Consider the following 56,363-nt stretch of genomic DNA (forward strand, 5'->3'; position numbering starts at 1 on the left):
CGGTGCGCACCGCCCGTGCGCACCGCGGCCCGGTTCGGCTCACCCGACGGTGAGCGGCTTCGATGCGGTCGTGCCGGCGCCGTTGGCGAACTCCATGACGAACACGTGCGCGCCCGTGAGGCCTTCGATGGGCACCTCGACGTGCTGTGCCGCGGGCGTCGCAGCGACCAGTGAGCCGGACGCCACCTCCTGACCGTCCTGCAGCAGGCGCCACGAGTCGGCGTTCGTACCCCACCACAGGTCGGCGGAGAGCGTGAACGTGCCGTCGCCGTCCCAGTCGTCATCCGACAGCCTCGGCGTGCCGGGGGCGGCATCCGTCACCTTCACCGTGATGGGCCTGGTCGACGTCGTGCCCTGCGAGTTCGCCAGTTCGCCCCGGAACTCGTAGGTGCCGTTCGGCAGTCCCTCGATCGGCACGACGGCGTGCTGCGCGTCGGGCGACGACGGCTCGAGCGGAACGGTGGCGATGAGCTCGTCGTCCTGGTAGAGCCGGAACCGGGTGGCGTTCGTGCCCCACCACAGGTCCATGCGCACGTCGAAGTTCCCGTCGTCGAGGCCATGCTCCCAGCCGCTCGTCGAGGTCAGCGATGCCGTCCCGGGCGCTGCGGTCTCGTCGTCGTCGGGAAGCAGCTCCGCGAGGCACGCCTCGTAGTCCGCCGGCGTCGGCGACCAGCGGAACCAGTCGAACGTCGCGTCGATCTCCTCGGCGCCGAGGCTGCCGCGGAACGCGTACGGCCCGACGTGCGTGAACGGCGTCTCGGAGAACAGGAACGGGCGACCGTAGTCGGTGAAGTTCGCTCCGTCGTACGACACGCTCGACTGGATCGCGACGCCGTCGCTCGTCAGGCGGAGCCACACGGTGTCGGCCTCGAGCACGGCGGGCGCCGCCGAGTCCTGCCGGTTGTTCCCGTTCAGGTACCGCACGACCTCCAGCGTCTTGCCGGGCGTCGCGCGGCCGAGGTCGAACTTGCCGTACACGGTGTCGGATGCGTAGAGCAGGAGCCCCGCCTGCTGGTACCGCTCGGCGACGTCGATCGTCACCTTCGTGGTCACCTGCCACGGGCCCTCCGGCAGCGCCTGCTGGGGGAGGGATGCCGCGGCCACGCCGCCCTCGTACGCGGGGATCGTGAGCACGCCGTCGGCGACGGTGTGCCGCGCTGCGCCCTCGCGCACGACGCGATCCCAGTCGGCCGAGAGCGCGTCGGCCTCGAACTCGTCCGAGCCGGGCGCGGCGCACTGGTCGAACACCGGGTTCTCCGGATCGACGGGCCACGCGACGGGGTCGGGCCCGCCAGGACCCTCGACGTCGGGGCCGGCCTTCGCCCAGGCGATCGTGGCGCCGAGCCGGTCGCCGGACTCGTAGAACAGGTAGGTGTCCTCGCCCTGCGAGAGGATCTCGGGCGCCGCCACGCGGCCGACGTCGTCGCCGACGCCGCTCGACCGGTGCAGCAGCTGCGCGTCGCCGACGTCGGTGAGCGACGGGTCGATCGTGCGTGCCATGACGTTGCCCGTGGAGTTGTGGTAGATCACGTAGAACTGGCCGTCCCACTCCCAGAGGTTGCCGCCGGAGACGTTGCCGCTGTCGCCGGTTCCGGGGTCGACCATCGTCCCCGGTCGCACGTCCCAGGTGCGCCCGTCGACCGACTCGGCCAGCTTGAGGCGTCGGTGGTTGTCGGTGAAGTTGGCCATGTAGAACATGCCGTACCGGTATCCGGACGACGGGTCGGGGTGCTCGAAGACGCGTGCGTAGCTCGTCTCGGTGACGCCCGTTCCGCCCATCGCGTTGGAGACGGCGACGTCGCCGTAGTCGAAGTGCACGCCGTCGGTGCTGGTCGCGTATCTGGTGACCGAGTTCTCGCCGTGGAAGTAGAGGAAGACCTCGCCGGCCTCCTCGTTCCAGATCGCGTCGGGCGAGGAGACGTGCGAGACGTCGTAGTACGGCGACCAGTCGCTCGCGATGATCGGGTTGGCCTCGTACTCGGTCCACGGCCCGTCGGGGCTGTCGGCGTACATGAGCATGATCCCCGCGGGGCGATCGTGCGGGGCGAGGTAGAGGTACCACTCGCCGAGCGGGTCGTCGAGGTACTCCCCGGCGTGGAACAGGCTCGGGAAGATGAACTCGTTCGTCGGGTTGTAGAGCATCTCCGCCTTGTCGGTGATGACGCCCTGGTAGACGAACTCGGGGAACGGCTCGGCCGCGGAGGCCGGAGCCGTCGCGGTGAACGGGGCGATCGCGAGTGCGGCGATCGCGGCGATGGCGGCGGCGCGTGGGCGCCGGAGTGCAGGCATGCGTGAGCTCCTTCGATACGCAGGGCCGGACGGATGCCGCGACGGATCACCCCGGCGGCGCAGCGGCCGGTTGCGGGGTTCGTACGACATCCGAGTTGCTAATCCGTATTAGCATCCGGTACGGTCTACGCTAATGCGGATTAGCACCGCAGGACAAGACCCGAAGGATCTCGATGACGACTTCCCAGACCCCGCCCCGGCGCATCACGCAGCGCCGCATCGCGGAGCTCGCCGGCGTGAGCCAGGCGACCGTCTCGCTCGTGCTGAACGAGAAGGCCGACGGTGCCGGGCGCATCCCCGAGGAGACGCGCGACCGCGTGCTGCAGGTGCTCCGCGAGACCGGTTACGTCGCCGACCCGGCCGCACGCCGCCTCGCGGGCCTCGGCAACAAGATCTTCGGCGTCTTCACCTACGAGCCCGCGTTCCCGACCGAGAGCCAGGACTTCTACGCGCCGCTGCTGAGCGGCATCGAGGAGACCGCCGAGCAGCTCGGCTGCGACCTGCTGCTCTTCACGAGCGCGCCCGTGATCGACGGCACCCGCCGGCTCCTGCACGAGAACAACCGGCTTCGACTGGCCGACGGCTGCCTGCTGCTCGGCGTCGAGATGGACCCGGACGAGCTCGCCCGGCTCGTCGCCGACGGCTTCCCGTTCGTGGCGGTCGGTCGACGCGACGTCGCCGGCGTGCCGTACGTCGCCATCGACTACGCGCAGGGCGCCGCCGAGCTCATCGGCCGCGCCTGGGAGCTCGGGCACCGCCGGTTCGCCTACGTGCACGTCGACAGCACGGGCGAGTCGGTCATGGACCGCCGCAGCGGGGTGATCGGCGAGCTCGAGCGCCGCGGGGGAGCGATCGCGGCCGCGGAACTGCTCGCGCTGCCCGTCGACGGGGCGGATGACGCGACGCTCCGCGAAGCGCTCGACGCCGTCAGCTCGGCCGGATGCACCGTGCTCGTCGTCGAGACGCACGAGACCGCCGTGCGGGTCCGCGCGCTCGCCGCGGCCGCGGCCGTCGACATCCCGGCCCGTCTCTCCGTCATCGTGCTCGGCGACGCGGCACGCGCCAACGGCGACTCGGGCGACTTCACGCGGCTCAGCCCGCCCCGCAGCGCCCTCGCCAGTGCGGCGACCACCCTGCTCGCGCGCATCCTCGACCCGCACGACGACGTGCCCGACGACGAACTGCGCCAGACCCTCGCCTGCCCCGTCATCGCAGGCGCCACGCTCGTCGCTCCGGAGGACGCCGCATGATCGCCCGAACCGCAACCGAACTCCGAGCCGACGTGCTGGTCGTCGGCGGGGGCCTGGGCGGGGTCGCCGCCGCGATCGGTGCGCTCGAGGGCGGCCGCTCGGTCGTGCTCACCGAGGAGTTCCGCTGGCTCGGCGGACAGCTCACGAGCCAGGGCGTGCCGATGGACGAGCACACCTGGATCGAGTCCTTCGGGGCGACGGCCCGCTACCGGGCGCTCCGCGACGGCATCCGCGACTACTACCGGCGGCACTACCCGCTGACGGATGCCGCGCGGTCCGACCCGCACCTGAACCCCGGCGCGGGACTCGTCGGGCGGATCTGCGCCGAACCCCTCGTCGGCGTGGCCGTGCTGGAGTCGATGCTCGCGCCGTTCCGCGCGACCGGCCGGCTCCGCATCATCCAGCCCGCCGTGCCCGTCGCCGCGCACGTCGACGGCGACCGCGTCGAGGCCGTCACCCTTCGCGGCCTCGACGACGGGCACGAGACCACCGTCACCGCCGAGTACGTGATCGACGCGACCGAACTCGGCGACCTGCTCCCGCTCACCGGTGCCGAGTACGCGACCGGGTTCGAGTCCCGTCACGACACCGGCGAGCCGAGCGCGCCCGAGGCGGCGCAGCCCGACAACCAGCAGGCGTTCAGCTGGTGCTTCGTGATCGACCACGTCGACGGCGACCACACGATCGACCGGCCCGAGCAGTACGGCGAATGGAGCACGGCGCAGCCCGAGTACTGGGGGGCGCCGATGATCTCGCTGACAGGCCCCGACCCGCGAACGCTCGGGACCGTGACCCGCACGTTCACGCCGAACGACGACGCACCCGGCGACCTCATCGCCGACCAGCGCGCCGACGCCGGCGACCGGGAGCTCTGGACGTTCCGCCGGATCGTCGCCCGCCGCAACTTCACGCCCGGCACGTACGCGAGCGACGTCGTCCTCGTGAACTGGCCCATGATCGACCACGTCGGCGGCACCATCGTCGATGTCTCCGACGAGGTGCGCGCCGAGCGCGAGCGCGCGGCCCGCCAGCAGTCGCTGTCGATGCTCTACTGGCTGCAGACCGAGGCGCCCCGGCCCGACGGCGGCACCGGGTTCCCCGGGCTGCGGCTTCGGTCCGACCTCACGCAGGGACCGGACGGGCTCGCGATGGCTCCGTACATCCGGGAGTCCCGTCGCATCCTCGCCGAGACCACGGTCACCGAGCTCGACCTCTCGATCGCGGCATCGGGCCAGGACGGCCCGGCCACCTTCGACGACAGCATCGGCGTCGGCATGTACCGCATCGACCTGCACCCCTCGAGCGGCGGGGACAACTACCTCGACCTGCCCTCCCGTCCCTTCGAGATCCCCCTCGGAGCCCTGATCCCCCGACGGTTGGAGAACCTCCTGCCGGCGGGCAAGAACGTCGGTACCACCCACATCACCAATGGAGCGTTCCGGCTCCACCCGGTGGAATGGAACATCGGCGAAGCGGCGGGCCGGCTCGCGGCCTTCTGCCTCGATCGTGCGTCCCGCCCCCGCGCGATCCGCACCACCCCTGGACTCCTCGAGGAGTTCCAGTCCCTGCTCACACAGCGAGGCGTCGAGCTGCACTGGCCGCACGGCGTCTCCGGATACTAGGAGAAACCACCATGAGATCAGCAAGGGTGCTGACGGGTCTCGCGCTCGCGTCGGTCGCGGCGATGGCCCTGTCGTCGTGCTCCGGAGGCGGGGCGTCATCCGAGTCGGAGGACATCGAGCTGCGGATGACCGTGTGGACCTCGAACGAGGACCACCTCGCCCTGTTCGACTCGATCGCCGAGGCGTACATGGAGGAGCACCCGGAGGTGACCGACGTCACCTTCGACCCGCTCCCGTTCGAGGACTACACCTCGACGGTGACCACCCAGATCGCGGGCGGATCCGCCCCCGACCTGGCGTGGATCCTCGAGAACGCCGCCCCCGACTTCGTCGACTCGGGCGCGCTGCTCCCGCTCGACGAGACGCTCGAGGCCGACGACGACTACGGGTTCGACGACCTCTCCGAGAGCGCCACGGCGCTCTGGCACGACGAGTCGGGTGCGCTCGTGGCGTACCCGTTCTCCACGTCGCCGTTCGTGATGTTCGCCAACGACGACCTGCTCGCCGAAGCCGGCCTGCCGAGCGCCGCCGAGATGCAGGCGAACGGCGACTGGAACTGGGAGGGCGTCTCCGCGGCCGGCGCGACGGTGAACGAGGCGACCGGCAAGTCCGGATTCGTGATCCGCGACTTCGACTACACCACGTGGGACAACCTCGCCTCGGTCTGGATGGGCTGGGGCGCCGCGCCGTGGAGCGAGGACGGCACGCAGTGCACGTTCGACGACCCGGAGATGGTCGAGGCGTTCGAGTTCCTGCACGACGCGGCCTTCGACGCCGAGTCGATGCCAGGCCCCGGCACCACCGCGGACTTCTTCGCGGGCGAGTCGGCGTTCACCGTGACCCAGATCTCACGCGCGTCCCTCCTCGACGGAAGCTTCGCATGGAACCTGCTCCCGCTGCCCGAGGGTCCCGTCGGGGAGTACTCGATGGTCGGACAGGCGGGCATCGGCGTCATGTCGTCGGGCCCGAACGCCGAAGCCGCGGCCGACTTCCTCGCGTTCTTCACGAACCCCGAGAACTCGCAGCAGCTCGCGCAGTACTTCCCGCCGCCCCGCGTCTCGCAGCTGAACGTCGAGACGCTCGCCGCGACGAACCCGACGCTCACCCCCGAGCAGATCGAGGACGTCGTGATCCCCGGCATCGAGATCGGCGTCACGCGGCCGAGCCACACCGACTCGGCCGAGATCGGCCAGGAGGTGCGCAGCTCGCTCGACGCCCTCTGGGTGGCCGACGCCGACATCGCCGGCACCCTCGCCGACACCTGCACCGCGATCGACCCCCTGCTGGGCTGAGGAAGGCGACCTCCTTCATGGCCGACGCCACCACGGTGACCCCGGGTCGGGCACACGCCCGACCCGGGGCCGCCCCCGCCCCGAACCGGCGACGCTTCGTGCCGTCGTACGCGGTGCGCGACCAACTGACGGGCTACCTCTTCGTCGCGCCGCAGCTGGTCGGCATCTCGCTGTTCGTGCTGCTGCCGCTCGGGCTCATCTTCTGGTACTCGTTCCACGAGTGGAACGTGCTCGCCGGCACGTTCCGCTGGGTCGGGCTCGAGAACTTCGAGAAGCTCGTGTCCGACCCGAAGCTCGCGCCAGTCATGCAGGCGACCGCCGTGTTCTCCATCGGGCTCGTCGTCTTCAACCTCGCTCTCGCGCTCCTGCTCGCGGTGCTCCTGAACCGCAAGGTCCGGGGCATGACCGCCTTCCGGACGATCTTCTTCTCGCCGGTGGTCGTCTCGCTCGTGGCGTGGACGATCGTGTGGTCGTTCCTGCTGCAGGACAACGGGGGCATCAACGGCATCCTCCAGCTCGTCGGCATCGACGGACCGAACTGGCTCCGCGAGGGGCCGACGGCGATGGCGTCGGTCATCGTCGTCCAGGTCTTCAAGAACGTCGGTCTCAACATGGTGCTGTTCCTCGCCGCGCTCCAGGGCGTACCGCAGGAGGTGCAGGAGGCCGCCCGCATGGACGGGGCATCCGACCGCCAGCTCTTCTGGCGCATCACGGTCCCGCTCATCTCGCCGACCATCCTGTTGACCTCGATCATCACGATCGTCGGCTCACTGCAGGTCTTCGCGCAGATCGCCGTGCTCACCCAGGGCGGTCCCGGCATCTCGACGACGGTGCTCGTCTACTACCTGGTGCAGCAGGCGTTCGACTTCCATCATTTCGGCTACGGCTCGACGCTCGCCATCCTGCTCTTCGGCATCGTGCTGGTGCTGACGATCGCGCAGTGGCAGCTCCGCAAGAGGTGGGTCTTCTATGAGAACTGAGTCCGTCGCCGTGCGCGAGAACCCCGGAACGGAGGCGGCCGTGCCCGCCACATCGCCGATCGAGTCGACCGCGCGGGATGCCTCGACCCACCGGGCTCCGGGGCGTCGTGCCGACGGTGCCGCCGGCGCCGGACGCGGGCCGGGGAGCCCGTGGCGGAAGGTCGTGTTCTACGGCCTGCTCTGCCTGTTCGCCGTGCCGTTCGTGTTCCCGACCTGGTGGATGATCACGTCGTCGTTCAAGCCGATCAGCGACATCTTCGCGTTCCCGCCCGAGCTCTGGCCGTCGAACCCGACGCTCGACGGCTACGTCGGCGCGTTCACCGCCCAGCCGTTCGCCCTTCAGTACTTCAACTCGATGTACATCGCCATCCTCGTGACCATCGGCACCATGCTGTTCTCCTCGATGGCCGGCTACGCGTTCGCCCGCATCCGGTTCCCCGGGCAGAACGCGATCTTCCTCGTCGTGCTGACGGGGCTGCTCATCCCGAGCGAGGTGACGATCGTGCCGCTGTTCCAGCTCTTCAACTCGTGGGGCATGATCGACACGCACTGGCCGCTGATCCTCGTGACCACCTTCGGCGCGCCGAGCGTGCTCGCGACGTTCATCATGCGCCAGTACTTCATCACGCTGCCGGTCGAACTCGAGGAGGCGGCACGCATCGACGGCCTCGGACGCTGGCGCATCTACTGGAGCATCGCGCTGCCGCTCAGCAGGTCGGCGCTCGCGGCGGTCGCGATCTTCACGTTCCTGAACGTCTGGAACCTCTACCTCGAGCCGACGGTGTACCTGCAGACGCCCGAGCTGTTCACGCTGCCACAGGCGCTCACGCGCTACACCGACGCGTACGGCGGCGAGATGTGGAACATCCAGCTCGCGGCGGCGACGCTCACCGCCCTGCCGGTGCTCATCGTGTTCGTCTTCGCGCAGAAGCAGTTCGTGGAGGGGCTGGCGCAGACCGGATTGAAGGGGTGACGCGATGACCGCGCGGTTGCCGCGACCAGGCCGTCAGCCGATCGTCACCGGTTCTCGGGCAGTTCCCCGGCGACGGGCAGGACGCGCTGGATCACGTCGGTCAGCGTGACGACGCCCAGCAGCTCGCCGTCGCGTTCGACGACGGCGAGCTGCACCTGCTCCTCGCGCATGCGCCGGAGGAGCTCGTAGGCCGGGGTCGCCGAGTCGACCCGGAGGGCCGGTCGCGCGAAGTCGGTCGCGCGCTCGTCGTCCGCGGCGAGCAGGGTGTCGCGGACGTGCACGACCTCGTCCATCCGACCGGTGCCGTCGTCGAGCAGGATGCGCAGGTGGCCCGACGCGAGCGCCGCGTCGCGCACGTCGGCCACCGTGGCATCCGCCGGCGCCGAGGTCGGAGCGCCGTCGGGCCTGGTGATGTCGTCGACGGAGAGCTCCTGAAGTGCGATCACCTCGCTGATCTGCGACTGCAGCTCGGGCTCGAGCACGCCGACCTGCGTGGAGTACTCAACGAGGTTGCGGATGGTGTCGGCGTCGCGTCCGCCGACGGCGGCGCGATCGACTGGCTCGACTCCGGTCTTCGCGACGAGCGCGTTGGCGATCCGGTTCACCCACAGCAGGAACGGGCGGAAGATGCGGATGAAGCCGCGGGAGGGCAGCCCGATGAGCTTCGCGGCCCGCTCCGGATGCGCGATGGCCCACGACTTGGGCGCCATCTCGCCGATGACCAGGTGCAGGAACGTGACGATGAGCAGCGCGAGTGCGAACGCGGCACCGCCCGCGAGCCACTCGGGCAGGCCCCACGCGAGGAACACCGGACCGAGCCACTCGTCCACCGCGGGCTTCGTCACCGCGCCGAGCGCGAACGTCGAGGCCGTGATGCCGAGCTGGGCTCCGGCGAGCATGACGGTGAGTTCGTTCATGCCGCGCAGCGCCGCCCGGGCGGACGCGCTGTCCGCGGCATCCTGCTCGAGCCGGTGGCGGCGGGCCCCGATGAGCGCGAACTCGATGATCACGAAGAAGGCGCTGAGCACGATGAGCCCGAGGGTGACCGGGACGACGATCCACGGGTTCATCGCTCGACCTCCGGTTCGATGAGGGCGACCCTCACGACGGATGGCACGTGGCGATCGATCTCGGCGACCTCGAGGCGCAGTCGGGCCGCCGTGGGCTCGTCCTGCTCCGCGAGGTCCGCACCGCTGACGGGGAGCTCGACCTCCACCACCTCGCCCGGCGTCGGCAGGCCGCGGAGCTCCGCGATCATGAGGCCCGCGATGGTCTCGTAGTCGCCGCGCGGCAGCCCGCGGCCGATGATGCGCGCGACCTCGTCGAGGTGCACGTCGCCGTCCATGACCCAGACGCCCTCCGCGTCGCGTTCCGCGCCGGCGGTCGTCTCGACGTCGTGCTCGTCGGCGATCTCGCCGACGAGCTCCTCCGCCAGGTCCTCGATCGTCACGACGCCGCTGAAGCCGCCGTACTCGTCGATGACGCACGCGAGCTCGTTCCGCGTCTCCGTCAGGGCGTCGAGCGCATCGGGCAGCGGCATCAGCGTCGGCACGACGAGCGGGGCGCGCATGATCTCCCGCACCGCCCGACGGTCGTGCGGGTCGGCGCGCAGCACGTCGGCGAGGTGCACCACGCCGATGGGCTCCTCGCGGTCGCCGATCACCGGGTACCTCGTGTGCCCGCTCGCCATGATCGCCCGCAGGTCGGCGATCGGCGTGTCGGGCGCGACGGTGTCGACGCGCACCCTGGGCACCATGGCGTGCTCGACGTCGCGGCGGGGGAAGTCGAGGATGCGATCGAGCAGGATCGACAGCTCGTCCGGCAGGTCGCCGCTCGCCCGCGAGTCGTCGATGATGTGCTCGAGGTCCTCGGCGGTCGCGCTCGAGTCGACGTCGTGCACGGGCTCGACGCGGATGAGGCGGAGGACGGCGTTGGACGCCGCGTCGAACAGCGTGATGAGCCATCCGAACGCGCCGAGGTAGACCTGGGTCGACCTCGCGAGGCCGCGGGCCAGCGGCTCCGGATTCGCGATGGCGAGGTTCTTCGGGAACAGCTCGCCGAAGATCATCTGCGCGACCGTCGCGAGCGCGAGCGCGAGCACGGTGCCGACGGCGATGCCGACGCTCGGCGGCACGCCGACGCCGCCGAGGAGCACCCCGAGGGACTCGCCGATGAACGGCTCGGCCACGTACCCGGCGAGGAGGCCCGTGACCGTGATCCCGAGCTGCGCGCCCGAGAGCATGAACGACGTGCGCCGAGTGACGGCGAGTGCGCGCTCCGCGGCCGTGTCGCCCTGCTCGGCGCGCGCACGGAGGCGAGCGCGGTCGACCGACATGTACGCGAACTCCTGGGCGACGAAGTATCCGTTCGCGGCGATGATCGCGGCGGTCAGCACGAGGCCGACGAACAGGAGCAGCAGGGCCGCGGTCACGGACGCGCCTCAGCGGAGCGGGCGGGATGACGGCGGGGACCATCGGTGGGGTGGGGCACGGGGTGCTCGACGCCTCCAGGACTCGGTGGACTCACCCGAGCGTACCGATGGCTGCTCGGAAGTCGCTGTGGCGGCGCGGGGCGATTCCCCGCCTCCGACGCACGACGTTCAGGTGTCGCGGGGCGACCCGATCACCCGCCGGTGGACGTCGTCCATCGCATCCGCCGGGATCGCCTCCGTGATCCACGGGCCGGTGCCCTCGCTCGGGTCGAGGATCCCGTCCTCGAGCCAGGCGTAGTCGCCGTCGAGCACGCGCGATGCGAGTCGCTCGTCTGTGGCATCCGTGTTGTGCCAGAGCTCGTCGAGCAGTCGCTCCGTGCGGTGCCGCGACTGCTCGGCGAACGTGTGGGCGAGCTGGAAGGCCGACTTGCCCTGGTCGGGGGTGTCGGCGGCGAGCATCGCGGCGCGCACGCACGAGGCCGCGACCGCGAACAGCTCGGCCCCGACGTCGACGACGCGGGCGAGGAAGCCCTGCTTGCGCTCGAGCCCGCCCTGCCAGCGCGCCATGCCGTAGAAGGTGGCGCGCGCGAGCTTGCGGCTCGTGCGCTCGACGTAGCGAAGGTGGGTCGCGAGGGGGCCGAACTCGTCGTACGCCGCGGGGAGGTCGCCCTTCCCGGCGACGAGCTGCGGCAGCCAGCGCGCATAGAACCCGCCCGCCGAGACGGCGGCCTTCAGGCGATCGGCGAGCTCGAGATGCGGGTCGATCAGGTCGCCCGCGGCCGTGAGGTGCGCGTCGACCGCCTCGCGGGCGATCAGCAGGTGCATGATCTCGGTCGAGCCCTCGAAGATGCGGTTGATCCGGAGGTCGCGCAGCTGCTGCTCGGCGCCGACCGCGCGCTCGCCGCGGGCCCGGAGGGACTCGGCGGTCTCGAAGCCGCGACCGCCTCGGATCTGGACGAGCTCGTCGGCGATGCGCCATCCCATCTCGGACGCCCAGAGCTTCGCGAGTGCGGCCTCGATGCGGATGTCCTTGCGGTCCTCGTCGGCGAGCACGCCCGAGAGGTCGACCACCGCCTCGAGCGCGAACGTCGTCGCCGCGATGAACGCGACCTTGTGCGCGACCGCGGCGTGTTCCCCGACGGGGTGGCCCCACTGCACGCGCGCCTTCGACCACTCGCGGGCGATCTTCAGGCTCCACTTGCCGGAGCCGGCGCAGATCGCCGGGATGGCGAGCCGGCCGGCGTTGAGCGTGGTCAGTGCGATCTTCAGCCCCTCGCCCTCGCGGCCGACGAGGTTCCCGGCCGGCACGCGCACGCCCGTCAGCGAGGTGAGCCCGTTCTCGATGCCGCGCAGGCCCATGAACGCGTTCCGGCGGTGCACGGTGATGCCCGGGGCATCCGCCTCGACGATGAAGGCGCTGATGCCGCCGCGATGCCCGTCGGCCTTCGGCACGCGGGCCATGACGACGAGCAGCTCGGCGACGACGCCGTTCGTGGTCCACAGCTTCGTGCCGTCGAGCACGTACTCCGAGCCGTCCTCGGACGGCACCGCCGTCGCCTGCAGTCGGGCGGGGTCGGAGCCGACCTCGGGTTCGGTCAGCAGGAACGCGCTGACCGCACCCGCCGCGCAGCGCGGGAGCCAGCGTCGCTTCTGCTCCTCGGTTCCGGCGAGCATGAGCGGCTCGGGCACGCCGACGGACTGGTGCGCCGAGAGCAGTGCGCCGATGCTCGCGTTCACCGAGCCGATCATGGTCAGCGCGTGGTTGTAGTAGGTCTGGCCGAGGCCGAGTCCGCCGTACTCGACGGGGATCTTCATGCCGAACGCGCCGAGGTCGGCGAGCCCCTGGAAGACGTCGTCGGGGATGCGGGCGTCGCGCTCGATCGCGGCGACGTCGACCGTGCGCAGGAAGGCCTCGAGGTCGGCGAGGAAGGCCTCGCCGCGTTCGACCCGCTCGGCGTCGGGTCTCGGGTGCGGATGGATCAGCGACAGGTCGAACTGCCCCAGATACAGGCCCTTGGCGAAGCTCGGCTTCCGCCACTCCGGTTCGCGCGCGGCCTCCGCGACCGCGCGGGATTCCTGCTCATCGACGGGGGAGACGGTGGACTCTCGGGTGGTGCTCACGCGAACCTCCTCGTTCGAGATCCAACGTACGCCGGGGCGGGGGGCCGGGCCAGCCCTTGCGCCGGACGTCCCTGCGGACGGGGACCCAGGAGAGGCCGGGGACCCAGGAAGCCTGGGGTCAAGGAGAAGGGCGGAACGGCGCGGTCGTGCCGGATCGTCCTACCGCGGGGTGCCGGACGATGACCGCATGTTCCGCAACGCCTGCCCATAGGCATCGCGGAGTTGTCCGTAGTCTCCGTCATCCCGGAGGAACGCTCCGATCCTGCGGAGCCCCTGAAGCTCCGACCATGCCTCGTCCCGTGCCGCGCCGTCGTCCCCGGCCCGCGTCCACGCGTCCATCAGCCGGCGCTTCTCCTCGCGATACTCATCCACGAGGCCGACCAGATACGCTTCCATGCTCGTGATCTGGCCCACGATGTCGTCCCACCTGCCGAAGAGCGGCCGGCCGGTCGCCGAGAACGTCGTCACGTCGTGTCGGACGTCACGGAGCTCGACGTAGGCGCGGATGATCCGCCGCATCTGACGGTCCCAGGTCGCGACCGAGCGATCCGCCCACATGTACGTCCGGGCGAGCTCGATCGCATGACTCGCGTCGACGAGACGACGGGCGTAGCCGGCGCGACGGAGGTCGTCCTGTTCGCGCCTGGCTCGATCGGCCTGGGCGCTGTCGACGACTGCCTTGACGACCGCACCGAGGATGACGATCACGATGGCCTGGACGGCGAGCTTCAGCAGCTCGATCCGCGCCTGCTGCCGGCCGGCGGGTTCGAGCCCGAACCATGCCCCCAGTCCGATCGCGACGGCGATCGCCGCGATCGCGATGGCCGCGATCACGTAGCCGCTGCTTCGCCACGTCCTGCTCATGCGCTGGGTCGGCGCCTCGGAGCGCCCCAGGAAGCGAAGCATACTCGCGTTCAGCCGTCGCTGCTGAGGGTCGGCGAGCGGGTCCGCACCGCATGTCACACCCGCCGCCCGCCCGGTGTCTCCATGTCATCGACCCCGTTCGAGACCATGGAGGAGCCATGACCGACACGACGACCGACACGACGACCGACACGACGACCCGCGTCCCCGCCGCCGAACTCACCGGTCCGATCGGCGCCCTCGCGAGGTTCGGCGCCCGGCGCATGATCGGCCGCGTGCCCGACTCGGTCGGCGTCATGTGGCACAACCGTCGCGTGCTCTTCGACCTCATGGGCATCGGGCGCAAGGCGGAGAAGTGGAGCGCGCTCGACGCGAACCTCGGCTCCTACGCGTCGATGGCGGCCGCGGCCGCCATCGGCTGCAGCTTCTGCCTCGACTTCCACTACTTCCTGTCGCACGACCACGGCCTCGACGAGGAGAAGGCGCGCGAGGTGCCGCGTTGGCGCGAGTCGTCCGTCTTCACCCCGCTCGAGCGCCGCGTCATGGAGTACGCAGAGGCGATGTGCGAGACGCCGGTCGCCGTGACCGACCAACTGTCCGATGCCCTGCTCGCCGAGCTCGGGCCCGCCGCGATGGTCGAGCTGAGCGCGAAGGTCGGCCTCATGAACGCGACCGCGCGGGGCAATATCGCGCTCGGCATCCGTTCCGAGCACTTCGCGGATGCCTGTGGCCTCCCGCCGCTCGCGACCGACCCGGCCGTCGTCGGGGCGGCGTAGGGTGGCGCGCATGACCACGCGCGAGGGCGCCGGTGCCGACCCGTTCGTGCGGCACCGCAACCTGCTCTTCACCGTCGCGTACGAGTTGCTCGGCTCGGCCGCCGACGCGGAGGACGTGCTGCAGGAGTCGTGGCTGCGGTGGGCCGACGTCGACCGGGCCGAGGTGCGCGACCCGCGCGCGTACCTCGTCCGGATCGTGACGCGGCAGTCGCTCAACCACCTGCGCACGCTCTCGCGGCGGCGCGAGGAGTACGTGGGGGAGTGGCTGCCCGAACCGCTGCTGACGAGCCGGGACGTGGCGGACGACGTCGAGCTCGCCGAGTCGCTCTCCATCGCGACGCTCACGGTGCTCGAGACGCTGGGGCCCGCCGAGCGGGCGGTGTTCGTACTGCGCGAGGTGTTCGACCTCGACTACGACGAGATCGCGGACGCCGTCGGCAAGACCCAGGCGGCGGTGCGCCAGATCGCGCACCGGGCGAAGGAGCACGTCGCGGCCCGCCGTCCGCGCGTGCAGGTCGGGGCCACCGAGCAGGAGCGCGTCGTGAAGCGGCTCATGGTCGCCTTCAACACGGGCGACGTGCAGGGCCTCATGGACGTGCTCGCGCCCGACGTCGTCGCGATCGGCGACGGCGGGGGCAAGGCGCGCGGCGCGGCGCGGCGTCCGATCCGTGGTGCGCGGAAGATCGTCGCGTTCCTCATCGGCGCGACCGAGAAGTGGGGCCTGCACCCCGTCGCCGCGATGACCTGGATCAACGGCGCGCCCGCGCTGCGGGTCGAGGTCGACGGGGAGCTGGCGGGCACCGTCAGCGTGGTGGTCGGGGACGGCCTGGTGACGCGGATCTACTCGGTCGCGAACCCCGACAAGCTGGCGCGGCTCGACGCGGAGGCGCCGCTCGCGCGGTGAGCGGTCACCGGGCCGCGGGCGCGGAGCGTGCGGCGGCCTCGGCGATCCGACGGCGCTCGATGCCCTCGAGCAGCAGGTCGAGGCCGAACTCGAACTCGGTCTGGTCGTCGCACCAGCCCAGCGTCGACTCGGGATCGACGTGGGCGACGTCCGCGAGCATGGCGGCGAGGTGGGGCGCGAACGACTGCATCTGCTCGAGCTGCCGGGGCGGCGGTGCCTGGCCGTCGTCGGAGAGCTCCTGCACGTAGCCGTAGATGCGGTTGCCGATCGCGTGCAGCGAGTGGTGGATGAGGTCGTGCGACATCCCGCTGCCGCGCATGACGCCGACGATGCCGTCGACGTGTCGCACCATCGCCGGCGAGAAGGACTTGCGCTGGTCGATGACGACCGGGGCCCACGGATGCCGCAGCAGCACGCGGCGCGCGCCGAGGATGCGTTCCCGGACCGCGGCGGCCCAGCCCGCGGCATCCGCGTCTGCCGGACCCTGACCCTGCACGCCCTCTGCGATCTCGGTGAACGTCAGCTCGACGACGCCGTCGAGGATCGCGTTCTTGTTGGGCAGGTGGTAGTAGATCGACATCGCCTCGACGCCGAGCGACTCGGCGAGGGCGCGCATCGTGAGGGCGTCGAGCCCGTCGCGGTCGGCGAGGTCGGAGGCGGCCTGCAGCACGCGCTCGCGGGTGAGCGGCGTGCGCGGCGCGCTCGTCCGCACCTCGGATGCCTTCGGCCCCATCTGTTCACCTTACAACGTGAGGTTTCGTACGCCGGGTATGGACGCGGGGCGTCGATGAGCGTATCTTACGACGTAAGACTTACGACGTAAGGGAGCACTCATGACCACCACGGACACCCTGACCATGCGAGCCGCCGTCGTCGAACGGTTCGGCGGCCCCGAGTCCGTCGTCGTCGGGGACCGGCCCCGGCCGGAGCCCGCCGACGACGAACTGCTCGTGCGCGTGCACGCCTCGACCGTGAGCATCGCCGACCATCGCCTTCGCACGCGCGAGGTGCCACGTGGGCTCGGGCTCCTCGTCGGACCGGCGATCGGGTTCCGCCGCCCGAAGCACGCGGTGCTCGGCATGGAGGCGGCCGGCGTCGTGGAGGCCGTCGGGTCGCGGGTGACGCGCTTCGCGCCCGGCGACGAGGTGATCCTCATGCGCGGCGCGCGCTTCGGATGCCACGCCGAGTGGGCGACCGTCGGCGAGGGCGGCGAGGTCGCTCGGAAGCCCGCGAACCTGTCGTTCGAGGAGGCGGCCGCGGTGCTCTTCGGCGGGCACACCGCGCTGCGGTACCTCGAGCTCGTCGACGTCGGCCCCGGCACCGAGGTGCTCGTCAACGGCGCATCGGGCGCCGTGGGCACGGCCGTCGTCCAGCTCGCCGCGCGCCGCGGTGCCCGGGTCACGGCGGTGACGAGCGGGCGGAACGCCGAGCTCGTGCGCTCGCTCGGGGCCGACGACGTCATCGACTACACGCGCGAGGACTTCGCTGCCGCGGCGCCGGGCGCCGAACCGCGCTACGACGTCATCGTCGAGTGCGTCGGCAACGCGCCGTTCGGCCGCGTCGGTCATCTCATCCGGCCGGGCGGTGCACTGCTCCTCGTGATCGCCGACCTGGCCGGCATGATCGGCGCCGCGCTCCGCCCGCGTCGCCGCGGCATCCTCGTCAACCAGGCCGGCGGGTCACTGGGCGCCGAGGGGATGGCTCGGCTGACGGCGCTCGCCGAGGCGGGCGACCTGCGCCCGGTCATCGACCGGACCTACGACCTCGACGAGATCGTCGAGGCGCACCGCTACGTCGATTCCGGGAGGAAGCGGGGGAGCGTCGTGCTGCGGCTCGCATGAGGTGCAGCCGCCCGCAGCTGCAGCCAGGCGGCCAGCCGGTCGTCGGGTCGCTCGAGCCGTATGCCGTGGTCCTCACCCAGGCGCCGGAGCCGGTGACGCACGGTGTTCTGATGCACGCCGAGGCGGTCTGCGGTCTGGGCGATGTTGCCGAACGACTCGAGCCACGTGAGCAGGGTCTCGGCGAGCGGGCGCGTCGCCTCGCGCTCGAACAGCGCGTCGACGGCCGGATCGCGCAACTCGTCGCTTCCGGCGAGCAGCTCGGCGACACGGGCGACGACGAGGCTCGGCCGTACGGAGTCCACCGTGACCATGCGCGGCGCCCGCGCCACGTCGCCCATCGCGGCGACCTCGAGCAGGCGATCGGCGAGGTCCCGCGCCCCTGCGACGTCGCCGGAGTGATGCGCCGGGCCGACGACCGCGATCCGCACGCCGTCGCCGACGAGCCGATCCAGGAGGGGCAGCATCGGCTCGGCGATCGTCACGGCCTCGCCGACCGTCGCCGCGGCGAACAGCGCGTAGACGTGGCCGCGGTGGGCGACCGCGACGGTGTCGGGCCGGTGCAGCACGAGGTGGCGGATCACGGTCGAGCGGAGCTGCGCGATCGCGGCGGGCCCGGCCGCGGGGACGTCGAACGCGAGCAGCGCGGCACCGCGCTCCTCCGGGATGCCGAGCTCGGCGAACTCGGTGCCCGTGAGGGCGATCCCGGTCAGCAAGGTCCGCAGGCGGTCCTCGCGCGGGCGCTGGTTCGTCGCGTGCGTGCGCAGGTCGTCGAGCAGGTGGGCGCCGGCGAGGGCGCTCGCGCGTCGCATCCGCTCATCCTGCTCGTCGGTGATCGGCCCGTCGCCGGAGGCGTCGATCGCCCAGATCGTGCCGAGCGGGAGTGCGCCGGCGCGGATCGCGAACGCCACGCGCGGCTCCTCGTCGCCGAGCCGCGGGTACTTGATCGGCCGGTCGGCGCGCAGCACGGTGCGGTACTGGTCGTCGTTGTACGGCGAGGCCGGAACCTGGCGCGCGAGGATGCCGTGGGTGCGGAGCTCGTCGATGAGCTGCCCCGGCACCGATGAGTAGGCGAGGACGTTGCGGCTCAGGTCCTCGACCGCGACGGAGCCGCCGAAGTGCTCGGCGAGTTCGTTGGCGATGGCGAAGAGCGGTTCGGCGCCGCGATCCTGCGGTCCGGTGAAGCCCGCGTCCGCCTCGCCGAGCAGGTGGGTGAGCTGTGCGTCGAGCAGGCGCCAGCTGATCCGGTCGGCGACGCGCAGGACCGCGAGACCGGTCGACTCGGCGATCGCCGCGAGCGCCGGCACCCGGTCGGCGCTGCACTTGACGACGAGCCCCACGGCTCCGCGATCGGCTGCAGACGAGGCGAGTGCGGCGATGCGGGCGGTGCTGAGGGACGCGGTCGACGGGGCGAGCAGCAGGGTGCCCGCGGCATCCGTCATCTCGTCGGCGATGTCGAGGAATTCGGTGCCGGTGACGGACTCGTGGCCCGGGATCGCCCCGAGCGACGTCAACGTCGCCGGACCCAGCTGATCGACGAGTTCGCCGACCGTCACCCGCGGGAGGATCGACGGTGTTGGAGGAATCGCTGCATCCATGCGGCAAAGCTATCTGGAATCTCCAACCAATCGGGCGATCGATCTTCCTAGGCTGGCCCCGCGACGGCGCACCAGGGCCTCGCGAAGGAGGAACGATGACCGCGAACCGGCCGGCTCCCGCAGGCACCCGCCTCGGCGACCTGTGGCGCATCCTGCCCGAGGAGGCGACCGCGACCGACGACGGCGTGCTCGAGATCGGGGGCGTCGCGGTCACCGAGCTCGCCGAGCGCTTCGGCACCCCGCTCCACGTCTACGACGAGGTCGGCCTGCGCCGCCAGATCCGACGGTTCGTCGACGGACTGCGAGCCCGCTGGGCGGATTCGGAGGTGCTCTTCGCCTCGAAGTCGCTGCCCGCGGTCGGCATGTACCGCATCGCGCAGGAGGAGGGGCTCTCCGTGGATGTCGCAGGCGGCGGCGAGCTGCGTCTCGCGCTCGCCGCGGGCGTCGACCCCGCGCGCATCCACATGCACGGCAACGCCAAGACGGACGCCGAACTGCGGATGGCGATCGAGGCCGGCGTCGACACGATCATCGTCGACAACGAGGACGAGCTCGACCGTCTCGAGCGCCTGCTCGAGCGCCCGCAGAAGCTGCTGCTCCGCGTCATCCCCGGCGTCGAGGCCAAGACCCACGCGTCGCAGGCGACCGGCGGGGCGACCTCGAAGTTCGGCCTCCCCATTGACCAGGCCGAACGGGCGATCGGTCGCATGCAGTCGCATCGGCTCATGCGGTTCGAGGGCGTGCACCTGCACATCGGCTCGCAGATCCTCGACACGGCGCAGTTCGCAGAGGCCGTCGCGAAGATCTCGTCGGTCGGGTCGTTCGGCACGTACGACGTCGGAGGCGGACTCGGCATCGCCTACACGTACGACGAGCAGGCCCCGACCGTGGAGGACTACCTCGACGCCGTGGTGACCGCGGCGCGGGCGAACCTGCCGGCTGACGCGCGACTGCTCATCGAGCCCGGGCGCTCGATCGTCGGGCGGTCGGGGGTGACCCTCTACCGCGCCACGACCGTGAAGCGCACGGGCCGCACGTTCGTCGCGGTCGACGGCGGCCTGGCCGACCAGATGGACATCGCCCTCACCCAGCAGCGGTACGAGGCGATCCTCGCCGATCGGCTGCTCGAGCCGTGGACCGAGACGGCGCAGGTCGTCGGTCGCCAGTGCGAGTCGGGCGACCTGCTCGTCGACGGCGCCGCCATGCCGCCGGCCAGGGTCGGCGACCTCGTCGTCATGCCCGCGACCGGCGCGTACGCCTACACGATGTCGAACAACTACAACGGAGCGCTGAAGCCCGCGATCGTCTTCGTCGCGGATGGCGCGGCCCGCGTGGTCGCGCGTCGCGAGACCTACGACGACCTGCTCGCGACCCACGCGCCTGCGATGGCTCCGGCGTACGCCTGAGTCGTCGCCGCCCGGCCGCCCTGCCCGGCCGCACGCGGAACCATCCAGACCACCCCAGCCCGAACGCCACCTCCAACGAAGGAGCCACCATGGCACTGCGCACCACCATCACCACCACCGGCCTCCTCGGGGCGACGGCGGTCCTCGCCGCATTCGCCCTGACCGGATGCTCCGGCTTCGGCACCGCTGCCGCGGGCGGCGCCGCCGCGGGCGGCCCCGACGTCCCGATCGGGGACGAGGTCTCGACGACCGCCGACCCCGAGATCGCTGCCCTGCTGCCCGCGGCGATCGTGGAGAAGGGCCACCTCGACATCGCGGTCGACATCCCGTTCCCCCCGATGGCGATGTACGACGACACGAACCGCGAGGTCGGGTTCGACCCGGAGCTCGCGCGCCTCATCGGGCAGAAGCTCGACATCGACGTCTCGATCAACAAGCAGGCGTTCGACTCGGTGATCCCGTCGCTCCAGGCCGGCAAGAACGACCTCATCATGAGCGGCATGAACGACACGCCGGAGCGGCAGGAGACGCTGAACTTCGTCGACTACACGCACGGCGGCTTCGCGATCGTCGTGAAGGCCGGCAACCCGGCCGGCATCACCACCCAGGCCGACCTCTGCGGCGCGACCGTCGCGGTGCAGAAGGCGACCGTGCAGGGCGAACTGCTCCGAGCCATGGACTGCGGGTCGTCCCCGGTCACCGTGACGGAGCTCCCCTCGGACCTCGACGCGCAGACCGCGCTCCGCGCCGGCAAGGCCGACGCGTACGTCTCCGATGCGGTCGTCGCCGAGTACGCCGCAGCCACCACGGACGACGGCGACGCCTTCGACGTCGTCCGCGATCCCGAGAACCCCGCCGGGTTCGCACCCGTCTACAGCGGCATCGGCATCCTGAACGACGACGACGAACTCACCGAGGCGATCCGGCAGGCGTTCCAGGCGCTCATCGACGAGGGCGCGTACCAGCAGGTGCTCGACCGCAACAACATCGGCGCATACGCGGTCGAGTCGGCCGAGCTGAACCGGGGGGCGGGATCGTGACGGCCCTTCGCCAGGCGTCACCCGTCGCGGGGTCGGCGACCGACGACGACGTCGTCGCCATTCCGCTCCGCCGACCGTGGCGGTGGGTCGGGGCCGTCGCGGTCCTCCTGCTCGCGGGTGCGTTCGCGGCATCCGTCGCCACCAACCCGAACCTCGACTTCGACGCGATCGGCGCGTTCCTCGTCGACCCCCGCATCCTCGAGGGCGTCGGCCTGACGCTGCTCATCACGTTCATCTCGATGGTCGTCTCGACGTTCCTCGCGATCGTGATCGCGGCGATGCGGCTCTCGCCGAACCCGGTGCTCTCGTCGGTCGCCTGGTTCTACGTCTGGGCGTTCCGCGGCACGCCGCTGCTCGTGCAGATCGTGCTGTGGGGGTACCTCGGCCTGCTGTACGACCGCATCACGATCGGCATCCCGTTCACCGACATCGTGTTCTGGTCGATCGACACCAACGTGCTGATCAGCGCCTTCACCGCCGGCCTCCTGGCCCTGACGCTGAACCAGGCCGCCTACTCCTCCGAGATCGTCCGCGCCGGCATGATGTCGGTCGACGAGGGCCAGCGCGAGGCCGCCTACTCGCTGGGCATGTCACCGCTCTTCACGTTCCGTCGCGTGCTGCTCCCGCAGGCGATGCGCGTCATCATCCCGCCGATGGGCAACGAGACGATCTCGATGCTGAAGAACACCTCCCTGCTCTCGGTCATCGCCGTCCTCGAGCTCTACACGCAGGCGAGCGTGATCTCGTCGCAGAACCTGAAGCAGGTCGAGCTGCTCATCGTGGCGAGCCTCTGGTACCTCCTCATGACGAGCGTGCTCTCGATCCCCCAGTACTACCTCGAGCGCCGCTTCGGCCGGGGGGCGAGCCGGACCCTGCCGCCGACCCCGCTGCAGCGGCTGCGTCGAGCCATCGCCGCGCGCCGGCCCGGACCGGATCCGGCGCCCGTGACCAAGGAGGTCGGAGTCGTATGACCATCACCGCTCCCGCGGACGCCGCCGAACGCGCCGTCGCGCGTCCGCTCGTCGAGATCCGCCGCGTTCGCAAGAGCTTCGGCGCACACCAGGTGCTGCGCGACATCTCGCTCGATGTGCCCGAGGGAACCGTCACGGTGCTGCTCGGTCCGTCGGGTTCCGGGAAGTCGACGCTGCTGCGCTGCATCAACCACCTCGAGACCATCGACGGTGGCCGCATCATCGTCGACGGTGAACTCATCGGCTACCGCCAGACGGGGCACACCACGCACGAGATGACGCCGCGGCAGATCGCTCGACAGCGTCGCGGCATCGGCATGGTGTTCCAGCGCTTCAACCTCTTCCCGCACATGACGGCACTCGAGAACATCACCGAGGCGCCGACCGGTGTCGCGGGCGTTCCGGTCGCCGCGGCGAAGGCGCGCGGGCTCGAACTGCTCGACCGCGTCGGCCTCGCCGACTTCGCCCGGCATTACCCGGCCCAGCTCTCCGGTGGGCAGCAGCAGCGCGTCGCGATCGCACGAGCGCTCGCGATGAGCCCCAAGCTGATGCTGTTCGACGAGCCGACCTCGGCACTCGACCCCGAACTCGTCGGAGACGTGCTCGACGTGATGCGCGAGCTCGCGCGCGAGGGCATGACGATGATCGTCGTGACGCACGAGATCGGCTTCGCGCGCGGCGTGGCCGACCAGGTCGTCTTCATGGACGGCGGAGTCGTGGTCGAGTCCGGCACGGCGTCGGCGGTCATCGATGCGCCGCAGCGGCAGCGGACGCGGGACTTCCTCGAGAGCGTGCGGTAGGGGTCGCACGCCGGGATCGAGGGGGCGAGCGGATGCCGCGGGGAGGGGAACCCCGCGGCATCCGTGTTTCAGACCGGCAGCGGCCGGTCGTCGACGATCGTCTTCATCACGAGCGTGGACTCGACGCGCCGCACGCCCGGCAGCGCCGAGAGCCGCTCATCCCACAGGCGCTGGTAGGCGGGCAGGTCGGGCACGGCGACGCGCAGCAGGTAGTCGGGGTCGCCGAAGAGCCGCAGCGCCTGGATGACCTCGGGGATCTCGGCGACGGCCTCGTCGAACGCGGGAACGGTCGCCCGGTTCGCCTGGTCCATCGTGACGAACACGAGCGCGCCGAACCCCATGCCGACCGCGTCGGGGTCGATGACGGCTCGGTACCCGGTGATCGCCCCGGATGCCTCGAGCGCGCGCAGGCGGCGGTGCGTCGGCGACATGCTGAGCTGCACGCGCTCGGCGAGCTCGGTGAGGCTCAGTCGGCCGTCGTGCTGCAGTTCGGCAAGGATTCTCCGATCGATGGCATCCATGCAGTGGATTCTTCCACGAGCGCGGCGCACCGGGGTGGAATTGGGCAGCGGCTTCCACGCGTTCCTGCCTAGGTTCGTTCCCATGGACGTGCAACTGCTCATCGCGTGCTCGGTGATGATGACCCTGATGGTGATCCTGCCCGGGCCCGACTGGGCCTTCCTCATCGCGGCGGGCACTCGGGAGCGCACCATCCTGCCGTCGCTCGCGGGGATCCTCCTCGGCTACCTCGCGACCGTGGCGGCGGTCGCGATCGGCGTCGGCGCCGCGGTGGCGGCGGTGCCGTGGATCATCGTCGGGCTGACGTTCGCGGCGGCGATCTACCTCACCTACCTAGGGGTGCGCGTGCTGCGCGAGCCGCCGGTCGTGGCCGCCGTGGCGGGCGGTTCGGGCGGCGCCCCCGTCGCAACATCCGCTCGCCCCTGGCTGCGCCTGCTGCAGGGCGCGGGCGTCTCAGGGCTCAACCCGAAGGGGCTCCTGGTGCTCGTCGTGCTCCTGCCCCAGTTCACGGATGCCGCGGGCAGCTGGCCGATCCCGGTGCAGCTCGCGGTGCTCGGCCTCATCTTCGTCGCGGCGTGCGCGGCCGTGTACACGGTCGTCGGGTACGGCTCGCGGACGGTCCTGCGGCTGCGTCCCTCGGCGATGCGGATCGTGTCGCGCGTGTCGGGTGCGGCGATGATCGTGCTCGCGGCGGTGCTCGTGGTCGAGCAGGTGGTGCACCTCACCCGAGGCTGAAGCCGCCGTCGCTCGTGATGACCTGCCCGGTGACCCACGCCCCGCCCGGCGTGGCGAGCCATCCGATGAGGTTCGCGACGTCCTCCGGTCGGCCGACCCTGCCGAACGGCGTCGTCGCGAGGTGCGCCTCGAGCTCGTCGAGCGGGCGGTCGGTCGTCTCGGGGTCGAGGTAGCCCGTGTTCACCGGCCCGGGGTCGATCGTGTTGAGCAGGATGCCGAGCTCGAGCAGCTCGGCGGCGACGGTCGCGGTGACGCCGGCCAGTGCCGCCTTGCTCGTCGCGTACGCGACCTCCCCGCGCATCGGGCCGTGCACCTGGCCGGAGGTCATCCAGAACACGCGGCCCTGCGGTTCGGCGAAGGGCGTGTCGCGTCGGATGCGTTCGCCGGGGCGGAGCGGCGCGGCATCCGACCGGGGTCGCTTCGAGCGCGCGAAGGCGGCGGTGAGGAGCAGCGTCGACCGTGCGTTGACGTCCCAGAACGCGTCGAGGGCCTCGGGCGTCATGTCGAGGATGCCGCCGTCGCCGCCGCTCTTCGCATGGTTGCAGACGAGGAGGTCGAGCTCGCCGGTGAGCACGCGCGCGGCCTCGACGACCGGTTCGACCTGCGCGGCGTCGGCGAGGTCGGCGCCGATGTCGCCCATCCGGGCGCCGGGCGCGAGCGACGAGTGGATGCCGCCGCGGACCGCATCGAGGTCGTCGGCGCCCCACGGCTGGTCGAGGTCGTGCGGGCGGTGATGGTGGATGACGACGTTCGCGCCGAGCTCGGCGAACCGGGTCGCGACGGCGTAGCCGATCCCGCGACGTCGGGAGACGCCGGTGACGAGGGCCGTGCGGCCGGCGAGGGGGAGGGGTGCATGCATGGGCGAGCCTTTCGCTGCGCGCGGAGCGCGCTGGGGAATCAGGGAACGAGCGGAGCGGCTCACCGGCATTGCATGGCGACACGGTAGCGCATGGGCCGACGTGGTGCGAGGGGATGGCCTGCTGCCGACGAGCCCGTACCCTGTCCGAGTGGATGCCTGCGCCGCGCTCGCCGACTCGATCGAACGCCTCGCCGAGCGCGGCTACGCGAACCGGCGGTTCCTCAAGGAACTCGGGCGTGCTGCCGGAGTGGGTCGCGGTCCGCGGTGGCTGTTCGACGCGGCATCCGGCGGCGCCAATCGCCTGCGCGGGCGCGGCTTCCGCCGGCACGTCGACGACCGCACCGACGGGCAGGCGCGCCACTTCGCCGGGACGGTCGCCGTCGCCGCCCGCGTCGGCGGACCGGTGACGCGGTGGCTCACGACCGTGGTGCTGCGCGATCCGCCGAGCACGCCCGACGGGAGGCTCAGCGATGAGGCGATCGAGTTCGCGCGGCTCGTCCGGTCGGGCGAGCTCGCCCAGGCGGATGCCGCGGGGTGGGTGCGCGACCGGCTCTGCCACGCGGCGTAGCCGACGGCGCGGAGGGTGGGCGTAGCCTGCAGCCATGGGCGACTCGAACGCCGGCGACCGGGTGCACGAGAAGTACGACGTGAAGCGCGCGCATCGCGAGCTGTACGCGCCGTCGGCGAAGGACTTCGTGCTCGTCGACGTGCCGCCGATGCAGTATCTCGCGGTCGACGGGCACGGCGACCCGAACACGACGCCCGCCTACGCCGAGGCGGTCGAGGCGCTGTTCGGGGTCGCGTACGCGGTGAAGTTCGCGAGCAGGAGAACGGTCGGTCGCGACTTCGCGGTGGCGCCGCTCGAGGGCCTCTGGTGGGCGGACGACCCCGGCGCGTTCGCGGCGAACGACCGCACCGCCTGGAACTGGACGATGCTCATCGCGCAGCCCGACTGGATCGACGAGGCCGCCGTCGGTGCCGCAGTCGACGCGACGCGTGCGAAGGGTCGAGGCTCGCCGTCGATCAACGCGCTCCGCCTCACGCGCGTCACGGAGGGGCGGTCCGCACAGATCATGCACCTCGGTCCGTTCGCGGATGAGGCTCCCACGCTCGCTCGCCTGCATCACGAATGGATGCCGCAGCACGGCCTCGCCTTCAACGGACCGCATCACGAGATCTACCTCAGCGATCCACGGCGCACCGCGCCGGAGAAGCTGCGGACGGTGCTGCGCCAACCGGTGCGGAAGGCCTGACGGGCGGGTCTCCGCCCGGTGCCAGGTCAGGCCTCCGTCACGTCGATCAGCACCTTCCCGACCGTGCCCGCCTCGACCGCGTCGTGCGCCTCGCCGGCGCGGTCGAGCGGGAAGCGGGTGAGTGGCAGCCCGGCACCTTCGCCGACGGGCAGGGCGCCGTCCTCGAGGGCCCGCGTGATGTCCTCCGCTGCGGCGGCGAGCGCCGCGTCGCCGACGGTGTAGAGCAGGAGGAACTGGTAGCGGGCGTTCAGCGAGAAGTGGTGGCGCACGTCGAGGGTCATCTCGGCGCCGCCGTCGGTCGCGTACACGGAGATCGAGCCGTGGTTCGCGATGACCTTCGCATTCAGGGCGGCGTTGCGGGCGGGGGAGACCTCGACGACCTGGTCGACACCGTCGGGGGCGATGTCGCGGATGGCTGCGGCCGCGTCGTCCGTCCGGTAGTTCACGACGTGGTGGGCGCCCGCGGCCGTCGCGAGGGCGGCCTTCTCGGGGGAGCTGACCGTGGTGATGACGCGGGCGCCCGCCCAGCGTGCGAGCTGGATGGCGGCGTGCCCGACCGCGCCGGCGCCGCCTGCGACGAGCACGGTGCGGCCGTCGAGCGCGCCCGGTCCCAGCCGGGACGGGCCGCCCTCGTGCACGGTGAGGGCGCGGTGGGCGGTCATGGCGGGAACGCCGAGGGATGCGCCGAGCTCGAAGCCCGCGGCATCCGGAAGGCGCACGACTCGGCTCGCGGGGACCACCGTGAACTCCTGCGCGGTCCCCGTCGGCCGCTCGTGCGCGGCGAGGAAGATCCAGACCCGGTCGCCGACCGCGTACCCGGTCACCCCGTCGCCGACCCCATCGACGACGCCGGCGCCGTCCTGGTTCGGCACGACCTCGGGAAAGGGCGTGGCCGCGCCGGGCGCTGCGCCGATGCCGATGCGCGCCTTCCAGTCGGTGGGGTTCACGCCCGAGACCACGACGCGCACGCGCACCTCGCCCGCGCCGGGTTCGGGGAGGTCGCGCTCGACGAGCTCGAGGACGGAGGACGGGCCGGTCGTGGAGTACGCGATCGCTCTCATGCAATGGGCAACGCGTCGGGGGGCGCGGATCTTCCGCCAGGGGTCCCCGGCCGACGAAACGGTGGAACATCGTCCGCTCGAGGAGTACCGTCGAAGGTGGAGTTCGCGGGCCGAGCGCAGGGGCCGCGACAGACGCTCGGCAGCCGCGCCCGTTCGGGGGGACGGTGCGAGATGACTGACGTCGACGACGCTTCGACCAGGGACGGCAGGCTCGACGCGCGACTCCTCCGCCCACGAGACCTGATCGACCTGCAGCTGATCGCACTGGGCTGCACGATCGGGCCGGGCGATCACGGGACGGAGCTCGTGGCGGGCCCTGACGCATCCCTCCTCGTCGTCTTCCCGCCGCAGCACATCGGCGAGGAGGTCTGGCAGGCCGGCGCGCCACCGCCCCCGCCTCAGGTGCCGCCGCGCCCGTCGCGCCATGTCGCGGCCGGACCGTCGCGCCTGGTCTACGCGTTGCCCGAGGGGACGCGGATCCCGTACGACGTCGAGGGGGTGCTGGCCGCACTGCCGTCCCTGGTGCTGCGCGTGTCGCCGAACGCCACGCCCAGCGGCGAGCCGCCGGTCGATGGGCGCGACGCCGAGCCGCCCTCGAGACTCGAGACCGCGATCGAAGCGCCGTACCACCTGATCGTCTCCCCGAGCGCCCGGGGCGCATTCCGACATGCCGAGCGCCCGGTCGGGCCGCCGGGTCGTGCCGAGCTGTGGCGCACTCACCTCACGGTCCGCACCGAGGAGGGCCTCGACGACGAGGATGACGGTCAGCGGATCGTTCGCGGGCTGTGGACGAGGGATCACGAGGTCGCCCCGCCCAACTTCGAGCAACCGCTTGTGGCGTCGGACCGTGAGGCGATCGTCGACCAGACGCACGGTGGCGACGCCACGAACGCGGACACCCCGCTGGAGGTGCGACGTCTCAGCCTGTCGAGCCTCGGCGCATGGTTCGATTGGCGGCAGTCGTGGGAGTTCCCGGCGAACATCGTCGACTACCGCCATCAGGCCTACATGGGCCGCGACGGCTACGTCCGCGTCGTCTACCCGGGCTTCCTCTTCCCGTTCGGGCATCGGTGCTACCTCGTCAAGCTCAGCGAACGCGACATCAAGCACCCCGACCAGCCCGTCGCCTACCTCTGGCAGCGACACTTCCTGATCGTCCGCCAGCCGACGCGCACCTATCCCGACGACGAGCGTGACAACCCGTTCCGACAGGTGACCGTCGCCCCGCTGATCAGCCCGGACATCGACCGGCCGCCCGACGGTCTCATCCCGTTCGTCCCGAGTCGGAATGGGATTCCGTTCCGGTTCGCCCTCACGACGATCGACCGGGGCGGCGAGACGCGGAGCTGGTCGGCGCCGCTCGTCTTCGTCCGTGCCGGCAAGGACGGCGAGGAGGTGTTCGTCCACCACCCGGAGCAGGCGGCCGGGCAGTACTTCCCGGTGCGCAAGATCAGTGGACACGGCCAGACTCTCGCCGTCGCCCCACCGGTGAACCGCGGCGACACCTCGATCGAGGTCGTGCACCTCGTCTTCGAGGGCGAGATCGATACGAAGAACGTGACCTCGCGGCCCCACCTCGCCGAGGCTCGCGCGGTGGTCCCGTCGATGCGCCACCTCTCGCCGCAGGCGCCGGCGGTCGACCTCCGCTATGCCGTGCCGTACACGACGCTCGGGCTCCCCGCGCGCGACCGCGACGCGGATCCGGTCGCCGGGGTGCCCAACGCGGGCGAGATGATCCTCGCAGTGACGAGTTCGGCGCCGGCCGTCGACTTCTCGAGCGGTTCGGACCGGGCGGGCGGCTTCGTCGCTCCGAACCTCTCCGTCAAGGGGCTCTCCCGCGCGCTCGGTGCCGTGGGCGTCAGCGGCGACACGCCGTCGCCCTTCGACGCGGGGAAGTTCGATCCCTCGACCTACCTCGCTGGCGCGCTGCCGAGGCTCTTCGGCCTGTTCGACCTGGTGGAGCTCCTCGAGCAGGGCGCCGGCCTCGACCGGGCGCCGAAGTTCGTCGCCGACGCCCTGCAGCCGATCACGAAGCTGCTGGCCGAGGCGCAGCGCCTCCGGCAGGGACTGCTCGATGCGCGAGCCAGACTCGTCGACGAGGTCGCGAACGGCGCACACGACGGCGCCAAGGCCGTCGCACAGCACGCGCTCGACGAGTTCGACGCGCGGACCGGCACCATCGGCGGGCGCCTCGACGTTCTCGTGACCGCCGTGAAGGGATTGCCGGCGACTGAGGCCGACCTCCGAGCCAGGGCCACGGAGCTCCTCGGCGAGCTCCCTGCCGCCCGCGACGCCGTCGCCGCACCCGGCGTGCCCGCCGCGGTGCGATCGGCGATCGCGAAGCCGGTGGCGGCGCTCACCAAGCTGGCCGCCCTCGCGACGACCGCGGCGGAGTTCAAGCGGATGCTCGACGGCGTCGCCGGAGCACAGGTCTCCGCGCGGCTCGACTGGCGTCCCCGGATCCGATCGTGGGGGCTGCCCGGCATCCCCGGCATCTTCGTGCCCGACGATCCGGAGAACCTGCGGATCGACGTGGAGGTGCGCGCCTCCGCGAGTGCATCCCCCGCCGTCGACGTCCTGGCGGAACTCGTCGACTTCGACCTCAACCTCGTCGGCGACGCCGCGACGGCCCTCATGGAGCTGAGGTTCCGGCGCGTCGCGTTCCACGCCGGCTCGACCGGGAAGCCCGAGGTCGACGTCGTGTTCGGTGGCATCGGATTCCTCGGGCCGCTCTCCTTCGTCGACCGGCTCCGCGAGATCATCCCGTTCGACGGGTTCTCGGACCCGCCCTACACGGATGTCTCGCCGGAGGGCGTCGTCGCCGGATTCGACCTCGCGCTTCCGAACGTCGCCGTCGGTGCGTTCAGTCTCGAGAACATCGCGCTCGGCGCTGACGCCCGCGTGCCGTTCCTCGGCGACGCCATGACCGTCGGCTTCCACTTCTGCTCGAAGGAGTCCCCGTTCCGCCTCACCGTGATGTGCATCGGCGGCGGCGGGTGGCTCGAGCTGCGTGCCTCACCCAAGGGGCTCGTCGTCCTCGAGCTCGGGCTCGAGGCGTGCGCGGCGCTGTCGGTGGACCTCGGCGTGGCGTCCGGGTCGGTCTCCATCGCGGTCGGCGTGTACCTGCGGCTCGAGGCAGACCGGGGCGTCCTGACGGCGTACTTCCGCATTCGCGGCGAAGTCGACGTGCTCGGCCTGATCAGCGCGTCGATCACGCTCGAACTCGCGTTGGCCTACGACTTCGACACCGGCAAGCTGATCGGCCGTGCGTCGCTCACGATCGAGGTCGAGGTGCTCTTCTTCTCCGCGTCCGTCGAGATCACGGTCGAGCGGCGGCTCGCCGGCTCGAAGGGCGACCCGACGATGTCCCAGGTCATGCCGCCGGACGGGACCGGAATGAACGACGACTGGGCGGAATACTGCGGCGCGTTCGCACCGCTTCCGACGTGATGGAGGACATCGGATGAGCACGACGACCGTCATGGCGACCGCGCTGCCGTACTCGCTCGCGGACGATGCGCGCTTCCACCTCACGGTGTTCATCACCCACAAGCTCGTCGACGGCGGGCCGGGCGCCACCCTCGCCGACTTCCCCGCGGCGGCAGACTGGATCGGCACGCTCGGGGACGCGACCTTCGGACTGGTCTCCTCCCTCGACCCGGGGACCGCGCTCCCGCTGCGGGTCGTCTCCGATCCCGCTCCGGACGCCGCTTCGTGGGCCGCGGTCCTCCCGCCGTCGACGACGGTCGAGGACTTCCCGGCACCGACGCCGACCGACGAGGCGTGGCGCACGACGCCGGCGAGCCGGATGAGCGACCACGCCGTCGACCTGCACCTCGCCGCCATCGGGGCGGCCCCGACCCGCAGGCCGGGTGTCGCAGGCGACCCGATCGCCGGCGGCATCCTGACCACGCTCGCCGACCTCGATCCTCGCGGGCCGCTCCGGCGGCTCCTCGAGGACGCTCCGCGCCGTGCGCGTCGCTCGCTCGGCCTCGCCGCGCGACGATTGCAGGATGCGCTCGCGACGATCGGTCCGCTCGTCGAATCCGACGAACTCGACCCCGAACGCGGTCACGGCGGCGAGATCGAGCCGCCGCCGCCGTACCAGTCGGAGATCGCCGACCAGCCGTCCCCGATCCAGGTGCTCCTCGACGACCCCGACGCCGACGCGCGCACGACGCGGGTGCTCGACGCACTGGGACGGAACCGGCCGCAGGACCCGCAGCTGCGCATGATCGCCGACGCCCATGCGACGCGCCGCTACTACGAGCGACCCGAGCAGCCGCAGCAGGCGCCGCGACGGGAGCCCGATCCGGATGCGACGCCGACGCCGCGGCCCGATCGGCCCGAGCACGACTTCCACGCCAGGGTCGCCTCGTTCGGCTCGACGCCGGCGCTGCTCCGCCGGCTCGGCCTCGCGGTCGACGTGGTCCTGGACGGCATGGACGCCGCGGCCGCTCGGGCCGCGCTCGCCGGGGCGACCTGGGTGAGCGTCGCCATGACATCGCGCGCCCGCGACGTGCGCGTGCTCCGCCCGAGGCGCACGTCGGTCGTGGTCGACGGTCCGGTGTTCGCCGCGCAGTCCAGCAGCGCCTGGGTGGGCGGTGCACTGCCGCTGGGCGATGACGAGTGGGTCGTGCTCGACCTCGATCCCGACGCGTCCGGACTGAAGCTCGACCAGCACGCACGGGACCTTCCCCGCCGCTACGCGAGCGAGGCGAACGGGGATGCGGCGACGTCCGCGCCCGGCACCCTCCAGTCCTCCGGGTTCGCGATCGCACGACGCGAGCGCGCCGCCGACCTGCGGGCGCGGGTGCAGCGGGCGGAGCAACTCGGCGCCGACCCCTCCCGCGACCTGCTGCTCGACGACCTCACCCGCGGCATCCGCGTCGAGGTGTGGGATGACGTCACGCGGCAGTGGCACAGCCTTCACCGGCGACGGGTCACGGTGACGGGCGAGGGGCAGCCGCGGGTGCCGGTGCTCACGGATCAGCCCGACGTCGGCTTCCTGCAGTCGTCGGCCCTGAACCGGCCCCCCGGGGGGACCGGCGACTACTACGTGCACGAGGTGGTCGCGGGCTGGGACGGGTGGAGCCTCGCCGCGCCCAGGCCGGGCAGGGTGATCGTCCATGTCGAGCCGGGCGATCCGGACGAGCCGACCGAGATCGTGGTCGACGAACCCCCCGACGAACCCATCGCGGGCGCGCACACGACCTCGCGTGTCGAGCCCGCCTCGTTACCGCGGCTGCGGTACGGCACCAGCTACAGCTTCCGCGTCCTGGCGGTCGACCTGGCCGGGAATTCGGTTCCGCACGTGCCCGAGCGGCGACGCCGTCGCGTCCTGCCGGACGGGCCGGCCGTCGCGAACGCCCGGGCGCACCTCGACCGCCTGCGCGAGTCGTATCGGGAGCGCGACCTCGGCGGGATCGCGTCCGCACGGCGGACCGAGACGATAGATCACCTGCGGGCGCCAGCTCGCGAGTCCGGCGAGCTTCCCCCCGAGCTCCGCTCGGGCGACGCTCGGATCGACGCGACCCTCGTCGACCTGATCGCTCGGGCGGCCGAGGACGACGTGCCGCCGGCTGACGCGCAGCGCAAGTTCGACGAGGTCGACTCCGCGGCACGGGTGCTCGCCGAGGCGACGGACACGCCCCGCATCCGTCCGCAGCTGCGCATCGACGACGACCTCCTCGCCCTGCTGAACCGCAATGACGACCTGCTCCTTCCCGAGGAGCTCCGTCGGCCCGCGCGCTCCGTCGTCACGACGCCGCGTCCCTACCTCAGGTGGGATCCGGTCCTGCCCCCGACCTTCGTCGCTCGCCACGAGCTCGGAACCGGTGAACAGCTCGCGAACCTCGTCGTCCGCAGCGGAGCGCCGCAGGGGATCGACGCACGTGACACGTCCGAGCGCCACGTCGCCCCACCGAAGGCGACCCAGCTCGAGGCGGAGACCGCCGGGCGCTTCGATGCGGCGATCGGCACCGGGGATGGGGCCGAGATCCGGCGCCTCTTCGCGATCGCGCTCGCGGAGCGGGGCACCTTCCTCGACGAGTTCCGACCGAGCCTCGCGAACGCGAACGCGACGCTGCACCAGGACGGCATCGCGCTCCTCGATCGGCCCGGAGCGGACACCGGATCGGACCACCGCGCCACGCTCGCGGAGATCTCGGCCGACCGCGGCCGGCCCATCGGCGAGGGGCAGTACGTCGTGCACGACATCGACGCGCTCGCGCTGCCGTACCTGCCCGACCCCTTCGCCACAGGGGTCTCGCTCGTGTTCTTCGAGGCGGGCGCCCCGCACCGCCTTTCCGAACCCCGCGCACTGCAGACGGTCACCGTGCCGTTCCCCGGCACGTGGCCCTCGCTGCAGCCGCTGCGTCTCGTGGCCGAACGTGGCGACGAACTCGACGCCCGGGCCGAGGGGCACGAGGTCCACGTCACCGTGCCCCCGGGCGAACAGGTGCGGATGGCGATGTCGAGCACGATCGACGTCGGCGCGCTCGAGCAGTTCGGGCTCTGGCGCTCGCATGTGGCGAGCGTCGCCGATCCGGATGACGGGTTCACGAGCGACGAGGTCGTCGCCGCGGCAGCGCTCATGCGTGCGGCGTCGTCGGGCTGGACGTGGTGGCTGACGCCGTCCACCGACGTCCGGATCGTGCACGCGGTCCCCGAGCCGGTCCGGCCGCCCGAGCTCCGCGGCCTCAGCCTGTTCCTGCGTCCCGAGGGGCGTTCGGTGGCCGCGCTCACCGGGCTCGTCTCCGTGCACGGAGCCAGCACGGACCTGCTGGTCGTGCGAGCGTCGTGGACCGACCAGGTGGACGATCCCACCGCGGCATCGCCCGGTTCGGAGCAGAAATCCGATGTGGTGGTGCATTCCCCGGTCGGCGAGGGCGAGCGCACCGGCGTGCTCTTCCTGTTCGACCTCCTCGCGACCGGCCCGCTGGCCGAGGCGCTGGGCGGTGCCGGCCTCCACCGGATGGTGCAGACGTTCGCGGACACGAAGTACCGGCGCGTCACGTACGTGCCGTCCGGAACGACGCGCTTCGCGGAGTACTTCGACCCGTCATCGATCCCCGATTCGCCGACCGAGGGCGAACCGGTGGTGCTCGACATCCCGTCGTCGGCACGTCCCGGGGCCCCCGTCGTGCTCGACGCCGTCCCGCTGCTGCGATGGGAGGCGCGCAGCGAGCCGAACGAGCCCTTCGCGTGGCGTCAGGTCCGCCGTTCCGGCGTCCGGCTCTGGCTGGCGCGACCCTGGTACTCCTCGGGCGACGGGGAGCTCCTGGGTGTCCTGGTGTTCGACCCGGACGAGTGGGTGCCGACCCAGAACCCGAACGCGCCGTGGACGCGTCAGCGGAAGGCCGAGCAGGCGCCCACCGGAGCGACGAGCACGTGGGCGGCGGACCCGATCGTCCAGCATGGCGGCTCGACGTCCAACGCCACAGTCCCGCCGCTGCTCGGGGTGGAGCACCTGCTGCTCGACACGCTGGAGTCGGCCGCCGCGGAGGGCCTGAAGATCAGCCCGCCGCTGGGCGGCGAGGTCCCGGGCGGGCGCGATCGCGCCTGGCCCGATGCGGCGGGCAACCCGGTCGCGGTCGCGGACGCCGTCCCCTTGCGCGATGTCCGTGATCATCCGTCGGTGCGGGTGCTCGGCTATCGGCCTGAGTTCGATGCGGCCTCGAGGCGGTGGTTCGTCGATGTCGCGCTGGAGGAGGCGCCGGCCCTGTGGCCGTTCATCCGGCTGGCAGTCGCGCGGTACCAGCCCAACTCGATCCCGAACTGCGAGCTCTCACCCGTCGAGCTCACGGACTGGGTGCAGCCGCTGCCGTCGCGGATCCTCACCGTGAGCCGGACGGACGCCGGTCGGGTGCAGGTGACGCTCACGGGCGTCGTCGACTGGCTCCGTTGGAATCCGGCGGCGACCCCGAGGCTCGGCGGCGATCAGCTGGGTGCGGACACGCCGACGGGCGCGGGCGCCGACCGTGCGGCCCGGTTGCAGCAGTCCCGGACCGTCCGGGCGACGCTCCAATTCCGTGCCCCTGAGGCGACCGATCTCGAATGGGAGGATGCGGCGAGCGCCCTGCTGCTTGCCGTGAGCGTCGAGGAGTCGGGGGGCTTCCGCGCGACATGGAGCGGCTCGGTCGTCGTCCCGGAGACCTCGGTGGATCGCCATGGCGGGGTCGTGCCGCCGCCTGCGATGCGTCGGCCCGGAGTCGAGCGGTCGTCCTGGCGGGTCCTGGTGGAGGAGCACGAGATCCTCGACGCCGATCCGGCGCATCCGGGCGATCGTGCGCGCACCGTGCCCCGGCTCGTCTACGTCGACGCCGTGTCGCTGTAGCGTCCGCCGTCGCCGACCGCGTCGACGACGGCAGAGCCGTCCTGGTTCGGCACGACCTCGGCGAACGGCGCGCCCCGTCCGGGCGCCGCGCCGGGCTCGGGGAGGTCGCGCTCGACGAGCCCGAGGACGGAGCACGGGCCAGCACCGAGGCATCCGTCCGCCCCCGGCGGTACGCTCGCGGCATCGAGCCCGGATCGGACCGGATCCGGGCCGATCTGGACGGTGATCACCGGTGACGAATCCGAACGCACGCACGTACCTCTTCGCGCTGACCGACGCGGGCGGCACGGTGCCGCCCGAGGTCGGCGTCGTGCGTCGGGTCGTCGATCGCGGGCACCGGGTGACGGTGCTCGCCGACGAGACGATGGCGGCCGATGTCGAGAGCGCCGGCGCTGCGGTCCGGATCTGGCGGCGACCGTTCGAGGAGTTCCGCGACTGGGAGCTGCGCACGCCCGTCGCGCTGGCCCGAGGCATGGCCGAGCACATGCTCGTCGGACCGGCCGCCCAGCAGCTCGACGACGCGGCCGTCGCGATCGACGAGGTCCGGCCCGACCTCGTGGTGACCTCGGGTTTCGCGCTCGGCGGGATGATCGCGGCCGAGTCGCGCGGCGTGCCGTTCGACCTCCTCATGCCGAACGTCTACGTACTGCCCGCCGACGGAATGCCGCCGTTCGGCGCAGGCCTCGCGCCCGCGCGCGGCCCGCTCGGACGTGCTCGCGACCGTGCGATGCGAGCGGGATCCGCTCGCCTCATCGACCGGTACACGCTGCCGGAGCTCAACGAGCTCCGGGATCGTGCCGGACTCGAGCCGATCGCGACGCTCTGGGCGCAGATGCAGCGCGCGCGGATGCAGCTCATCCTCACCTCGGCGGCCTTCGACTTCCCCGCGAGCCTGCCCGACAACGCGCGCTACGTCGGGCCGATCCTCGACGACCCCGAATGGGCGGATGCCGCGCGGTGGGCGCCGCCCGACGGCGACGGGCCACTCGTGCTCGTCGCGATGTCGTCGACCTTCCAGGACCACGTCGCCTGCCTGCAGCGCATCGCCGACGCGTTGGGCGAGCTGCCCGTGCGCGGATTCGTGACGACCGGTCCGGCCGTCGAGCCGGGCGCGATCAGTGCGCCGTCGAACGTCACGGTCGTGGCATCCGCCCCGCACAGCGAGGTGCTGCCGCGCGCCGACCTCGTCGTCACGCACGGTGGCCACGGCACGGTCATCAAGGCGCTCGCCGCGGGGCGGCCGCTCGTGATCCTGCACCACGGACGCGACCAGGCCGACAACGCGGTGCGCGTGACCCGGCGGGGAGCCGGGGTCGCCGTCCCGCGCACCGCGTCGAGCGCGCGCATCGCGCGGGCCGTCGCGGAGGTGCTCGGGGATGCGAGCTATCGCGAGGCGGCGGCGGCGTTGGGGCGCGCGATCGTGCGGGATGTCGCGGAGTCGCCGCTGCTCGAGGAGCTCGAGCGGGTGCCGGCGCGGCGGGAGTAGTCTCCAAGCGTGGCCCCGACACCCGTGCCCGGTGCGGCCGTGACGCAGTTCGCGGTGCTCGACGCGCTGCTCGCGGGCGCCTACGAGTCCGGGCTCCTGGTGGGCGAGGCGTGCGCGGTAGGGGACTTCGGGCTCGGCTGCGTCGAGCAGCTGGGCGGCGAGGTCGTCATCCTCGACGCGGCGGCGATCGAGTGCACGCTCGACGGACCGCCCGCGGTGATGCGCAGCGACGAGACCCTGCCGTTCGCGATCGTCTGCCGATTCCCGGACGTCCCGGCGAGCGAGGTGCACGACCGCGACATGGCCGGCTTCGCGGCATCCGTCGACGAGGCGCTGACGAGCCGGAACCTCTTCCACGCCGTCCGCTTCGACGGGGTGCTGTCGGAGGTCCGCGTGCGCGTCACGCCGCGCCAGCGGCATCCGCTGCCGCCCCTCGCCGAGGTGACGGAGCAGCAGGTCGAGACGGTGGCGCGCGGCATCCGCGGCACGCTCGTCGGGTTCTGGACGCCCGCGATCTACCAGGGCATCGCGGTCGCCGGTCTCCACCTGCACTTCCTCAGCGACGACCGGCGCCTCGGCGGGCACGTGCTCGACCTCGCCGTCGAGGCCGGCGAGCTCCGCGTCGCGGCGTTCGCGCGCTTCGACCTGCACCTGCCGACCGACGAGCTGTTCCTCCGCACCGAGCTCACGCACGCCGAGGACCACCGCATCGTCGCCGTCGAGCGCGGCGGCGCGGCGTCATGATCGCGCGAGCACGCTGACGCCGTGGTCGAGATCTCGGATGACGACTTCGAGCGGATGCTCGGCGAGGTGTTCGACGCGCTCCCCGACGACATGGTCCGCGGCCTCGAGAACGTCGCGATCTCGTTCGAGGACCAGCCGATCGCGCAGCGCCCGCGGCTCTTCGGCCAGTACCGCGGCCACCCGATCACGACGCGCGGCGTCTACGGCTTCGGCGAACTGCCCGACCGCATCACGCTCTACAAGAACAACCTCGAGGAGCACAGCGCCGACCTCGACGCACTCCGCGCGCGGATCCGCATCACGCTCGTCCACGAGATCGGGCACTACTTCGGGCTCGGCGACGCGAAGCTGCGCGAGCTCGGCTGGGCGTAGCGCTGCAGGCTTGCGGTGAGGTCGGCACGGTCGTCTTGACGTTCCCCTTGCGCTTGCTTCGCATGCACTTGTCGCTGAGTTGACACCGTGTTCACGGGCGAGGGAGTCGACTGCGATCGTCCGGTACACGCCGGGCGTGATCGGGTGCCCATCGCCTCGGGCCGGAGTCCGCCGCGTGACGCCCCTGAATGAGGAGTGGTAATGGCTATGAAGGAACGCGCGCCGCGACGCACGCCGTCGCAGTCGGCAGAGTCCGAGACGCGGGATGCCGGCCCCGACACCTTCGACGCGGCGGTCGAATTCGACGTCTCGATATCGGAGGACGGGTCGGCGTCGGCGTCGGCGCCGGTGGGGGAGGAGGACGCGCTGGTGGACGATTCCGACGCGGGCATCGAGTCGTTCACCGAGCAGGAGTACCGCGGGTGGTTCTCCTCCATCAAGAAGGCGGCGACCGGGATCGTCAAGAAGGTGTCGGGGGCTGTCAAGGACAATGCGAAGGACATCCTCAAGGCGGGCCTCCCGTTCGCCGGCTCGGCCATCGGCGGATTCTTCGGCGGCCCAGCCGGAGCCGCCATCGGCGGCAAGGCGGGGTCGATCGCGGGCGGGGTCGTCCGCGAGGTGCCCGAGACGGTCGAGCAGGCCCGCGAGCGCGCGCTGCGCACGATCGACGAGCTCGAGACGCAGGCCGCACAGCTCGATGCGATCGCGGATCAGGTGCTGGACCAAACGCTGCCGGTCGTGATCGACGAAATCGCGCGCGACTTCGCCGAACGTGGGGCACGAGGTGAAGGTGGTCCGGCCGACGACGAGGTCATGGAGCGATTCTGGGGCAAGGCGTTCGGCAAGATCGCCGGGGCCATCGCCGACGAGTTGCCGTGGGCGATCAAGAAGGTGACGCAGTACCTGAGCGACAGCGGTAGCCGCGACACCGAGACGATCGATCCGTTGATGCTCGATCCCGAAGTCGCGCAGCGCTTCTGGGCGCCGGCGTTCAGCACGATCGTCTCCTCGATCCAGTCGATGCTTCCCGATGCGTTCCAGCTCATCGCCGGGCAGTCCCGGGCCTTCCGACCCGGAAGCGGTGAGATTGATTGGCAGCAGCTGGAGACCATTGGCCGCCTGCCCGGCGGTGACGACATCGCCGTGACCGGGTTGACCGCGATCGAGGATCCGACGATGGTCGAGATCGGCCTCACGCTCCCGGAGCACAAGAGCTGGAAGAAGGCGATCGAAGTGCGAGGCGCGGACGACACGGTGCTCGCGTCCGTCGAGGTGGAGGGTTCCACCAAGTCCAGCACGATGCGCATCGGCGTGGACGCCATCAAGGAGGCGCGGCTCGTCTTCGCCAAGGCCGACGGCCTCTACACGCTTCCTGCGAAGTCCATTCCGGACCTCGCCGGGCAGCGCGTCGACTTCTACTGGTACGCGGGTTGATCATGCGAACGCTTCAGATGGGATCACGCGGCGACGACGTTCGCCGCCTGCAGGCACGGCTGAACGACGTCGGTGGCTTCGGGCTGGCCGTGGACGGCATTTTCGGAGCAAAGACGAGAAATGCGGTTGTCCGGTTCCAGCGAGCCAACGGCCTGGACGACGACGGCATCGCCGGGCCGATAACCCTCGGGGTGCTCGGACTCACAGGCGGCTCGACGGGCCAGCCGACCACGTCCGGTGGGGCGAGCCGTCGCAGGCGGTCGCTGCACATAGGGATCAACGAGGTCGATCCCACTCACTACGGCGGCTGGGACGGGAAGCTGAACGGCTGCGAGAACGACGCGATGACCATGCGCAACATCGCCGTCCGTGACGGATTCACGGCCAGGACGCTGCTCACGTCGCAGGCCACGGCGGCCAACGTCCTGGCCGAGGTCCGTTCGGCCGCTCGTCAGTCGGCACGGGGCGACGTATTCCTGATCACCTACGCCGGACACGGCGCGCAGGTTCCCAACGTGAGCGACGACGATGAGATCGACGACCAAGACGAGACCTGGGTGACCTATGAACGGATGCTGATCGATGACGAACTCGAACTCGCGTTCTCGGAGTTCGCGGCCGGGGTCGATATCGTGCTGCTGTCGGACAGCTGTCACAGCGGCACCGTGTACCGTCGAATGTTCACGCCCGAGCAGCTCGAGTTCTCCGAGCGCAAGAGCGCGTTCTACGGGGGGCTCGCCGCGCCGATCGGCGACGGCGCCCGGTCCTTCCCGACGCCGGCGCCCGTCGGCGGCAGTCGAGGGGCCGAGGCCGCTGGGCAGCGGGAGATCTTCACGACGGCGGCGTCGACATTCCTGGCCGAGTTGAAGGTCGGCGCGGGCTGGACGGCGAACGGACCCTACGTCTCGATCTTCGACCGGTTCGAGCGACTGCGCGCGGCTCGCGGCGCCCGGAGCGTCGTCACCTCACGGCGCTTCCCGACGACCGGCGCAGGGCTGGGCGCCGGGGGCCGAGGTCCGACCGCACCGGTGCTCACGAGGAACATGCCCCTCGGAGTCAACGCCGAGGTCGTCGCACGACATGCCTCGCTCTACTTGGAGCTGCAGGCCGCGGCCCGCGGTCGCGTCGACGTGCGCGCCAACGGCGTGTCGATCTCGGGCTGCCAGGACTCGCAGCTCTCCCAGGAGGTCGGCGGTCACGGGGTCTTCACCACGACGCTCGAACGGGTGTGGAACTCGAGCTCGTTCTCGGGGACGTACAGGCAGTTCCACCAGGCCATCGTGGGACGGATGGGGCCGACGCAGACGCCGGAACTCGGCCTGTGGGGCGCTGATCCCGACTCCTTGGCGGCGAAGACACCGTTCGGGTGAGGCGGCCGCCTGCGCCCGCGGGGCGGGCGGCCGCCTCACACCGGCCGCCCGTCCCGCAGTTCCGCAGCGAGTCGCGTCAGGATTGGGGCGGGCTCGACGTCGAGGTCACGGAGGAGCTTGGATCGCGCGTGCTCGTAGTCCCGAAGCGCCAGCGCGCGATTGCCCTCCAGCACGTGCGCCCTCATGCGCAGTTCGTATGAGGTCTCGCGCCACGGCTCGTCGGCCAAAGCGATGGCGGCCGCCGCGAGCGCGCCTTCGGCGTCGCCGACGTCGAGGAAGCGTCGACCCAGGCCGTCGAGCGCGACGAGGCGCGCCCGCCGTATCCGCTCCTGCTCGAACTCGAGCCACGAGTCGAACCAGCCGGGAAGGAGTTCGGCTCGACGCGTGAACTCCAGCCATTCCCAGAGCTGGGAGCGGCTCGCGCCGCGTTCGACGATGGTCGGTAGCCGTTTCGCGAGAGGGACGTCCACGGTCACCGTCGGTGCCAGGGCGAGCGGATCGGACGATGTGAGCACACCGGGGCATCGCCGGCGGATGTCGGAGAGGTTGACGCGCAGGTTCGCGGCGGCGTGCGAGTGGCTGGCATCGGGCCAGAGCATCTCCGCCAGTTGCCGCCTCGGCAGTGGATCCAACAGCGCGATCGCCGCGATCACGCGCTGGTCGCGCCCGGGGACGGCCATGACGTCGCCGTCGATCAGCAGGCGCCACGTGCCGAGTAACTCCAAGGAGGCGATCTCCCGGTCATCTGCCGCCATGCTGTCACCCCGGTCGGGTCCACGAAGTGGGGTGGGGGCTCGTTCGACCCGAAGGTTACTCGCGCCCGCGGCGCCCCGCAAGGATCGCGGGAGCGTCTCGGCGCCATGGCAAGCGGCGGGCTCGAGCCGCGATCGGGCGGTGCCGGCCGCGGGCGCTCGGGTCCTGCGCGACGCCGGGCCCGAGCTGCGGTCAGCGCCAGAGCACGGCGATCGCGGCGTTCGCGAACGTCAGGATGCCGATCAGCCAGAAGATCGCCGGCGGCACCGAGCCGGTCTTGCGCTGACGCCCGGCGCCGATGCCGAGGAGCGCGCCGATGACGATCAGGATCACGAGCTTCGTGCCGATCTTGGCGTAGTCCAGGTCGTATTCGATGCCCCACGGCGCGGCGAGCGCGAGGCCGGCCACGCCGGCGATCGCGAGGCCCCAGTTCATGAGGCGCGTGATGGCGCGCTTGCCGTTGACGAGTTCGACGACCCACGCGCCGAAGAGCACGGCGAAGCCGACGAGGTGAATGAGCACGACGAGGTGGCGGAGGAATTCCATGCGGTCACGCTATCGCGCGGCCGCGCGTTGCGGTGCGTCGCCGCACGTGACGGTCGAGTGCAGCATCCGGCTGCGATCGGCGGCGGGTGTGATCGGCCGAGGCGGAGCCGTTGCGGGTCTCACCCCGCCAGCGCCGTCAGTTCGTCGGTAGCGCGCCGCAAGGTCCGGTTGAGCACGGATGCCGCGGTCTCGCGGTCCTCTGCGGAGATGTCGCCCCAGAGGCGCCCGACGATCTCCTCCGCGCGCCGTCGGATCCGCGAGTGCAGTTCGCGACCGGCATCCGTGACCGAGAGGCTGCCGGCGGCCTCCGCGAGGAGGCCGCGCTCGGCGAGCGCGTCGAGCAGGGCATCGACGCCGCGCGGCTCGACTCTGAGCGCGGAGGCGACGCGAGCGGAGGACGCCGCACGACCGGCCGGTGCCGACTGCAGCAGGACGGTCAGTGCGACCCACTCGCGCTCGCCGATCCCGCTGCCCTCGAGCAGGCGCTCGAGGATCGCGTTGAGCGTCTTCTCGGTCTGGCCGATGAGGCGGGTGCCGTAGGGGAGTTGGGGATGCATCGATCGTCCTCTCGAATCCGTTGGTGGCACCAACGTAGCAGATCGTTGGTGCCACCAACACTGTGAGGTAGCATCGGCGCATGCCGCCCACCGATCCCGGTCCCGATCCGGATGCCGCGCCCGAGCGGGTGCGCGAACTCGCGACGTGGCGGATCGCGCGACTGCACCGCCGGTCGCACGCGCGCCTCACCGCAGGCTTCGCCGAGCACGGACTCACTGGTCGGCAGTACCGGCTCCTCGCGGCGCTCGTCGAAGCCGGAGCGGCGAGTCAAGTGGAGCTCGGCGAGCGCACCGGCCTCGATCGCAGCGACGTCGCGGGCGGCGTCGACGCCCTGGTCGCCCGTGGGGAGGCGACGCGCTCGCCCGATCCGGCCGACCGCAGGCGCAATGTCGTGACGCCGACGAGTGCCGGCGCCAGCGCGCTCATCGCGCTCGACGCCGTCGTCGCGTCCGTGCAGGACGACGTGCTCGCGCCGCTGTCCGCCGGCGAGCGTGCCGTGTTCGAACGACTGCTCGACCGGTTGCTCGAGGGTGTGCCGCGCGATCCGCGCGACTCGAGGGACTGAGCCGCGACATCGGCGGAGCCGGCCCTCGCACGACGGCGCGCCGGGCTACGCTGGCTGCATCGACGGCTCGGGGGAGGACGGATGCGCGTGCTCGGACAGGTCCTGGTCGCGCTGCTCGCGGTGGTCACGGTCGCCGCTGCGGTGGCCGGGACGACGATCGTGATCGGATTCCGGCGACGCGACCCGCGCGTGCTCGGTCGGTTGGTGCGATGGCAGCGTGAACGGGTGAACCCGCGGGTCCTGGAGACCGCAGGTCTCGCAGGCGATCCGCACTCGGTCGTCCGGCACGTCGGACGCACGACCGGCCGCGACTACGCCACCCCGATCACGGCGGTCCCGGTCGACGGCGGGTTCGAGGTCGTGCTGCCCTACGGCGCCGAGGCCAACTGGGTGCGCAACGTGCTCGCCGCCGGCGCGGCCGTGCTCGAGCACGACGGCCGCCGATACGAGGTCGTCGCGCCAGAAGTCCTCCCGATCAGGTCGACGGGATTCGCGGAGAGGGGAGCCGTCACCGCGCGGGTGTTCGGCCTGACGGAGGCGCTGCGGCTCAGCACCGGAGACGCCGCTGAGTCGGCGCCGCCTCGATCGTGACGACGAACGGACGTCATCCCGGTGCGGGCGGACGCGCGCGCCGCGCCGGCGCAGCGCTCGCCGCCGCCGCCGCCGCGAGCCTGATCGTCGGCTGCGCCGCGACCGCGGCACCCGACGTGACAGGCACGCCCGAGGCATCCGTCGCCGTCGCCGTCGGCACGTTCGCCGCCGTCGGCGACTCGAACACCGATGCCGACAGCCGCGACTTCGCTGCCGGTGACCTCGGTGCTGCTTCCTGGGCGACGTACGTCGCCGACGAGGGGTTCGCGTTCGCCGGCGGCTGGGCGGAGTGGGGAGCGACGACCGAGCGGATGGCGCAGTCGGTCGGGCCCGTCGATGCGGACGTGCTCGTCGTGCTCGCCGGCACCAACGACGTCGCGCTCGGCACCCCGTTCGACGAATCGGCGGCGAACCTCGCCCGGATCGTCGACGCGGTCGGCATCGCGGACGTGGTCGTCGTCTCGATCCCGCCCATGGACGCCCTCCCCGACGGCGCGGAGGCGTACAACGCGCGCCTCGACGACCTGGCCAGCGATCGCGGATGGCGGTTCGTCGACGCCGCCGCGGGCCTGCGGACCGCCGACGGGCGGTTCGGCGCCGGAATGAGCTCCGACGGCGTGCATCCGACGGCCGATGGTGCGCGGATCCTCGGCGCGGCGATCGCCGCGGCGCTGCGAGACGGGTGAGCGCGCGCGCCGGTCGAGGCGTTCTCGTCGACGCCTGGACCGTGATCGTGTCGTCGGCGGACCTCAGCGACAGTCAGCAGATCGGCGATGCGACCGGGCTCCGCGTGGAGGCCGGCGTGCCGGCGGCGATGATCATGCGCCACATGGTCGTCAGCGACGACTTCCACAACGCGGTGCAGGACGTCCCGCGGGACGGGGCGTGGACCTCGGCGTTCGCGACGCTCGGCGAGTACTACCCGGTGAACTCGGTCGTCTGCAACCTGGGCCAGTTCGAGCAGAGGGGGTGGCAGCACGGCGGATGCTTCGTGCCCCCGGTGAGCTGAGCCAGGTCACCGGCGCGCGCTGGGCTGAGCGGGCGGGTCACCCGACCTGCTCGGCCAGCGCCACGATGATGCCCGCGGGTCCGCGGAGATAGCAGAGCCGGTACTCGTCCTGGTAGTTCGCGATCTCGCGCAGCACCTCGCCGCCGTGCGGTCGCAGGCGGGCGAGCGTGTCGTCGAGGTCGTCGACGGCGAACATCACCCGGTGCAGCCCGAGGGTGTTGGGCGGCGGCACCGCGGGTGACGGGGCGGATGCCTCGGGGCGGAGGTACGTCGTCAGCTCGAGCCGGCCGTGGCCGTCGGGCACGCGCATCATCGCGATCTCGCTCCGGATGCCGTCGAGGCCGACGGCCCGGTCGGCGAACTCGCCCTCGATGTGCGCGCGACCCTCGAGCTCCATGCCGAGCTCGGCGAAGAACGCGATCGCCGCATCCAGGTCGTCGACGACGATGGCGACGTTGTCCATGCGCTGGATCGTCATGCGGCGAGCCTAGGCCGACCCGATGGGATCCACGCGCCATCCGACCCATGCATCTTGACGCGCGGCCCTGACGGGGCGATGGTGAACACGTCAACCGCGATGGCGCGGGATGCCGCGCGAGGGAGCGAGCCGCATGGAGACCACGACCGACCTCACCACCGAGCAGATCGCCCGAGCGTTCTCGGGCCATCGATTCGACCTGGCCCTCCAGCATCTCGCGGATGACGTGATCTGGACCTCCGTCGGCGGCGGTCCGCTGGTCGGCAGGAAGGCGGTGGCGAAGGCGATCGAGCGCACGGCCGCCGACCTCGCCGACGTCACGACGGAGTTCCAGCGGTTCCGTTCGGTCGTGGGCGAGGACAGCGTCGTCGTCGATGCGCTCGCACGCTACACCGACGCCGACGGCGGGGTGTCGATCGTGGCCTCCTGCGACGTCTTCGACTTCGCGGCCGACGGCCGGATCACGGAGATCGTGTCGTACATGATCGAGCTGTCGAACTGACGCGCCGGGGCCAGTGTGCCGTCACCCGGCCACGAACGCGGTCTGGGTGAGGCGCTCGGAAGCGTCCCAGATCCGCGCCGCGTCATCCTCGCTCCGAAGCGGAGGGTAGAGCCGCTGCGGTGCGGGCGGCCCGCCGAGGTGGCCGAGCCCGCGAGGGCCGTACAGCGCTCCGCCCTCGGCGGACGGATCGGTCGCGGCCATGAGCGCCGGCAGCGACGCGGAATCGACCGTGCCGACGATGATGCCCCGGGCCGAGAGCGCGCGGATCATCCCGATCGCGCGCGTGTCCGCGTGACGATCGAGCTCGGGGCGCGCGGCGAGCAGGCTCGTCGGGGCGATGCCCGGATGCGAGAGGTTGCTCGTGATGCCCCATCCCTCGGCGCGGCTGCGGCGTTCGAGTTCGAGGCCGAACAGCCCGAATGCGATCTTGGATCGACTGTAGGCGCGCTGCCCGTCGTACCCGTGCTCGGAGTTCAGGTCGTCCCAGTCGATCGCACCCCGACGTGCCGCGATGCTGACCTGCGAGGTCACCCTGGCTCGCCCCGCACGCAACAGCGGTGCGAGGTGCGCGACGAGGGCGAAGTGGCCGAGGTGGTTGGTGCCGAACTGCAGTTCGAATCCGTCGGCGGTGAGCTGCCGGTCGGGCGGCGTCATGACGCCGGCGTTGTTGACGAGGATGTGGATGGGGTGCCCCTCCGCGGCGAGCGTGTCCCCGAGGTCGGCGACGGAGCCGAGCGATGACAGGTCGAGGCGTCGCAGCGAGACCTCGGCGCTCGGAACGCGATCGCGGATCCGCGCGATCGCCCGCTCGCCCTTCCCGGGATTGCGGACCGGCAGGATCACCTCGGCACCCGCCGCGGCGAGTCGCTCGGCGATCCTGAGCCCCATCCCGTCGCTGGCGCCGGTGACGACCGCGCGCCTCCCGGTCAGGTCGGGGATCTCGATGTCGATGGTGCGGTGTGGCATTCGGGTCCTCCTCGTCGTCGGTCACCCCACCGTCGCCGGTCCTCGACACGTCATCCAGAGACCGCCGATCCCCGGTTCGCGAGTCCCGCCCTCCGCTCGGATGGGTGGGACGGATGATCCGTGGCTCCGGACGGCCGAGCGAGGTAGAAACGAAGCAGCACTGCTGAGACGGGGTTCACCATGATCGATCGCGCCGGGTTGGCGGAGTTCCTCCGCAGTCGCCGCGAGGCGCTGCAGCCCGAGGATGTCGGCCTGCCCCGCGGCCCGCGCAGGAGGACCAGCGGGCTGCGTCGCGAGGAGGTCGCGGCGCTGTGCCACATGTCGACCGACTACTACTCGCGGCTGGAGCAGGAGCGCGGTCCGCAGCCGTCGCCCCAGATGCTCGCGTCCATCGCGCTCGGACTGCACCTGTCGCTCGACGAGCGCGACCACCTCTTCCGGCTCGCGGGGCAGAACCCGCCGGCGCGCGGCGAGGTCAGCATGCACATCAGTCCCGGACTGCTGCGCATCTTCGACCGCCTGGACGACACACCCGCCGAGATCGTCACCGAGCTCGGCGAGACGCTGCGGCAGACGCCGATGGCGGTCGCGCTGACCGGCGATGCGTCGGCGTACTCGGGCCCCGAGCGCAGCGTGGGCTTCCGATGGTTCACGGACCCGTCGGCGCGCGATCGCCACGCCCCGGAGGAGCATGCGTTCCTCAGCCGCATGTATGCGTCGGGCCTTCGTGAGATCGTCACGCTCCGCGGGCCGGACTCTCGGGCCGCGCACCTCGCGGGGTTGCTCCTCGAGCGGAGCGACGAGTTCCGACGCGTGTGGGACGACCACGAGATCGGCGTGCGTCCGCACGAGGTGAAGCACTTCATCCACCCCGAGGTGGGCCCCCTCGAGCTGACGTGCCAGCGGCTGATCGACCCCGATCAGGGCCATTCGCTGCTCGTCTACACCGCGATCCCCGGCAGCGAGAGCCACGACCGGTTGAGCCTGCTCGCCGTCATCGGCGCGCAGGCGCTCGGCTGAGCCGTAGCCCGATGACCCCGTGATGACGCCGCCCGCGCGGCATCGGTATCGAGCCCGGGGCGCCGGGTCAGTCGAGCTCGCGGAGCTCGGACGTGCGCTCGCTCGGGGTGTCGCCCGTGTTCACGACGCCCTAGGGCTCGATGAGGATCGCCGAGACCTCGCCCGCGGCCTTCGGGCAGTGCTCGACGCCGCGCGGCACGACGTAGACGTCGCCCGGCCCGAGCTCCACGTCGCCGGCTCGCAGTTGGATGACGAGCTGCCCCGAGAGCACCATGAACAGCTCGTCGGTGTCGGGGTGCGCGTGCCAGGTGAACTCGCCGAGGAGCTTCACGACCTTCACGTCGTAGTCGTTCACGCTCGCGAGCCGGTGGGGCTGCCAGTGCTCCGTGAACGAGTCGAGGGCGTCGTGGACGTTGCGGATCCGGGCGTCGCTCATGGTCCGATCCTCGCCCCGGCGATCGCCTGCCGCAACGCGCGCATTCCGCGTCGCCCTCTTCGGGAGGAATGGGGGCGACGACGAGACCGGAACCCGTCGTCGCCCCCGCACCGTCACCCCTCCGTCGCCGCGACCGGCGCGGCCACCACGGCGAAGGATGCCGCGAGCAGCGCCTCGTCGCGCGAGGAGGGGCCGACCAGCAGCTCGAACGTTCCCGGCTCGACCACGCGCGTGCCGTTCGCGTCGACGAGCGTGCAGTCGGCGACGGCGAGCTCGACGGAGACCACGCGCGACTCGGCCGGTTCGAGGTCGACGAGGCGGTACGCCTTCAGCTCCTTGTCCGCCCAGCTCACCGACGTCACCTCGTCGCGGAGGTACGCCTGCACCAGCTCGCGTACCGGCCGGGTTCCGGTGTTCGTGACGCGGACCTCGGCCCGCACCGTGGCATCGGGCGCGACGGCGTCGTCGAGGATCCGGAGGTCGTCGTACTCGACGGTGGTGTACGTCAGGCCCTCGCCGAACGCGTACGCAGGGCTCTGCGTGAGGTCGGCGTAGCGGGTGCCGTGCTGGCCGCGGATCTGGTTGTAGTAGGTCGGCTGCTGGCCGGCGTGCCGGGCGAACGAGATCGGCAGGCGCCCGCTCGGCTCGACGAGTCCGAGAAGCAGCTCGGCGATCGCCCGCCCGCCTTCCATGCCGGGGTTCGCGGCCCAGACGAGCGCCGACGCGCGCTCCGCCGACGGCGGGAGCACGAGGGGCTTCGAGGCGAGCAGCACGACGACGAACGGGGTGCCGGTCTCGGCGACCGCGTCGAGGAGCGCGACCTGGTCGCCGACGAGTTCGAGCGTCGCGGTCGAACGGCCCTCGCCGACGAGCTCGATGCGGTCGCCGACCACCACGACGGCGAGGTCGCTGCGACGTGCGGCGTCTGCCGCCTCGGCGATGAGCGCCTCGTCGGGTGCGCACGGGACGACCACCTGCGGTCGCGGCTGGCCGTCGGGGAAGAACGCGCCCGCGGGATCCTCGTCGAGGGTCAGGATGCGCGCGCCCTCGGCGTGCTCGACCGTCCAGTCGGCCGGCGTCGCGCGCTGCAGTCCGTCGAGGACCGTCGTGATCATGCCGCGCGGGTGCCCGTCGGGCAGCCAGTCGGCCTGGCCCGACGAGCCGGCCCAGTCGCCGAGCTGCGTCTGCGCGTCGTCGGCGAGCGGCCCGATCACGGCGACGCGGCGGGGCGTGCCGTCCGAGATCGCGCGGCCCGCGGCATCCGGAACCCGCCCCTGCAGGAGCGGGAGCACGCCGTCGTTGCGCAGGAGCACGAGCGACCGGCGGGCCGCCTCGAGGTTGAGCGACGCGTGCGTCGAGCTGCCGACGACCGCGTCGATGCGCGCGAGATCCGGCTTCCGGGGGTTCTCGAAGAGGCCGAACTCGAACTTCAGCAAGAGGATGCGCGAGACGGCGCGGTCGAGGTCGGACTCCGCGAGGAGCCCGCGCTCGATCGCCTCGAGCGCCCCGCGGAAGAAGCCGGGCGTCGTCATGACCATGTCGTTGCCCGCCTTCACCGCGGCGGCGGCCGCGTGGGCGTAGTCGGGCTGCACCTTCTGCTCCCACACCATGCGGCCGACGTTGTCCCAGTCGGTGATGAGCGTGCCCGTGTAGCCCCACTCGCCGCGCAGCACGTCGTTCAGGAGCCACTCGTTCACCGTGATCGGCACGCCGTCGGTGGTCTGGTACCCGAGCATGAACGTGCGGCAGCCCTCCTTCGCCACGCGTTCGAACGGCGGCAGGAACCAGGAACGGAGCTTGCGGCGCGAGAGGTCGGCCTCGCTCGCGTCACGGCCGCCCTGCGTCTCGGAGTAGCCGGCGAAGTGCTTGGCGGTCGCGAGGATCGCCGTGTCGTCGTCGAGCCCGCCGCCCTGGTAGCCGCGCACCATCGCCGAGGCGAGCTCGCCGATGAGGAACGGGTCCTCGCCGAAGGTCTCGTCGATGCGCCCCCAGCGCAGGTCGCGCGCGATGCAGAGCACGGGCGAGAAGGTCCAGTGGACCCCGGTCGCGGCGACCTCCACGGCGGTCGCGCGTGCGACCCGCTCGAGCAGGTCGGCATCCCACGACGCGGCCATGCCGAGCTGGGTGGGGAAGATCGTCGCGCCCTCGAAGAACGAGTGCCCGTGGATGCAGTCCTCCCCGACGAGCAGGGGGATCCGCAGTCGCGTCTGCGCGACGAGCTCGTGGGCGCGTTCGATCCGCTCCGGCGACGCGTGCAGGATCGATCCGACGTGCTGTCGCAGCACCTGGTCCTCGAGGTCCTCGCGGGCGTCGAGCTGCAGCATCTGCCCGACCTTCTCCTCGACCGTCATCCGGGAGAGGAGGTCGGCGATGCGGTCGGCGACGGGGCGGTTCGCGTCGAGGTACATGGGGGTGACGATATCGGCGGTGGTCACGGGTTCTCCTCAGTCCGGGTGGTGGGGCGCACGGCGGTCACGGTGTCGTTGACGTTCAGCCCCTTCTTCTTCATCGCGCGGGCCCGCTCGCCGGCGGACCGCAGGCGCGGGTTGACGTACTCGTCGATGCCGAAGTTGATGAGCGAGAGGGCGACGCCGATGGCCGCGATGCAGAGCCCCGGCGGCAGGTACCACCACCACTGGTTCTGCCGGAACGCGCCCTGCGCGCCGGCCCAGTTCAGGATGGTGCCCCAGTTGTAGGTCGTGACCGGGATGACGCCGATGTACGACAGGGTCGTGAGGGCCAGGATGGCCGCGGTCACCGTGCCGACGAAGCTCGCCGCGATGAGCGCCATGAGGTTGGGGAGCATCTCGACCGTGATGATGCGGCGAAGCGGCTCGCCGTTGGCGCGCGCGGCCTGGATGAAGTCGCGGTTGCGCAGCGACATCGTCTGGGCGCGCAGCACGCGGGCTCCCCATGCCCAGCCGATGAGGCCGAGCACCGCGGCCACGACGGCCAGCGGCGGGTCCTCGAACATCGACGCGACGATGATGATGAGCGGCAGGCCCGGGATCACGAGGAAGACGTTGGTGAGTGCCGAGAGGCTCTCGCTGCGCCATCCGCGGAGGTAGCCCGACATCACGCCGACGACGATCGCGATGAGGGTCGCGATGATCGCCGCGAGGAAGCCGACGACGATCACGCCGCGCGTGCCGTGGATGACCTGGCTCAGCACGTCCTCGCCGATGTGGGTCGTGCCGAGCCAGTGCTCGGCCGACGGCGGCTGGAAGCGCGCGGTGTGGTCGACCGCGGTCGGCGAGTACGGCGCGAGCACGTCGGCGAAGATCGCCACGAGCACGAAGAAGCCGAGGATCGAGAGCCCTGCGATCGACTTGCCGTTGCGGAACATCGCGAAGGCGCTGCCGAGCTTCGACCGGAACGTGGGTCGGTCGTGCGTGGTCTTCGCGGGCGGATCCTCCGTCGTGCGGATCGTCGCGGTCGCGGGTACGCCCGCCGGGCGTGCGGTCGCCGGATCGTTCGTCCGGTCGGTCACGGTGGTGTCCATGGCTCAGGCCTCCGTCTGGCGCGTGCGCGGGTCGAGGAATGCGTAGGCGATGTCGGCGAGGAGGTTCGCCAGCAGCACCGAGAGCGTGATCACGAGGAAGACGCCCTGCATCAGCGCGTAGTCCTTCGCGTTCGTGGCATCCAGCAGCAGCTTGCCGACGCCCGGGTAGCTGAAGACCATCTCCATCACGATCGTGCCGCCGACGATGAAGCCGATCGACAGCGCGAAGCTCTGGATCTGGGGGAGCACGGCGTTGCGCGCGGCGTACCCCCAGAGCACCCGCGTGCGGGGCATCCCCTTCGCCTCGGCGACCATGACGTAGTCCTCGTCGAGCACCGTGAGCATCATGTTGCGCATGCCGAGCATCCAGCCGCCGAGCGAGGCGATGATGATCGTCGCGGCGGGCAGCGTGCCGTGGTGGATGACCTGGCCGATGAACTCGGGCGAGAACTCCGGGCTCATGCCGACGCCGTAGGCCTTGCCGATCGGGAACCAGCCGAGGTTCACCGAGAACAGCGCGATCGCGAGCAGCCCGAGCCAGAAGTAGGGGATGGTGCTGAGGAACGTCGTGACCGGGATCAGCGCGTCGAGCCGGCTGCCACGGCGCCATCCGACGATCGCGCCGCCGATCGTGCCGATCGCGAACGAGACGATCGTCGCGAAGCCGACGAGGCCGATGGTCCACGGCAGCGACTGGCCGATGACCTCGGTGACCGGGCGCAGGCCGTGCAGCAGCGAGACGCCGAGGTCGCCGCGCAGCAGCAGCGCCCAGTAGTCGAGGTACTGCTGCCAGAGGCTCTTGTCGGTGTCGAGGCCGAGGAGCGAGCGCAGCGCCTCCGCCGCCTCGGGGCTGACGTTGCGGTTGCGCGAGAGGTACTGCGTGACGGCGTCGCCCTTCATCATGCGAGGCAGGAAGAAGTTGATCGTGATCGCCGCCCACAGGGTGAAGAGGTAGAACACGGCACGGCCGCCGAGGAACCGCCACGGGATCCGCGAGCGGCCCCTGGTCGCGCGGGTCGCGGTGGTGCCGGCCTCGACGGCGTCGGTCTCGCTGCCTGAGGGCAGGTCGGCGCGCGTCTCGGTCTCGTGGGTGTGGGACTGGGGCTGGACCGCGGTCACAGTGCACCTCCGTCGATGCCGGATGCCGACGCGAAGTGCGCGTCGGGGTCGGGGGATGCCGCCCGGAGCTCCTGCGTGTACGGGTGCTGCGGGTTCAGGATGACGTCGTCCGCGGGTCCGCGTTCGACCACGCGTCCCTGGTTGAGCACGAGGATCTCGTCGCTGAAGTGGCGGGCGGTCGCGAGGTCGTGCGTGATGTAGAGCACTCCGAGGCCCTCCTCGCGCTGCAGGTCGGCGAGCAGGTTCAGCACGCCGAGGCGGATCGAGACGTCGAGCATCGAGACCGGCTCGTCGGCCACGAGCAGCTTCGGCCGGGATGCCAGGGCGCGGGCGATCGCGACGCGCTGCCGCTGGCCGCCGGAGAGCTCGTGCGGCCGCCGGTCGATCACGACGTCCGGGTCGAGCCGGACGCGCTCGAGCAGGCGCCGCACCTCGGCGTCCTCCTCCGATTTCGGCACGATGCGGTCGAGCCGGAGCGGACGCTGGAGGTGGTACCGGATCGAGTGGTACGGGTTCAGGGACGCGAACGGGTCCTGGAAGACCATCCGCAGCTGCTGGCGGTAGGCGCGCAGCCCCGCGCCGCGACGGGGGATCGCGCGACCGTCCAGCCGCACTTCGCCGCTGGTCGGCGTCTCGAGCTGGGTCAAGATCTTCGCGATCGTGGACTTGCCGCTGCCGGACTGGCCGACGAGGCCGATCGTCTGTCCGGATCGGAGCGTGAAGCTCACGTCGTCCAGTGCGGTGATGTGGCCGGCGCCGCGCACCGCGTACACCTTGGTGACGGCGTCGAACTCGAGGAGCGTCATCGCAGCACCATCCCCTTCTCCCCGGTGAGGCGCGGGAAGGACGACAGCAGCGTCTTCGTGTAGTCGTCCTGTGGGTCGTGCCAGATCCGCTCGGCGGTGTCGAGCTCGACGATCTCGCCGTCGCGCATGATCGCGATGCGGTCGCTGATCTCGAGGAGGAGCGGAAGGTCGTGGGTGATGAAGACGACCGAGAACCCGAACTCGTGGCGCAGCGCCGAGATCTGGCGGAGGATCTCGCGCTGGACGAGCACGTCGAGCGCCGTGGTCGGCTCGTCCATGACCATGAGCTGCGGGCGGAGCGCGAGCGCCATCGCGATCATGACGCGCTGCCGCATGCCGCCCGACAGCTCGTGCGGGAACGAGCGGTACCGCTGCGCTCCCACCTTGACGATCTCGAGCAGCTCGACGACGGCGTCCCGACGCTGGGCCCTCGTGAGGCTCGGGCGGTGCACCTCGAACACGTCCTCGAGCTGCGAGCCGATCGTCGCGACCGGGTTCAGCGAGTTCATCGCGCCCTGGAAGACCATCGAGACCTTGTCCCAGCGGAACCGGCGCATCTCGTCGGCCTCGAGGGCGTTGACGTCGATGTCCTCGCCGCTCGCGTCGTGGAAGACGACCGAACCGCTCGTGATCACCGCCGGCGCCTTGAGCAGGCGCTGGACGCCGTAGGCGAGGGTGGTCTTGCCGCATCCGCTCTCGCCGGCGAGGCCCAGGATCTCACCGCGGCGGAGGTTCAGCGTGACGTTCCTGACCGCTTCCACGGCCGGGTCGACGTCGTACACGACCGAGAAGTCGCGGACGGACAGCAACGTGTCGCTCATGGGTGGGGGTTCCCTTCGTGATGCCCGACGTGCGGGCTGATGCCGGCAGAGGGTGGGGCGGATGCACCGGGGTGCACCCGCCCCATCCGATGCGGGTCAGTCGGCCGGCTGCAGCTTCGCCAGGATCTGGACGATGCCGGGCTGCGTCGGGTCGGCCGAGGCGTACTGGTCGTCCTCGGTCGGGAACCCGACGTAGTTCCGGGTGTTGTACTCGCCGAGCAGCGGGTGCGAGCCGAGCGGGATGGCCGGCACGTTCTCGACGAACGCGGCCTGCATGACGGCCAGCGCCGCCTCGCGGTCGGCGTCGGACGACGCGTTGGCGTAGGTGTTCAGCGCCTCGGTGACCGCGGGGTCGTCGAAGCGGCCGAAGTTGAACTGGGCGCGGTCGTCGACGATCCACTTCGGGTCCATCGTCGAGGTGTAGAGGCCGTAGGCGTTGCCGGTGTCCTCGAGCCAGTGGATGATCGCCTGGAAGGTGCCCTCCTGGCGGGCGGCGTCCCAGCCGCCCCAGTCGGGCTGGTCGACCTTGACCTCGATGCCGAGCGCCGCGTCGAGCTCCTCGGCGATGAGCGCCTGCTCGGTGTTCCAGTCGCTCCATCCGGCCGGGACCGAGATCGAGAACGAGACGGCGTCGCCGTCCGGGTCGATCAGCTTCTCGTCCTTCCAGGTGTAGCCGGCGTCCTCGAGGATCCCCTTGGCCCTGTCGACGTCGACCTCGTACTCCTCGCCCTGGTACTCGGGGAGGATCTCGTCCTCGAGCAGGCCGCTGAGGCCGGTCGCGCTCCAGATCGCGGTGCTCGCGCCTTCGCGTGCGATGTCGACGTAGGCCTGGCGGTCGATCGTCCACGCGAGCGCCTGGCGGAGGGCCGGGTCGTCGAACGGCTCGGTCTGGAGGTTCATGAAGAGGGTGCCGGCGCCGGCCGTGGGGGATGCGAGGAAGTGGTTGTCCTCGTCGGCGGCCAGGTAGCTCTCCTCGATCTGCGGGATGAACGCCTGGGCCCAGTCGGCCTCGCCCGAGACGAGCGCGGTGGTGAGGGCGGCGTTGTCGCCGTAGGAGACGTAGTGCAGCTCGGGCACGGCCAGGTCGCCGCCCCAGTAGTCCTCGTTCGCCGTGAGGGTGACCGACTCGGTCGACCAGGTGTCGAGCACGTAGGGGCCGGTGCCGACGGCGAGGCCCTCGCCGGTCAGCGGGTCGGTGTTGGGGTCGTCGATCTCCTCCCAGATGTGCTTGGGCACGATCGGGGTGTGCAGCACGCGCGACTGCGCGATGTACTTCGAGTCGGCGAACTTCAGGGTGATCGCGTCGCCGTCGACGGTCGCGCCCTCGTACTTCAGGCCCGAGGTGTCGGCGAGCCTGCCGGTGAG

At 71.5% G+C, this 56,363-nt stretch carries 51 protein-coding genes and 1 pseudogene (1 of these 52 running past the window's edge); 29 read left to right on the top strand and 23 right to left on the bottom strand.

Features of this window, described 5'->3' with window-relative positions:
* Positions 1–39: 39 nt before the first annotated feature.
* A complete protein-coding gene (locus ACFVHK_RS14055; protein ID WP_376929344.1) occupies positions 40–2,289 on the bottom strand; it encodes a DUF1349 domain-containing protein in 2,250 nt (749 codons plus the stop codon).
* A gap of 173 nt (positions 2,290–2,462) precedes the next feature.
* Here ACFVHK_RS14055 and ACFVHK_RS14060 point away from each other — a divergent pair, with 173 nt between their 5' ends.
* From ACFVHK_RS14060 to ACFVHK_RS14080, 5 genes are read left to right on the top strand one after another with little or no spacing between them, the layout of a single operon-like run.
* A complete protein-coding gene (locus tag ACFVHK_RS14060) occupies positions 2,463–3,539 on the top strand; it encodes a LacI family DNA-binding transcriptional regulator (RefSeq protein ID WP_376929345.1) in 1,077 nt (358 codons plus the stop codon).
* The gene (locus ACFVHK_RS14065) at positions 3,536–5,161 is read left to right on the top strand and encodes an FAD-dependent oxidoreductase (RefSeq protein WP_376929346.1); all 1,626 of its coding nucleotides are present in this window, start codon (positions 3,536–3,538) and stop codon (positions 5,159–5,161) included. Before ACFVHK_RS14060 ends, ACFVHK_RS14065 begins: the two co-directional genes overlap by 4 nt.
* A gap of 11 nt (positions 5,162–5,172) precedes the next feature.
* Complete coding sequence (locus ACFVHK_RS14070; RefSeq protein ID WP_376929347.1) at positions 5,173–6,453, top strand: ABC transporter substrate-binding protein; 1,281 nt, start codon at positions 5,173–5,175, stop codon at positions 6,451–6,453.
* 17 nt (positions 6,454–6,470) lie between these two features.
* A complete protein-coding gene (locus ACFVHK_RS14075; RefSeq protein ID WP_376929348.1) occupies positions 6,471–7,433 on the top strand; it encodes a carbohydrate ABC transporter permease in 963 nt (320 codons plus the stop codon).
* On the top strand, positions 7,423–8,406 hold the full coding sequence (locus tag ACFVHK_RS14080) for a carbohydrate ABC transporter permease (protein ID WP_376929349.1): 984 nt from the start codon (positions 7,423–7,425) through the stop codon (positions 8,404–8,406). Before ACFVHK_RS14075 ends, ACFVHK_RS14080 begins: the two co-directional genes overlap by 11 nt.
* Positions 8,407–8,450: 44 nt before the next feature.
* On the opposite strand, the gene ACFVHK_RS14085 is transcribed toward ACFVHK_RS14080, so the two are convergent.
* The 4 genes from ACFVHK_RS14085 to ACFVHK_RS14100 form a co-directional block, all read right to left on the bottom strand.
* Positions 8,451–9,476: a CNNM domain-containing protein gene (locus tag ACFVHK_RS14085; RefSeq protein ID WP_376929350.1), complete on the bottom strand. Its 1,026-nt coding sequence runs from the start codon at positions 9,474–9,476 to the stop codon at positions 8,451–8,453.
* Positions 9,473–10,837, bottom strand: coding sequence for a hemolysin family protein (locus ACFVHK_RS14090; RefSeq protein WP_376929351.1), 1,365 nt, complete (start codon positions 10,835–10,837; stop codon positions 9,473–9,475). Before ACFVHK_RS14090 ends, ACFVHK_RS14085 begins: the two co-directional genes overlap by 4 nt.
* A 168-nt stretch (positions 10,838–11,005) precedes the next feature.
* On the bottom strand, positions 11,006–12,958 hold the full coding sequence (locus ACFVHK_RS14095; protein ID WP_376929352.1) for an acyl-CoA dehydrogenase family protein: 1,953 nt from the start codon (positions 12,956–12,958) through the stop codon (positions 11,006–11,008).
* 159 nt (positions 12,959–13,117) lie between these two features.
* Positions 13,118–13,792, bottom strand: coding sequence for a hypothetical protein (locus tag ACFVHK_RS14100; RefSeq protein WP_376929353.1), 675 nt, complete (start codon positions 13,790–13,792; stop codon positions 13,118–13,120).
* Between the two features lie 188 nt (positions 13,793–13,980).
* Between ACFVHK_RS14100 and ACFVHK_RS14105 the strand changes: the two genes are divergently transcribed.
* Positions 13,981–14,598, top strand: a complete 618-nt coding sequence (locus ACFVHK_RS14105; RefSeq protein WP_376929354.1) for a carboxymuconolactone decarboxylase family protein — start codon at positions 13,981–13,983, stop codon at positions 14,596–14,598.
* Between the two features lie 10 nt (positions 14,599–14,608).
* A complete protein-coding gene (locus tag ACFVHK_RS14110; protein WP_376929355.1) occupies positions 14,609–15,502 on the top strand; it encodes an RNA polymerase sigma-70 factor in 894 nt (297 codons plus the stop codon).
* A 4-nt stretch (positions 15,503–15,506) separates the two neighbouring features.
* On the opposite strand, the gene ACFVHK_RS14115 is transcribed toward ACFVHK_RS14110, so the two are convergent.
* Complete coding sequence (locus ACFVHK_RS14115) at positions 15,507–16,235, bottom strand: TetR/AcrR family transcriptional regulator (RefSeq protein WP_376929356.1); 729 nt, start codon at positions 16,233–16,235, stop codon at positions 15,507–15,509.
* 100 nt (positions 16,236–16,335) lie between these two features.
* On the opposite strand from ACFVHK_RS14115, the gene ACFVHK_RS14120 reads away from it, so the two are divergent.
* The gene (locus ACFVHK_RS14120; protein WP_376929357.1) at positions 16,336–17,343 is read left to right on the top strand and encodes an NAD(P)-dependent alcohol dehydrogenase; all 1,008 of its coding nucleotides are present in this window, start codon (positions 16,336–16,338) and stop codon (positions 17,341–17,343) included.
* Here the strand turns inward: ACFVHK_RS14120 and ACFVHK_RS14125 are convergent.
* Positions 17,292–18,938: a PucR family transcriptional regulator gene (locus tag ACFVHK_RS14125; protein WP_376929358.1), complete on the bottom strand. Its 1,647-nt coding sequence runs from the start codon at positions 18,936–18,938 to the stop codon at positions 17,292–17,294. The two genes, ACFVHK_RS14120 and ACFVHK_RS14125, sit on opposite strands and share 52 nt — an antisense overlap.
* A gap of 95 nt (positions 18,939–19,033) precedes the next feature.
* Here ACFVHK_RS14125 and lysA point away from each other — a divergent pair, with 95 nt between their 5' ends.
* From lysA to ACFVHK_RS14145, 4 genes are all read left to right on the top strand, one after another.
* On the top strand, positions 19,034–20,344 hold the full coding sequence (gene lysA, locus ACFVHK_RS14130) for a diaminopimelate decarboxylase (RefSeq protein WP_376929359.1): 1,311 nt from the start codon (positions 19,034–19,036) through the stop codon (positions 20,342–20,344).
* Positions 20,345–20,433: 89 nt separating this feature from the next.
* Positions 20,434–21,384: an ABC transporter substrate-binding protein gene (locus ACFVHK_RS14135; RefSeq protein WP_376929360.1), complete on the top strand. Its 951-nt coding sequence runs from the start codon at positions 20,434–20,436 to the stop codon at positions 21,382–21,384.
* Complete coding sequence (locus ACFVHK_RS14140; protein WP_376929361.1) at positions 21,381–22,355, top strand: amino acid ABC transporter permease; 975 nt, start codon at positions 21,381–21,383, stop codon at positions 22,353–22,355. Before ACFVHK_RS14135 ends, ACFVHK_RS14140 begins: the two co-directional genes overlap by 4 nt.
* On the top strand, positions 22,352–23,155 hold the full coding sequence (locus ACFVHK_RS14145) for an amino acid ABC transporter ATP-binding protein (RefSeq protein ID WP_376929362.1): 804 nt from the start codon (positions 22,352–22,354) through the stop codon (positions 23,153–23,155). Before ACFVHK_RS14140 ends, ACFVHK_RS14145 begins: the two co-directional genes overlap by 4 nt.
* A 68-nt stretch (positions 23,156–23,223) precedes the next feature.
* Here the strand turns inward: ACFVHK_RS14145 and ACFVHK_RS14150 are convergent, their stop codons facing one another.
* Complete coding sequence (locus ACFVHK_RS14150) at positions 23,224–23,676, bottom strand: Lrp/AsnC family transcriptional regulator (RefSeq protein WP_376929363.1); 453 nt, start codon at positions 23,674–23,676, stop codon at positions 23,224–23,226.
* An 82-nt stretch (positions 23,677–23,758) separates the two neighbouring features.
* On the opposite strand from ACFVHK_RS14150, the gene ACFVHK_RS14155 reads away from it, so the two are divergent.
* Positions 23,759–24,409 carry a LysE family translocator gene (locus tag ACFVHK_RS14155; protein ID WP_376929364.1) on the top strand — a complete coding sequence of 217 codons (651 nt, stop codon included), beginning with the start codon at positions 23,759–23,761 and terminating at the stop codon, positions 24,407–24,409.
* Here the strand turns inward: ACFVHK_RS14155 and ACFVHK_RS14160 are convergent.
* Complete coding sequence (locus ACFVHK_RS14160; RefSeq protein ID WP_376929365.1) at positions 24,396–25,268, bottom strand: SDR family oxidoreductase; 873 nt, start codon at positions 25,266–25,268, stop codon at positions 24,396–24,398. The two genes, ACFVHK_RS14155 and ACFVHK_RS14160, sit on opposite strands and share 14 nt — an antisense overlap.
* A gap of 148 nt (positions 25,269–25,416) precedes the next feature.
* Here ACFVHK_RS14160 and ACFVHK_RS14165 point away from each other — a divergent pair, with 148 nt between their 5' ends.
* Positions 25,417–25,836: a hypothetical protein gene (locus ACFVHK_RS14165; protein ID WP_376929366.1), complete on the top strand. Its 420-nt coding sequence runs from the start codon at positions 25,417–25,419 to the stop codon at positions 25,834–25,836.
* Positions 25,837–25,870: 34 nt separating this feature from the next.
* Positions 25,871–26,521, top strand: coding sequence for a GyrI-like domain-containing protein (locus ACFVHK_RS14170; protein WP_376929367.1), 651 nt, complete (start codon positions 25,871–25,873; stop codon positions 26,519–26,521).
* 26 nt (positions 26,522–26,547) lie between these two features.
* Here the strand turns inward: ACFVHK_RS14170 and ACFVHK_RS14175 are convergent, their stop codons facing one another.
* Positions 26,548–27,582: an NADPH:quinone reductase gene (locus tag ACFVHK_RS14175; protein WP_376929368.1), complete on the bottom strand. Its 1,035-nt coding sequence runs from the start codon at positions 27,580–27,582 to the stop codon at positions 26,548–26,550.
* 171 nt (positions 27,583–27,753) lie between these two features.
* Between ACFVHK_RS14175 and ACFVHK_RS14180 the strand changes: the two genes are divergently transcribed.
* On the top strand, positions 27,754–31,032 hold the full coding sequence (locus ACFVHK_RS14180; protein ID WP_376929369.1) for a hypothetical protein: 3,279 nt from the start codon (positions 27,754–27,756) through the stop codon (positions 31,030–31,032).
* 13 nt (positions 31,033–31,045) lie between these two features.
* Entirely contained in the window at positions 31,046–35,920 is a 4,875-nt protein-coding gene (locus ACFVHK_RS14185) for a hypothetical protein (protein ID WP_376929370.1), read from the top strand.
* Here the strand turns inward: ACFVHK_RS14185 and ACFVHK_RS14190 are convergent.
* Positions 35,896–36,150: a hypothetical protein gene (locus tag ACFVHK_RS14190; protein ID WP_376929371.1), complete on the bottom strand. Its 255-nt coding sequence runs from the start codon at positions 36,148–36,150 to the stop codon at positions 35,896–35,898. The two genes, ACFVHK_RS14185 and ACFVHK_RS14190, sit on opposite strands and share 25 nt — an antisense overlap.
* Positions 36,151–36,152: 2 nt before the next feature.
* On the opposite strand from ACFVHK_RS14190, the gene ACFVHK_RS14195 reads away from it, so the two are divergent.
* The 6 genes and pseudogenes from ACFVHK_RS14195 to ACFVHK_RS14220 all read left to right on the top strand — a co-directional run bounded on the left by ACFVHK_RS14195 (position 36,153) and on the right by ACFVHK_RS14220 (position 41,326).
* The gene (locus ACFVHK_RS14195; protein WP_376929372.1) at positions 36,153–37,406 is read left to right on the top strand and encodes a glycosyltransferase; all 1,254 of its coding nucleotides are present in this window, start codon (positions 36,153–36,155) and stop codon (positions 37,404–37,406) included.
* A gap of 9 nt (positions 37,407–37,415) precedes the next feature.
* On the top strand, positions 37,416–38,150 hold the full coding sequence (gene budA / locus ACFVHK_RS14200) for an acetolactate decarboxylase (RefSeq protein ID WP_376929373.1): 735 nt from the start codon (positions 37,416–37,418) through the stop codon (positions 38,148–38,150).
* A 21-nt stretch (positions 38,151–38,171) separates the two neighbouring features.
* Entirely contained in the window at positions 38,172–38,522 is a 351-nt protein-coding gene (locus tag ACFVHK_RS14205; RefSeq protein WP_376929374.1) for a metallopeptidase family protein, read from the top strand.
* Between the two features lie 201 nt (positions 38,523–38,723).
* A complete protein-coding gene (locus tag ACFVHK_RS14210) occupies positions 38,724–39,956 on the top strand; it encodes a hypothetical protein (protein ID WP_376929375.1) in 1,233 nt (410 codons plus the stop codon).
* 17 nt (positions 39,957–39,973) lie between these two features.
* Positions 39,974–40,093 (top strand): annotated as a pseudogene (locus tag ACFVHK_RS14215) (peptidoglycan-binding domain-containing protein); the annotation flags it as partial.
* 207 nt (positions 40,094–40,300) lie between these two features.
* Entirely contained in the window at positions 40,301–41,326 is a 1,026-nt protein-coding gene (locus tag ACFVHK_RS14220) for a caspase family protein (protein WP_376929520.1), read from the top strand.
* A gap of 35 nt (positions 41,327–41,361) precedes the next feature.
* On the opposite strand, the gene ACFVHK_RS14225 is transcribed toward ACFVHK_RS14220, so the two are convergent.
* The 3 genes from ACFVHK_RS14225 to ACFVHK_RS14235 all read right to left on the bottom strand — a co-directional run bounded on the left by ACFVHK_RS14225 (position 41,362) and on the right by ACFVHK_RS14235 (position 43,182).
* Positions 41,362–42,162, bottom strand: coding sequence for an AfsR/SARP family transcriptional regulator (locus tag ACFVHK_RS14225; protein ID WP_376929376.1), 801 nt, complete (start codon positions 42,160–42,162; stop codon positions 41,362–41,364).
* 109 nt (positions 42,163–42,271) lie between these two features.
* Positions 42,272–42,625: a Fe-S protein gene (locus ACFVHK_RS14230; RefSeq protein ID WP_376929377.1), complete on the bottom strand. Its 354-nt coding sequence runs from the start codon at positions 42,623–42,625 to the stop codon at positions 42,272–42,274.
* Positions 42,626–42,744: 119 nt separating this feature from the next.
* Complete coding sequence (locus ACFVHK_RS14235; protein ID WP_376929378.1) at positions 42,745–43,182, bottom strand: hypothetical protein; 438 nt, start codon at positions 43,180–43,182, stop codon at positions 42,745–42,747.
* A gap of 80 nt (positions 43,183–43,262) precedes the next feature.
* Here ACFVHK_RS14235 and ACFVHK_RS14240 point away from each other — a divergent pair, with 80 nt between their 5' ends.
* From ACFVHK_RS14240 to ACFVHK_RS14255, 4 genes are all read left to right on the top strand, one after another.
* Positions 43,263–43,748, top strand: coding sequence for a MarR family winged helix-turn-helix transcriptional regulator (locus ACFVHK_RS14240; protein WP_376929379.1), 486 nt, complete (start codon positions 43,263–43,265; stop codon positions 43,746–43,748).
* 81 nt (positions 43,749–43,829) lie between these two features.
* Positions 43,830–44,339: a nitroreductase/quinone reductase family protein gene (locus tag ACFVHK_RS14245; RefSeq protein ID WP_376929380.1), complete on the top strand. Its 510-nt coding sequence runs from the start codon at positions 43,830–43,832 to the stop codon at positions 44,337–44,339.
* Complete coding sequence (locus ACFVHK_RS14250) at positions 44,336–45,025, top strand: SGNH/GDSL hydrolase family protein (protein WP_376929381.1); 690 nt, start codon at positions 44,336–44,338, stop codon at positions 45,023–45,025. The genes ACFVHK_RS14245 and ACFVHK_RS14250 overlap by 4 nt, the downstream gene beginning before the upstream one ends.
* A complete protein-coding gene (locus tag ACFVHK_RS14255; RefSeq protein ID WP_376929382.1) occupies positions 45,022–45,348 on the top strand; it encodes a hypothetical protein in 327 nt (108 codons plus the stop codon). Before ACFVHK_RS14250 ends, ACFVHK_RS14255 begins: the two co-directional genes overlap by 4 nt.
* Before the next feature lie 37 nt (positions 45,349–45,385).
* Here ACFVHK_RS14255 and ACFVHK_RS14260 read toward each other — a convergent pair whose 3' ends face one another.
* Positions 45,386–45,826: a VOC family protein gene (locus ACFVHK_RS14260; RefSeq protein ID WP_376929383.1), complete on the bottom strand. Its 441-nt coding sequence runs from the start codon at positions 45,824–45,826 to the stop codon at positions 45,386–45,388.
* A gap of 133 nt (positions 45,827–45,959) precedes the next feature.
* Between ACFVHK_RS14260 and ACFVHK_RS14265 the strand changes: the two genes are divergently transcribed.
* The gene (locus tag ACFVHK_RS14265; RefSeq protein ID WP_129233436.1) at positions 45,960–46,328 is read left to right on the top strand and encodes a nuclear transport factor 2 family protein; all 369 of its coding nucleotides are present in this window, start codon (positions 45,960–45,962) and stop codon (positions 46,326–46,328) included.
* A gap of 21 nt (positions 46,329–46,349) precedes the next feature.
* Here the strand turns inward: ACFVHK_RS14265 and ACFVHK_RS14270 are convergent, their stop codons facing one another.
* Entirely contained in the window at positions 46,350–47,294 is a 945-nt protein-coding gene (locus tag ACFVHK_RS14270) for an SDR family oxidoreductase (protein ID WP_376929384.1), read from the bottom strand.
* A gap of 180 nt (positions 47,295–47,474) precedes the next feature.
* Between ACFVHK_RS14270 and ACFVHK_RS14275 the strand changes: the two genes are divergently transcribed.
* Positions 47,475–48,314, top strand: a complete 840-nt coding sequence (locus tag ACFVHK_RS14275; protein ID WP_376929385.1) for a helix-turn-helix transcriptional regulator — start codon at positions 47,475–47,477, stop codon at positions 48,312–48,314.
* A 130-nt stretch (positions 48,315–48,444) separates the two neighbouring features.
* On the opposite strand, the gene ACFVHK_RS14280 is transcribed toward ACFVHK_RS14275, so the two are convergent.
* From ACFVHK_RS14280 to ACFVHK_RS14310, 7 genes are all read right to left on the bottom strand, one after another.
* Positions 48,445–48,750, bottom strand: a complete 306-nt coding sequence (locus ACFVHK_RS14280; RefSeq protein ID WP_376929386.1) for a cupin domain-containing protein — start codon at positions 48,748–48,750, stop codon at positions 48,445–48,447.
* A gap of 113 nt (positions 48,751–48,863) precedes the next feature.
* Positions 48,864–51,158 (bottom strand): exo-beta-d-1,3/1,6-glucosidase, encoded by a 2,295-nt coding sequence (locus ACFVHK_RS14285; RefSeq protein ID WP_376929521.1) that lies wholly within the window; start codon positions 51,156–51,158, stop codon positions 48,864–48,866.
* A 23-nt stretch (positions 51,159–51,181) separates the two neighbouring features.
* Positions 51,182–52,252, bottom strand: a complete 1,071-nt coding sequence (locus ACFVHK_RS14290) for an ABC transporter permease (protein WP_376929387.1) — start codon at positions 52,250–52,252, stop codon at positions 51,182–51,184.
* 3 nt (positions 52,253–52,255) lie between these two features.
* Positions 52,256–53,371, bottom strand: coding sequence for an ABC transporter permease (locus tag ACFVHK_RS14295; protein WP_376929388.1), 1,116 nt, complete (start codon positions 53,369–53,371; stop codon positions 52,256–52,258).
* On the bottom strand, positions 53,368–54,177 hold the full coding sequence (locus ACFVHK_RS14300) for an ABC transporter ATP-binding protein (RefSeq protein WP_376929389.1): 810 nt from the start codon (positions 54,175–54,177) through the stop codon (positions 53,368–53,370). Before ACFVHK_RS14300 ends, ACFVHK_RS14295 begins: the two co-directional genes overlap by 4 nt.
* Positions 54,174–54,998 (bottom strand): ABC transporter ATP-binding protein, encoded by an 825-nt coding sequence (locus tag ACFVHK_RS14305; protein ID WP_376929390.1) that lies wholly within the window; start codon positions 54,996–54,998, stop codon positions 54,174–54,176. Before ACFVHK_RS14305 ends, ACFVHK_RS14300 begins: the two co-directional genes overlap by 4 nt.
* 96 nt (positions 54,999–55,094) lie before the next feature.
* A protein-coding gene (locus tag ACFVHK_RS14310; protein ID WP_376929391.1) for an ABC transporter substrate-binding protein crosses the window boundary here: on the bottom strand, positions 55,095–56,363 show its 3' portion. Its footprint extends 387 nt past the window's final position; only the last 1,269 of its 1,656 coding nucleotides appear in the window; the start codon falls outside the window, past its right edge — the gene reads right to left on this strand; its stop codon occupies positions 55,095–55,097.

This window comes from Agromyces binzhouensis, from assembly GCF_042672355.1.
Lineage (GTDB): Bacteria > Actinomycetota > Actinomycetes > Actinomycetales > Microbacteriaceae > Agromyces > Agromyces binzhouensis.

Bases quoted from the DNA above. Each gene is read 5' to 3' on its own strand.
- ACFVHK_RS14055 (WP_376929344.1), bottom strand. From the start codon at position 2,289: ATGCCTGCACTCCGGCGCCCACGCGCCGCCGCCATCGCCGCGATCGCC.
- ACFVHK_RS14060 (WP_376929345.1), top strand. From the start codon at position 2,463: ATGACGACTTCCCAGACCCCGCCCCGGCGCATCACGCAGCGCCGCATC.
- ACFVHK_RS14065 (WP_376929346.1), top strand. From the start codon at position 3,536: ATGATCGCCCGAACCGCAACCGAACTCCGAGCCGACGTGCTGGTCGTC.
- ACFVHK_RS14070 (WP_376929347.1), top strand. From the start codon at position 5,173: ATGAGATCAGCAAGGGTGCTGACGGGTCTCGCGCTCGCGTCGGTCGCG.
- ACFVHK_RS14075 (WP_376929348.1), top strand. From the start codon at position 6,471: ATGGCCGACGCCACCACGGTGACCCCGGGTCGGGCACACGCCCGACCC.
- ACFVHK_RS14080 (WP_376929349.1), top strand. From the start codon at position 7,423: ATGAGAACTGAGTCCGTCGCCGTGCGCGAGAACCCCGGAACGGAGGCG.
- ACFVHK_RS14085 (WP_376929350.1), bottom strand. From the start codon at position 9,476: ATGAACCCGTGGATCGTCGTCCCGGTCACCCTCGGGCTCATCGTGCTC.
- ACFVHK_RS14105 (WP_376929354.1), top strand. From the start codon at position 13,981: ATGACCGACACGACGACCGACACGACGACCGACACGACGACCCGCGTC.
- ACFVHK_RS14110 (WP_376929355.1), top strand. From the start codon at position 14,609: ATGACCACGCGCGAGGGCGCCGGTGCCGACCCGTTCGTGCGGCACCGC.
- ACFVHK_RS14115 (WP_376929356.1), bottom strand. From the start codon at position 16,235: ATGGGGCCGAAGGCATCCGAGGTGCGGACGAGCGCGCCGCGCACGCCG.
- ACFVHK_RS14120 (WP_376929357.1), top strand. From the start codon at position 16,336: ATGACCACCACGGACACCCTGACCATGCGAGCCGCCGTCGTCGAACGG.
- ACFVHK_RS14125 (WP_376929358.1), bottom strand. From the start codon at position 18,938: ATGGATGCAGCGATTCCTCCAACACCGTCGATCCTCCCGCGGGTGACG.
- lysA (WP_376929359.1), top strand. From the start codon at position 19,034: ATGACCGCGAACCGGCCGGCTCCCGCAGGCACCCGCCTCGGCGACCTG.
- ACFVHK_RS14135 (WP_376929360.1), top strand. From the start codon at position 20,434: ATGGCACTGCGCACCACCATCACCACCACCGGCCTCCTCGGGGCGACG.
- ACFVHK_RS14145 (WP_376929362.1), top strand. From the start codon at position 22,352: ATGACCATCACCGCTCCCGCGGACGCCGCCGAACGCGCCGTCGCGCGT.
- ACFVHK_RS14150 (WP_376929363.1), bottom strand. From the start codon at position 23,676: ATGGATGCCATCGATCGGAGAATCCTTGCCGAACTGCAGCACGACGGC.
- ACFVHK_RS14155 (WP_376929364.1), top strand. From the start codon at position 23,759: ATGGACGTGCAACTGCTCATCGCGTGCTCGGTGATGATGACCCTGATG.
- ACFVHK_RS14160 (WP_376929365.1), bottom strand. From the start codon at position 25,268: ATGCATGCACCCCTCCCCCTCGCCGGCCGCACGGCCCTCGTCACCGGC.
- ACFVHK_RS14170 (WP_376929367.1), top strand. From the start codon at position 25,871: ATGGGCGACTCGAACGCCGGCGACCGGGTGCACGAGAAGTACGACGTG.
- ACFVHK_RS14175 (WP_376929368.1), bottom strand. From the start codon at position 27,582: ATGAGAGCGATCGCGTACTCCACGACCGGCCCGTCCTCCGTCCTCGAG.
- ACFVHK_RS14180 (WP_376929369.1), top strand. From the start codon at position 27,754: ATGACTGACGTCGACGACGCTTCGACCAGGGACGGCAGGCTCGACGCG.
- ACFVHK_RS14185 (WP_376929370.1), top strand. From the start codon at position 31,046: ATGAGCACGACGACCGTCATGGCGACCGCGCTGCCGTACTCGCTCGCG.
- ACFVHK_RS14210 (WP_376929375.1), top strand. From the start codon at position 38,724: ATGGCTATGAAGGAACGCGCGCCGCGACGCACGCCGTCGCAGTCGGCA.
- ACFVHK_RS14220 (WP_376929520.1), top strand. From the start codon at position 40,301: ATGACCATGCGCAACATCGCCGTCCGTGACGGATTCACGGCCAGGACG.
- ACFVHK_RS14230 (WP_376929377.1), bottom strand. From the start codon at position 42,625: ATGGAATTCCTCCGCCACCTCGTCGTGCTCATTCACCTCGTCGGCTTC.
- ACFVHK_RS14235 (WP_376929378.1), bottom strand. From the start codon at position 43,182: ATGCATCCCCAACTCCCCTACGGCACCCGCCTCATCGGCCAGACCGAG.
- ACFVHK_RS14240 (WP_376929379.1), top strand. From the start codon at position 43,263: ATGCCGCCCACCGATCCCGGTCCCGATCCGGATGCCGCGCCCGAGCGG.
- ACFVHK_RS14245 (WP_376929380.1), top strand. From the start codon at position 43,830: ATGCGCGTGCTCGGACAGGTCCTGGTCGCGCTGCTCGCGGTGGTCACG.
- ACFVHK_RS14260 (WP_376929383.1), bottom strand. From the start codon at position 45,826: ATGACGATCCAGCGCATGGACAACGTCGCCATCGTCGTCGACGACCTG.
- ACFVHK_RS14265 (WP_129233436.1), top strand. From the start codon at position 45,960: ATGGAGACCACGACCGACCTCACCACCGAGCAGATCGCCCGAGCGTTC.
- ACFVHK_RS14270 (WP_376929384.1), bottom strand. From the start codon at position 47,294: ATGCCACACCGCACCATCGACATCGAGATCCCCGACCTGACCGGGAGG.
- ACFVHK_RS14275 (WP_376929385.1), top strand. From the start codon at position 47,475: ATGATCGATCGCGCCGGGTTGGCGGAGTTCCTCCGCAGTCGCCGCGAG.
- ACFVHK_RS14280 (WP_376929386.1), bottom strand. From the start codon at position 48,750: ATGAGCGACGCCCGGATCCGCAACGTCCACGACGCCCTCGACTCGTTC.
- ACFVHK_RS14285 (WP_376929521.1), bottom strand. From the start codon at position 51,158: ATGTACCTCGACGCGAACCGCCCCGTCGCCGACCGCATCGCCGACCTC.
- ACFVHK_RS14290 (WP_376929387.1), bottom strand. From the start codon at position 52,252: ATGGACACCACCGTGACCGACCGGACGAACGATCCGGCGACCGCACGC.
- ACFVHK_RS14300 (WP_376929389.1), bottom strand. From the start codon at position 54,177: ATGACGCTCCTCGAGTTCGACGCCGTCACCAAGGTGTACGCGGTGCGC.
- ACFVHK_RS14305 (WP_376929390.1), bottom strand. From the start codon at position 54,998: ATGAGCGACACGTTGCTGTCCGTCCGCGACTTCTCGGTCGTGTACGAC.